Annotated in this window: 51 protein-coding genes, 1 other RNA gene and 1 riboswitch (1 of these 53 only partly in view); of the genes, 48 read left to right on the forward strand and 4 right to left on the reverse strand. The window is 40.2% G+C overall.

Translation table 11 applies throughout. The annotated features are described in order from the left end of the window. Positions 1-283 precede the first annotated feature (283 nt). The 26 genes from IV73_RS00915 to IV73_RS01040 all read left to right on the forward strand — a co-directional run bounded on the left by IV73_RS00915 (position 284) and on the right by IV73_RS01040 (position 26,960). A complete protein-coding gene (locus IV73_RS00915) occupies positions 284-1,519 on the forward strand; it encodes a peptidoglycan bridge formation glycyltransferase FemA/FemB family protein (RefSeq protein ID WP_057753496.1) in 1,236 nt (411 codons plus the stop codon). Between the two features lie 255 nt (positions 1,520-1,774). After that, positions 1,775-2,152: a JAB domain-containing protein gene (locus IV73_RS00920; RefSeq protein WP_057753498.1), complete on the forward strand. Its 378-nt coding sequence runs from the start codon at positions 1,775-1,777 to the stop codon at positions 2,150-2,152. Positions 2,153-2,278: 126 nt separating this feature from the next. Next, positions 2,279-3,286, forward strand: coding sequence for a rod shape-determining protein (locus tag IV73_RS00925; protein ID WP_057753906.1), 1,008 nt, complete (start codon positions 2,279-2,281; stop codon positions 3,284-3,286). A 49-nt stretch (positions 3,287-3,335) separates the two neighbouring features. Beyond that, positions 3,336-4,184, forward strand: a complete 849-nt coding sequence (mreC, locus tag IV73_RS00930; protein WP_057753501.1) for a rod shape-determining protein MreC — start codon at positions 3,336-3,338, stop codon at positions 4,182-4,184. Positions 4,185-4,285: 101 nt separating this feature from the next. After that, complete coding sequence (locus IV73_RS00935; protein ID WP_057753504.1) at positions 4,286-5,125, forward strand: sulfite exporter TauE/SafE family protein; 840 nt, start codon at positions 4,286-4,288, stop codon at positions 5,123-5,125. Next, positions 5,125-5,484, forward strand: coding sequence for a DUF1634 domain-containing protein (locus IV73_RS00940; RefSeq protein WP_057753507.1), 360 nt, complete (start codon positions 5,125-5,127; stop codon positions 5,482-5,484). The genes IV73_RS00935 and IV73_RS00940 overlap by 1 nt, the downstream gene beginning before the upstream one ends. A 128-nt stretch (positions 5,485-5,612) precedes the next feature. Beyond that, a riboswitch (Lysine riboswitch) is annotated at positions 5,613-5,785 on the forward strand. Between the two features lie 103 nt (positions 5,786-5,888). Then, complete coding sequence (locus tag IV73_RS00945; RefSeq protein WP_057753510.1) at positions 5,889-7,364, forward strand: amino acid permease; 1,476 nt, start codon at positions 5,889-5,891, stop codon at positions 7,362-7,364. 118 nt (positions 7,365-7,482) lie between these two features. Continuing rightward, the gene (prmA, locus tag IV73_RS00950; RefSeq protein WP_057753513.1) at positions 7,483-8,439 is read left to right on the forward strand and encodes a 50S ribosomal protein L11 methyltransferase; all 957 of its coding nucleotides are present in this window, start codon (positions 7,483-7,485) and stop codon (positions 8,437-8,439) included. Position 8,440: 1 nt separating this feature from the next. Continuing rightward, positions 8,441-9,193, forward strand: a complete 753-nt coding sequence (locus IV73_RS00955; protein ID WP_057753516.1) for an RsmE family RNA methyltransferase — start codon at positions 8,441-8,443, stop codon at positions 9,191-9,193. Between the two features lie 13 nt (positions 9,194-9,206). Next, entirely contained in the window at positions 9,207-9,590 is a 384-nt protein-coding gene (locus IV73_RS00960; RefSeq protein WP_057753519.1) for a hypothetical protein, read from the forward strand. A gap of 284 nt (positions 9,591-9,874) precedes the next feature. Beyond that, positions 9,875-10,315, forward strand: coding sequence for a division/cell wall cluster transcriptional repressor MraZ (mraZ, locus tag IV73_RS00965; RefSeq protein WP_057753522.1), 441 nt, complete (start codon positions 9,875-9,877; stop codon positions 10,313-10,315). Positions 10,316-10,328: 13 nt separating this feature from the next. Further along, positions 10,329-11,273 carry a 16S rRNA (cytosine(1402)-N(4))-methyltransferase RsmH gene (gene rsmH, locus IV73_RS00970; protein ID WP_057753525.1) on the forward strand — a complete coding sequence of 315 codons (945 nt, stop codon included), beginning with the start codon at positions 10,329-10,331 and terminating at the stop codon, positions 11,271-11,273. A 32-nt stretch (positions 11,274-11,305) separates the two neighbouring features. Then, positions 11,306-11,671 (forward strand): cell division protein FtsL, encoded by a 366-nt coding sequence (ftsL, locus tag IV73_RS00975; protein ID WP_057753528.1) that lies wholly within the window; start codon positions 11,306-11,308, stop codon positions 11,669-11,671. 19 nt (positions 11,672-11,690) lie between these two features. Next, positions 11,691-13,820, forward strand: coding sequence for a penicillin-binding transpeptidase domain-containing protein (locus IV73_RS00980; protein WP_057753531.1), 2,130 nt, complete (start codon positions 11,691-11,693; stop codon positions 13,818-13,820). A 54-nt stretch (positions 13,821-13,874) separates the two neighbouring features. Further along, the gene (gene mraY, locus IV73_RS00985; protein ID WP_057753535.1) at positions 13,875-14,864 is read left to right on the forward strand and encodes a phospho-N-acetylmuramoyl-pentapeptide-transferase; all 990 of its coding nucleotides are present in this window, start codon (positions 13,875-13,877) and stop codon (positions 14,862-14,864) included. A gap of 30 nt (positions 14,865-14,894) precedes the next feature. Next, positions 14,895-16,235 (forward strand): UDP-N-acetylmuramoyl-L-alanine--D-glutamate ligase, encoded by a 1,341-nt coding sequence (gene murD / locus IV73_RS00990; protein ID WP_057753538.1) that lies wholly within the window; start codon positions 14,895-14,897, stop codon positions 16,233-16,235. A gap of 2 nt (positions 16,236-16,237) precedes the next feature. Then, positions 16,238-17,341: an undecaprenyldiphospho-muramoylpentapeptide beta-N-acetylglucosaminyltransferase gene (murG, locus tag IV73_RS00995; protein ID WP_057753541.1), complete on the forward strand. Its 1,104-nt coding sequence runs from the start codon at positions 16,238-16,240 to the stop codon at positions 17,339-17,341. Positions 17,342-17,372: 31 nt separating this feature from the next. After that, a complete protein-coding gene (locus IV73_RS01000) occupies positions 17,373-18,200 on the forward strand; it encodes a cell division protein FtsQ/DivIB (RefSeq protein WP_057753544.1) in 828 nt (275 codons plus the stop codon). A 177-nt stretch (positions 18,201-18,377) separates the two neighbouring features. Beyond that, entirely contained in the window at positions 18,378-19,739 is a 1,362-nt protein-coding gene (gene ftsA, locus IV73_RS01005; protein ID WP_057753547.1) for a cell division protein FtsA, read from the forward strand. A gap of 31 nt (positions 19,740-19,770) precedes the next feature. Beyond that, the gene (gene ftsZ, locus IV73_RS01010; RefSeq protein ID WP_057753549.1) at positions 19,771-21,012 is read left to right on the forward strand and encodes a cell division protein FtsZ; all 1,242 of its coding nucleotides are present in this window, start codon (positions 19,771-19,773) and stop codon (positions 21,010-21,012) included. A gap of 22 nt (positions 21,013-21,034) precedes the next feature. Then, positions 21,035-21,496, forward strand: coding sequence for a cell division protein SepF (locus tag IV73_RS01015; RefSeq protein ID WP_236697713.1), 462 nt, complete (start codon positions 21,035-21,037; stop codon positions 21,494-21,496). A 16-nt stretch (positions 21,497-21,512) separates the two neighbouring features. Further along, positions 21,513-21,776 carry a YggT family protein gene (locus IV73_RS01020; protein WP_057753555.1) on the forward strand — a complete coding sequence of 88 codons (264 nt, stop codon included), beginning with the start codon at positions 21,513-21,515 and terminating at the stop codon, positions 21,774-21,776. A 10-nt stretch (positions 21,777-21,786) separates the two neighbouring features. After that, the gene (locus tag IV73_RS01025) at positions 21,787-22,572 is read left to right on the forward strand and encodes a YlmH family RNA-binding protein (protein ID WP_057753557.1); all 786 of its coding nucleotides are present in this window, start codon (positions 21,787-21,789) and stop codon (positions 22,570-22,572) included. 14 nt (positions 22,573-22,586) lie between these two features. After that, a complete protein-coding gene (locus IV73_RS01030) occupies positions 22,587-23,399 on the forward strand; it encodes a DivIVA domain-containing protein (protein ID WP_057753562.1) in 813 nt (270 codons plus the stop codon). 259 nt (positions 23,400-23,658) lie between these two features. Beyond that, a complete protein-coding gene (gene ileS / locus IV73_RS01035; protein WP_057753565.1) occupies positions 23,659-26,454 on the forward strand; it encodes an isoleucine--tRNA ligase in 2,796 nt (931 codons plus the stop codon). 56 nt (positions 26,455-26,510) lie between these two features. After that, a complete protein-coding gene (locus IV73_RS01040) occupies positions 26,511-26,960 on the forward strand; it encodes a MarR family winged helix-turn-helix transcriptional regulator (RefSeq protein WP_057753568.1) in 450 nt (149 codons plus the stop codon). Positions 26,961-27,071: 111 nt separating this feature from the next. Here IV73_RS01040 and IV73_RS06495 read toward each other — a convergent pair whose 3' ends face one another. Beyond that, the gene (locus tag IV73_RS06495) at positions 27,072-27,758 is read right to left on the reverse strand and encodes a class Ib ribonucleoside-diphosphate reductase assembly flavoprotein NrdI (RefSeq protein WP_083485518.1); all 687 of its coding nucleotides are present in this window, start codon (positions 27,756-27,758) and stop codon (positions 27,072-27,074) included. 281 nt (positions 27,759-28,039) lie between these two features. Here IV73_RS06495 and nrdH point away from each other — a divergent pair, with 281 nt between their 5' ends. The 3 genes from nrdH (at position 28,040) to nrdF (ending at position 31,715) form a co-directional block, all read left to right on the forward strand. Further along, positions 28,040-28,273: a glutaredoxin-like protein NrdH gene (gene nrdH / locus IV73_RS01050; protein ID WP_057753571.1), complete on the forward strand. Its 234-nt coding sequence runs from the start codon at positions 28,040-28,042 to the stop codon at positions 28,271-28,273. 280 nt (positions 28,274-28,553) lie between these two features. After that, positions 28,554-30,725, forward strand: coding sequence for a class 1b ribonucleoside-diphosphate reductase subunit alpha (gene nrdE / locus IV73_RS01055; protein WP_057753574.1), 2,172 nt, complete (start codon positions 28,554-28,556; stop codon positions 30,723-30,725). An 18-nt stretch (positions 30,726-30,743) separates the two neighbouring features. Then, positions 30,744-31,715 (forward strand): class 1b ribonucleoside-diphosphate reductase subunit beta, encoded by a 972-nt coding sequence (gene nrdF / locus IV73_RS01060; RefSeq protein WP_057753577.1) that lies wholly within the window; start codon positions 30,744-30,746, stop codon positions 31,713-31,715. 70 nt (positions 31,716-31,785) lie between these two features. Here nrdF and IV73_RS01065 read toward each other — a convergent pair whose 3' ends face one another. Beyond that, positions 31,786-32,886: a M24 family metallopeptidase gene (locus IV73_RS01065; protein WP_057753580.1), complete on the reverse strand. Its 1,101-nt coding sequence runs from the start codon at positions 32,884-32,886 to the stop codon at positions 31,786-31,788. Positions 32,887-33,070: 184 nt separating this feature from the next. Here IV73_RS01065 and ccpA point away from each other — a divergent pair, with 184 nt between their 5' ends. From ccpA to IV73_RS06595, 13 genes are all read left to right on the forward strand, one after another. After that, complete coding sequence (ccpA, locus tag IV73_RS01070; protein ID WP_057753582.1) at positions 33,071-34,066, forward strand: catabolite control protein A; 996 nt, start codon at positions 33,071-33,073, stop codon at positions 34,064-34,066. Positions 34,067-34,295: 229 nt separating this feature from the next. Beyond that, complete coding sequence (locus IV73_RS01075; protein ID WP_057753584.1) at positions 34,296-35,381, forward strand: GntR family transcriptional regulator; 1,086 nt, start codon at positions 34,296-34,298, stop codon at positions 35,379-35,381. 721 nt (positions 35,382-36,102) lie between these two features. Continuing rightward, positions 36,103-37,077: a glycoside hydrolase family 43 protein gene (locus IV73_RS01080; RefSeq protein ID WP_057753587.1), complete on the forward strand. Its 975-nt coding sequence runs from the start codon at positions 36,103-36,105 to the stop codon at positions 37,075-37,077. A gap of 15 nt (positions 37,078-37,092) precedes the next feature. Continuing rightward, on the forward strand, positions 37,093-38,337 hold the full coding sequence (locus IV73_RS01085) for an oligosaccharide MFS transporter (RefSeq protein ID WP_057753589.1): 1,245 nt from the start codon (positions 37,093-37,095) through the stop codon (positions 38,335-38,337). A 178-nt stretch (positions 38,338-38,515) separates the two neighbouring features. After that, positions 38,516-40,114, forward strand: a complete 1,599-nt coding sequence (locus IV73_RS01090; protein WP_057753593.1) for a xylulokinase — start codon at positions 38,516-38,518, stop codon at positions 40,112-40,114. Positions 40,115-40,128: 14 nt separating this feature from the next. Further along, entirely contained in the window at positions 40,129-40,830 is a 702-nt protein-coding gene (locus IV73_RS01095) for an L-ribulose-5-phosphate 4-epimerase (protein WP_057753596.1), read from the forward strand. Between the two features lie 58 nt (positions 40,831-40,888). Further along, entirely contained in the window at positions 40,889-42,313 is a 1,425-nt protein-coding gene (gene araA / locus IV73_RS01100; RefSeq protein WP_057753599.1) for an L-arabinose isomerase, read from the forward strand. Between the two features lie 34 nt (positions 42,314-42,347). Beyond that, entirely contained in the window at positions 42,348-43,724 is a 1,377-nt protein-coding gene (locus IV73_RS01105; RefSeq protein ID WP_057753602.1) for a sugar porter family MFS transporter, read from the forward strand. Positions 43,725-43,865: 141 nt separating this feature from the next. Further along, the gene (locus IV73_RS01110; protein WP_057753909.1) at positions 43,866-44,720 is read left to right on the forward strand and encodes an aldo/keto reductase; all 855 of its coding nucleotides are present in this window, start codon (positions 43,866-43,868) and stop codon (positions 44,718-44,720) included. A gap of 48 nt (positions 44,721-44,768) precedes the next feature. Then, positions 44,769-45,638, forward strand: a complete 870-nt coding sequence (locus IV73_RS01115) for an NAD(P)-dependent oxidoreductase (RefSeq protein ID WP_057753606.1) — start codon at positions 44,769-44,771, stop codon at positions 45,636-45,638. Positions 45,639-45,820: 182 nt separating this feature from the next. After that, positions 45,821-46,045 carry a hypothetical protein gene (locus IV73_RS01120; RefSeq protein WP_057753609.1) on the forward strand — a complete coding sequence of 75 codons (225 nt, stop codon included), beginning with the start codon at positions 45,821-45,823 and terminating at the stop codon, positions 46,043-46,045. Continuing rightward, entirely contained in the window at positions 46,032-46,421 is a 390-nt protein-coding gene (locus IV73_RS01125) for a DUF2335 domain-containing protein (RefSeq protein WP_057753612.1), read from the forward strand. The genes IV73_RS01120 and IV73_RS01125 overlap by 14 nt, the downstream gene beginning before the upstream one ends. A 775-nt stretch (positions 46,422-47,196) precedes the next feature. Continuing rightward, a complete protein-coding gene (locus tag IV73_RS06595) occupies positions 47,197-47,349 on the forward strand; it encodes a hypothetical protein (RefSeq protein WP_157049521.1) in 153 nt (50 codons plus the stop codon). A gap of 238 nt (positions 47,350-47,587) precedes the next feature. Here IV73_RS06595 and IV73_RS01130 read toward each other — a convergent pair whose 3' ends face one another. Next, positions 47,588-49,942, reverse strand: coding sequence for a transglycosylase domain-containing protein (locus tag IV73_RS01130; RefSeq protein ID WP_057753615.1), 2,355 nt, complete (start codon positions 49,940-49,942; stop codon positions 47,588-47,590). 27 nt (positions 49,943-49,969) lie between these two features. Beyond that, the gene (gene recU, locus IV73_RS01135; RefSeq protein ID WP_057753912.1) at positions 49,970-50,575 is read right to left on the reverse strand and encodes a Holliday junction resolvase RecU; all 606 of its coding nucleotides are present in this window, start codon (positions 50,573-50,575) and stop codon (positions 49,970-49,972) included. A 126-nt stretch (positions 50,576-50,701) separates the two neighbouring features. On the opposite strand from recU, the gene IV73_RS01140 reads away from it, so the two are divergent. The 6 genes from IV73_RS01140 to ligA form a co-directional block, all read left to right on the forward strand. Then, on the forward strand, positions 50,702-51,265 hold the full coding sequence (locus IV73_RS01140) for an SLOG family protein (protein WP_057753619.1): 564 nt from the start codon (positions 50,702-50,704) through the stop codon (positions 51,263-51,265). Between the two features lie 138 nt (positions 51,266-51,403). Beyond that, positions 51,404-51,733 carry a cell division regulator GpsB gene (gene gpsB / locus IV73_RS01145; RefSeq protein WP_057753621.1) on the forward strand — a complete coding sequence of 110 codons (330 nt, stop codon included), beginning with the start codon at positions 51,404-51,406 and terminating at the stop codon, positions 51,731-51,733. Between the two features lie 56 nt (positions 51,734-51,789). After that, positions 51,790-52,157, forward strand: an RNA gene (gene rnpB, locus IV73_RS06500) — RNase P RNA component class B. 169 nt (positions 52,158-52,326) lie between these two features. Further along, the gene (locus IV73_RS01150) at positions 52,327-53,463 is read left to right on the forward strand and encodes a THUMP domain-containing class I SAM-dependent RNA methyltransferase (RefSeq protein WP_057753624.1); all 1,137 of its coding nucleotides are present in this window, start codon (positions 52,327-52,329) and stop codon (positions 53,461-53,463) included. A gap of 5 nt (positions 53,464-53,468) precedes the next feature. Further along, positions 53,469-55,757: a DNA helicase PcrA gene (pcrA, locus tag IV73_RS01155; protein WP_057753627.1), complete on the forward strand. Its 2,289-nt coding sequence runs from the start codon at positions 53,469-53,471 to the stop codon at positions 55,755-55,757. 32 nt (positions 55,758-55,789) lie between these two features. After that, positions 55,790-57,671, forward strand: the 5' portion of a protein-coding gene (ligA, locus tag IV73_RS01160) for an NAD-dependent DNA ligase LigA (RefSeq protein WP_057753630.1). 140 nt of this gene lie beyond the right edge of the window; 1,882 of the gene's 2,022 nt are visible here — the first part of the coding sequence; its start codon is at positions 55,790-55,792; the stop codon falls past the right edge of the window.

Raw genomic sequence — 57,671 nt, forward strand, 5'->3', positions numbered from 1 at the left:
AATCGAACCTGCACGAGATTAATCTCACATCGACCTGAACGATGCGCGTCTACCAATTCCGCCACAACGGCTTAAAATATAAATTAAAGTTTAGCATAAATAAAATTCATCGTCTAGATTGTTACCAAATTGAAACATTAAGAATATAATAGGATTCGGTAGTTAAACACGAATTAGTAAGTAATTTTTAAAATAGTATTTAAATTGCTTACCAATACACTTGATTTGGTATAATGGTGGCTACATATGTTACAGAAGCGATAGGAACCAAGGGGGAATAATAATGATTTTTGCAGACATAAGCGATCGGCAAGATGCATGGCAGAATTTCGTTGATGCTAGCCCACGCGGAAATTTTGCCCAATCTGTGGGACAATATAAAATCCATGAAAAAGCCCAACGTAATGTTAAAATTTTAGCAGTTTTAGATGAAAATACTAATGATATTTTGATGGGTGGGCTTATTACTTGGGCACATGTCAAAATGGGACAAGCCTTTTTGATGGATTATGGACCAGTTGCGATTAACTATAATGCCGATGTATTAAATTTCTTTGTGCAGAGTCTACTTGATTATGCCAAACAACGAAATGGGTTGTTTTTAAAAATGACGCCGGATATGTATTATCAAAATTTTGATAATCATGGAGAAGCTTTGAGTGAACCTAATGATGATTTAATAGCTTTGTATGAAAATGCTGGGCTTAAGCATCAACCCTTTCAGAACGGAATGACAACCGATGGAGTGGCCAGCTGGCAATATGTTAAAGATTTGCAAGGCTTGACAGAAGATAATGTCATGAAGTCTTACCATTCACAAGTGCAAAAAAATGTTAAGAAAGCCCGTAAATATGGTGTTACAGTCCGTTCACTTCAACGTGATGAATTACCAATGTTTCATCAAATTACAGAAGACACCAGTAATCGTCGCGGATTTCATAATAAGTCATTAACGTACTATGAACATGCTTATGATATTTATAAAGATGATGCTTATTTTATGGTTGCAGAAGTGAATTTAAGAGATTATTTGGCGAAAGTAGAACAAGAATTACAAACTGTGCAAAATAAGCGTGATAAATTAGCTCTAAAAAAAGATAATGAAAAACAGGTTCTTAATTTAGATAATCAGATTAAATCGTTACACAAAAGGGTGGCGACGGCGAGAAAGATGTTAGCCGATAGTGCCAATGATGTCGCTATATTATCAGCTGCAATGTTCATTATTACTCCGCAAGAAGTTAGTTATCTTTTCGGCGGATCATATCAAGAGTACGCCGACTTTTATGGCCCTCAATCAATTCAAGATTACATGATTCGCGAAGGAATCCGGCGTCAAATTCCACTATATAATTTCTTGGGAATTGCTGGTAAATTTGATGGATCTGATGGTGTATTTGAATTTAAAACGCGGTTTGGTGGTTATGCTCAGTTGATGCTGGGAAGCTTTGAGATGCCGGTCTTACCAACGCGTTATCGGGTCTATCGGTTCTTAAAAAAATTAATCGGACGCGGTTAGGAATAAATTAGTTATTAACAAAAAGATGGGAGAGGTTGCTGAGCCAAGACTTTGATGTTCAGTTTGAAATTACTTGATAAAAATAAGCCAGAAGTATTTGCGGTGTATCCTGAAAGTTACTGTAACTTTTTGGGTACACCGCAATTTCTGGCTTTTTAGTTAGAGGTCTCAGATGATGATCAAAAATTAATTTGTGGTATTAAGTAAGAAAAAGGTTCTTATTTAGTAAGACCACTCAATTATGGAGGATTTCAAATGACTAGGACTGAGCACCTTATTGAGGAATATCAAAAGCAACTTGGTTATTATCCCCAAGAAGAATGTTGGATTATATTTTTAAATTCACAAATGAATGTATTGGGACGACAGTTAATTGCGCGGGGCGATTTAACACATGTTACCGTCCACCCACGCGATGTTTTTCGGGGCGCAGTGGCTATTAATGCTTATTGCTTTATTATTTTGCATAACCACCCCAGCGGAAATAAGACACCTTCAATGGCGGATTTAAGAGTAGCACGTCAATTGATGGTTTGTGGTGAAATTATGCAAATTCATCTTTGCGATTTTTGGATATTAACCGCCCACGATCATTATAGTTTTCACGAACAGGGAATATTGAAAAAACAATAGGTCGAAAAAAGATACAAAATTCGAGAATGAATGCGTTTTCAGACATTGCATTTACACGAACTATTATGCTAAAATTTAAGTTATTAGTGATTATAGAAATAAATATAAGAAAAGTGGGTGAGTGCTGTGTTTTCATTTGGAACTCGAAATGTAGGAATTGATTTAGGGACTGCAAATACACTTGTCTACATCGAGGGTAAAGGTATTGTGCTACGCGAACCCACGGTGGTAGCCAGGAATAAAGAAACAAACCAGGTTGTAGCTGTAGGTGCAGTTGCTAAAGATATGTTAGGACGAACTCCTGGTTCAATCAAAGCAATTCGCCCAATGCGTGATGGGGTGATTGCAGATTATGATACAACGGTTGAAATGTTAAAGCATTATTTAGGAACTGCTTTGGCCGGCCATGGAGGAAAACCTTACGTGACGATTGGTGTGCCTTCTGGGGTAACTGCCGTGGAAAAGCGCGCAGTTATTGATGCGGCACGGGTGGCTGGCGCTAAGGATGCTTATGTAATTGAAGAGCCTTATGCCGCTGCGGTCGGAGCTGGTTTGCCGGTAATGGAGCCAACGGGATCGATGGTTGTCGATATGGGTGGGGGAACTACTGATGTTGCGACTATTTCATTAGGTGGAATTGTATCATCACGGTCAATTCGAATGGCTGGCGATCGATTAGATGAAGCAGTTTCAACTTACATTCGTCAAAAATATTCTGTATTAATTGGTGAGCAAACTGCTGAACGCCTAAAGATTGAAATTGGTTCGGCTGATATTGAGGTAGCAAAAGAGATGCCTTCAAGTAATATTCGAGGACGTGATTTGGTCACCGGATTGCCAAAGACGATCGAAGTTACCGCTGTTGATGTGGCAACGGCAATGCGTGATGTCATCGCAGATATCGTAACGGCGATTAAAGAAACTTTGGAAGAAACTTCTCCAGAAATTGCGGCTGATATTATTGACCATGGAATTGTTTTGACGGGTGGTGGTGCTTTGTTGAAACATATCGATACAACTATTTCAGAACAAACCAAGGTGCCAGTCTTTGTGGCCTCAGACCCACTTGAAGCCGTCGCAGTTGGAACTGGCGAAGCATTGAAGTCAATTGAAGTATTGAAAAACAACTATTAGAGATAAGCTAAAATTTGGTTGGACGTAAAGGCTGGTAAGGGCATTTAATATGAAAAAAGTATTTACTGCACGTCGATTGGTCGTTGGGGTGTTTATTGCAATGATTACCGTTGGGGTCCTGACGTTAAGCTCATATTCATTGCGTTCAGATAAAAGTCCTTCGTTACCTAACCGAATTGTCAATGACATTACGGGATGGATCTCAAACGTGGCCGCTATACCATTAGGTGGTGTTAGTCACGGTTTTGATAGCGTTGGTAACTTAATGAGCACGTACCAAGAAAATCAACAAATGAATTCTAAAGTGGATGAATTGGCGCAAGCGAAAGTACAATTACAGGTAACTAAAGCTGAAAATAAAGATTTAAAGGAACAATTAAAACTGGATGATACGCTAACCGATTATTCCGTTGTGAATGCTTCTGTGATTTCACGTTCACCAGTTAATTGGCAATCACAGTTGATTATTAACCAAGGCTCAAACGCTGGAATTAAGAAAAATATGCCAGTGATGGGTTCGGGTGGCTTAATTGGTCGTATTTCAAGAGTTGATACTACCAGCTCGAAGGTTGAATTGCTATCCGATAATAGTCAAACGGCCGATCGGTTTGCCATTCGAATTGTTGCCGACGATAATAAATTCGTTGATGGTTTGATTACCGGCTTTGACCAAGGTAAAAATAAAATTTTGATGGAATATGTCACTTCGGATGCAGATATTAAACCAGGTGATAAAGTTGCTACCTCAGGATTGGGCGGAGTAACGCCAGCTGGCCTTTATGTTGGTGAAGTTAGCTCCGTTGAAGCTAATGATTATGGTTTGTCAAAGAAGATTTATATTAAACCTTCAACTGATTTTAACAATATTCCAATGGTATCAGTTGCAATTCCTAAATAATTAAAAATAAAAAATAAGTTAATTAACAATAGCTTATTTTCTACAAAGGGTCGATTTTTATCGACTTTTTATTTGCATAAATTAAGGAATAGGAGATAAAAATGATAACACAAGCAGTCATTATGTTAGTAGTTGGAGTCTTTGCCGGTTTGTTAGGCTCGATATTAGGTCTAGGTGGTGGAATTATTATTACCCCCGTTTTAACGTTAATGGGGATTGATATTAAATATGCGATTGCTGCTTCAATTGTTGCGGTAATTGCGACTTCTTCGGGTTCAGCAATCGCTTTTTTGAAAGATGATGTTTTGAATTTGCGAGTTGCGATGTTCTTGGAAATCTTTACGACTTTGGGAGCGTTGATTGGAGCCATGTTAACTGGCATCGTTGACGGGACGGTATTGTATTTCTTATTTGGGGCCTTGTTGGTATTTCAGGCTTGGAATATGTGGCGTAAATTATTTCACCCAGCCGTGGATTCAGCAGCAGTTCAACCTGATCCGCTTGCTGAAAAGCTTCAGTTAGACAATTCTTATTATGATAAAAATCTAGGAAAACAAGTGATATATCATTTACAAAATATACCTGGTGGTTCAGCGGTTATGTTTGGAGCGGGAATTGCTTCAGGGTTGTTAGGAATTGGTTCTGGAGCGTTTAAGGTGATGGCGATGGATGGTGTTATGAAAATGCCTTTGAAGCCTTCAACATCAACTTCAAATTTGATGATGGGGGTAACTGCTGCGGCTTCAGCTGTTATCTATTTCTTTAGCGGGATGCTTCAGCCAGTTATTGCAGTACCGATTGCAATTGGAATTATTGGTGGATCGTCAGTGGGTGCGCGCTTGATGCAATATTTGCCAGCGAAAAGAATTCGACAAATCTTTATTCCAGTCGTTTTGTTGATGGCATTGCAATTGATTTTGAAAGGGTTAGGTTTAGATTAATGAAGGATGAAATCGAACGCTTAGATATTTTAATTGGGAAAATTTTACGCTTTGGAGTTGCAATCTCTTTGGTATTAATGGCGGTGGGGGCAGTTTTGTTAGTGTTTAAAAATCGGAATGCGGTTATGCCATACTTTAATTATCTTAGCTTGCACAGCTTGATCCAAGGAATGTTGCGGTTACAACCCAACGCCTGGTTTATGGGCGGGATGTTGACTTTGATCTTAACCCCTGTTTTACGAGTGATTAGTTCCATCTTTGTCTTTGCGCAAGTTAAAGATTGGCGGTATGTCTTAATCACGAGTATTGTCTTGGTGATCTTGTTGATTGCTATTTTATTTGGGGTAAAAGCAGCTTAATCAAATTCAGATTCCGAAAAATACAAGAGTTGGGTATAAAACCATGGATATTGTAGTAATAAATATGGATGAAATGGATTATTGTCTTGACAGTTAGTCAATATATTATTATAATTAAATTCTAATAAATAAAGAATAGAGGTCGCAGTGAACAAGATTAGCTGGTGGAGTCGATAGACGAGAAAGCCAGTGAAAGGGAACATTGCCGAAACAAGGGGATAGATATATCTTTTTGTTGGTCCAGACGCCAATAACGGTTGGATTGTCGTAATGAAACACATTGCGGAGCGCTATCGATAAAATGATTTCGACATTTTTAGTCCGCGGCCTGTGTGTTTTCAGGTCGCGTTTTTTATTTATTAATTTGATGAGACAATGTGATAATCCGCAAGGGAGGAAATCAAATGGAACAAAATGCTGATCAAGGCGGGGGAAAGCTAAAGCGAACGATGAAAACGCGGCATTTAGCCATGATTTCGTTAGGGGGAACGTTGGGGACTGGATTGTTTGTGACGTCTGGTGCGACAATCTCACAAGCAGGGCCAATGGGCGCGTTGGTGGCTTATGCTGTAATGGGGATGATGGTTTTCTTTTTGATGACCTCTTTAGGTGAAATGGCCACTAATAATCCGGTATCGGGCTCGTTTTCCGTCTATGCTAATGATTATGTTGAACCCGCTTTTGGCTTTGCAATGGGCTGGAATTATTGGTTTAACTGGGCAATTACGGTAGCCGTCGAAGCCTCAACGGTGGGGGTAGTCATGAGCTTTTGGTATCCCAATATTCCGACATGGATTTGGTCGGCATTAGTGTTGACCTTGATTACCGCGATTAATTTAATGTCGGCTAAAACGTATGGAGAAACTGAATTTTGGATGTCCATGGTGAAAGTGATTGCCGTGCTAGCCTTCCTAGCCATTGGCGTTTTGATGATTTTTGGTGCCTTTACGTATCAACCAGATGTTGTGCGTAATTTGAGTGCGGGGGGGCATCATGGTTTTGTCGGCGGAATTAATGGAATCCTAGCTGTCTTCATGGTTGCTGGCTTTTCTTTTCAAGGGACAGAATTAATTGGGATTGCAGCAGGTGAGTCAGAAAACCCAAGCGAATCAATTCCTAAATCTATTCGCCAAGTTTTTTGGCGGATTCTTCTCTTTTATATCTGTTCAATCTTTATCATTGGGGCAATTATCTACTATAAAGATCCAAATCTGTTAAACGCATCAGAAAATAATGTTGCCGTATCACCATTTACTTTGGTCTTTAAGCGCGCAGGGTTTGCGGCAGCGGCATCATTGATGAATGCGGTGATTTTGACCGCAGTCATTTCTTCGGCAAATTCAGGAGTTTATGCTTCTTCACGTATGTTATGGTCGATGGGTGAAACCGGCTTAGCACCTAAAATTTTTGGGAAAGTCAATAACCGAACGGGGGTTCCAGTTCCAGCGGTGTTAGCTACTGTTTTTGTAGGATTACTGACATTTTTGACGGCCATTTTAGGTCCACATGTTTATTACTATTTGGTGGCAGCCTCTGGTTTGTCGGGATTCATTGCTTGGATGGGAATTGCCTTGTCCCATTATCGTTTCCGGCGCGCACTGGTTAAGCAAGGTTATTCAACGCAAAATTTGAAGTATCACGCTAAATGGTTCCCAGTTGGTCCGCTATTAGCTTTGGCTTTGAGTATTGTAGTAGTGTTGGGGCAAGATTTGGCGGCTTTCCGAGGGTCAATTTCGCAATGGAATTGGGAAGGAATTATTACCACTTATATGGCAATTCCATTATTCTTCATTTTTTATTTTGGCTATAAGTGGCGGCACCATTCACATGTTCGGGCGTTAGAAGAAATTGATTTAGGCGCATTGACGCAAAAAAAGTAAATTAAAAGTTTGAGCTGCTTCGGCGGTTTTTTTGTTATCAAATGGAGTAAGATGATTGCGACGCCCTAAACGAATATGGTATTCTTAGACATAATTAATAATAAAGGTGGTTGTTTGAATGAATTGGCATACGATTGCGGTTGAAAGTCAAACCGAAGCAGTAGAAGCGGTCAGTAATATTTTAATGGAAGCTGGGGCGGAAGGTATTCAGATTGAAGATGCAGCCGATGTCGAAAATTTCCAACCTAATGATGCAACGGTGATGATTGATTGGTCAACGGTGGACCATCGAGCGTCCGGAGCGAAAATTATCGGTTATTTTGAACAAAGCGTTCCTGTTCATGAATTGGCGTTGGATATTCAAAGCCGGGTGCAAAATTTAACGACATTTGGTTTAGATCCGCACCCCGGTACGGTGACGGTGCAATTGGTTAAAGATGAAGACTGGGCGACTGAATGGCAAAAATATTATCGTCCAGTGCGGGTAACGCGCCAATTGTCGGTTGTTCCTAAATGGGAACAGTATCAACCGGAAAATCCTTTAGAGCAGCAGATTATTCTAGATCCTGGTCTGGCTTTTGGAACTGGGACGCACCCCACAACACAATTAATGTTGCAAGCATTAGAGATTGTTGTGCGGGGAGATGAAAGGTTACTAGACGTAGGGACGGGTTCAGGCGTTTTGAGTATTGCCGCTAAATTAATGGGGGTTAAAGACGTAGTGGCTACTGATATTGACGAAGTCGCCGTTAAGTCTGCCCAAACGAATTTAGATTTGAATCCTGTTGCACAAGATGTGCAGGTCTTTGCGAGCGATTTATTACAGGATGTTCCCGCCCAGCAATTTGAGATTGTAGTCGCCAACATGTTGACGGAAGTCTTGTTACCACTTATCCCTGATGTTGAAAATTACTTAAACCCAGCTGGTTATTTCTTGTTATCAGGAATTTACTATGACAAAATTAACGCGATTATAGAAGCATTGCATCAAGCCAATTATCAGGTTGAAGAAACCCTGCATCGAGGAGATTGGTACGGGATTATTTGTCGGCTAAAACCAGAAGCGGAGCGTTAATATGCAACGGTATTTTTTAAATCAAACGGCCCAAAGTGAACCATTTCCATTAGACGAAAAAAATCGCCATCATTTAATGACGGTGTTAAGAGGGCAGGTAGGTACTAAATTAGAATTGGTTGATAATCAACAACATTTATATTTAGCTGAAGTTGTTGAAGTGACACCAACCAATACGATGGTTAAAATAAAAAAGTCTTTATCTTCAGATGCTACTCAATTAGAGTTGCCGATAGCGGTGACTCTAATTTTAGGCTTAGCCAAGGGTGATAAACCTGAATTAGTGGTCCAAAAAGCGACGGAATTAGGCGTGCAAAGGTTAATCTTTACGGAAACGCAATGGTCAGTCGTCCATTGGGGAAGTAAAGTAGAGCGTAAATTGGTACGGTTGCATAAAATTGCCGAAGGAGCGGCTGAACAAAGCCATCGGTTAGTTGTACCAACGGTAGAATATTATGCTAATTTAAAACAAGTGCCAGTTGATGACCAAGCTGTGCGGATGGTTGCTTGGGAAGAGTCAGCTAAGCAAGGCGAAAAGCGACAATTTGTACAAATGATTGAAGCATCGATTTCTTCAGGCCAGTTAACGGCGGTGATTGGACCTGAAGGCGGATTATCGGGCGAAGAGTTAGCGTGGTTGCAGGAAAATGGCTTTACAGCCGCGGGCTTAGGACCACGTATTTTACGGGCTGAAACGGCGCCGTTATATTTATTGAGCGCGGTGAGTTATGCGACAGAATTATTAATGAATTAAAAAGGAGATCATGATGCGTGAATTAAGAAAAGTTCTTAATTGGAAGTTTTGGGGCATGATGTTAATCTTTGGCCTTTTAATCCCTTGGGTGTTTAAGCAAGGTGGCTCATCAGTTCAACCATATAGTGTGATTATTTCACTTTTTATACTAAACAGTATTTTTAGTGTCTATGCTGGAAGCTTTTTGCGGAAAAACGGGTCATTTTGGTATCTATTAATTGTTTGGCCTTTAATTTTTCTAGTTTCAGTTTGGTTAGGTTACGTTCCGGCAATTTATGGGTATGCCTTTGCAGTTTTATATTTTGTTTTGAGTATTTTTTCCTATACAGCAGGACAAGAGGATGATGTTGATATTGAAAAACAAATTCCGATTGATGGTGGAATTAAAGATGTTTAAACTGATTTTTAGTTAGTAACATGTAAAAGCCGGACAGTAATAAACAAACACTTTTATACTAAAATAATTAATTTTTAAAGAAAAATGCAATTCTTAAACTTTTTTTAACTTTTGCGGAATAAAAAAGTAAGCGCGTCATTACGCGCTTTTTTTGTGCCTAAAAATGGGAGCGTGGGAGAAAATGGTGGGGGTTAGTGGTATTAGGTGGTAGAAAGTGGTAAATTATACATAATAAATTGTTCATATACTACGCTGATCAAGGTTTACGAAAGGAGGAATCTTTTATGTTCATGGGATCGTATCAACATACCTTAGATACTAAGAACCGCTTAATTATTCCTGCTAAATTTCGAAACCAATTAGGTGACGGTTTTGTCATAACGAAAGGGAATGAAAATTCGTTACATGCCTATACGGAAGCTGGTTGGGAACAATTTGAAGCTAAGTTAAACCAGTTGCCCTCAAATAATCCTAAAGTACGCCAATATAAACGGGCGATTTTGGCAGGGGCCACGGAAGCTGAGTTTGATAAGCAAGGACGGGTTGTCATCCCAGTAGTGCTCAAAGAGCATGCGGGTTTGGATAAAGACGTCGTGATTATTGGATACGGTGAACAAGAATTTGAAATATGGGATGCGGCTAAGTTTGCGGCATACAATACTGAAGTAACGGAAAACTTTGATGAAATTTCAGCTGATTTGGCTGATTTAGGTTTTGAAGTTTAAAGGTGGAGAAATAATGACAGAATTTAAACATGTCACCGTATTATTACAAGAAGCAATTGATAGTTTAGCAGTACAGCCAGCCGGCACTTATGTTGACGCAACTTTAGGTGGCGGTGGTCATTCTAAACTATTGGCTAGTCGCTTAGAGAGTGGTAAATTATGGTCTTTTGACCAAGATCAAACATCTATTACTTATAATCAAGAGCATCTAAAAGGAGAAATTGCGGCAGATAAAATTGAATTAATTCCAGATAACTTTCGGCATTTGACTAAGGCTTTAGCCGAACGGAACGTGACAGGTATTGATGGAGTTGTTTATGATCTGGGAGTTTCTTCTCCACAATTTGATGATGGTCAACGCGGTTTTTCTTATAATTATGATGCAATTTTGGATATGCGAATGAATCAAAGTCAAACTTTGACCGCTAAGACAGTGGTGAACGAATGGTCATTTAATGATTTAGTGCGTATTTTGTCACGTTATGGAGAAGAAAAGTTTGCTAAGTCAATCGCCCGTGCGATTGAGCGACAGCGTGAAGAAGCACCGATTGAAACCACGTTTGAATTGGTTGATATTATTAAGTCGGCAATTCCGATGAAAGCTCGGCGGACGGGTGGACACCCAGCTAAGAAATCATTCCAGGCCATCCGGATTGCGGTGAATGACGAATTAGGAGCGGTGGAAGAGTCGCTTCAACAAGCTTTAGATTTATTGAATGTTGATGGGCGCATCGCGGTCATAACTTTTCATAGTTTAGAAGACCGGTTAGTCAAGACGATGTTTAAAGAGAAGACGAGTTTGCCTGAGATGCCATCTGGCTTACCGGTGATTCCTGAAGAAATGTTACCTGATTTTAAATTAGTGACGCGTAAGCCAATTTATGCAAGTGATGAAGAATTAGCAGCTAATCATCGGGCGCATTCAGCTAAATTAAGAGTGATTGAACGTATTAAATAAAAGCTTGAATTAAAGAGAAAGGAACTAGATGAATGTTACAAAATGCACAGCGGCAGGCACGCCCGGTTCAAAGTAATCCGACACAACCTAAAGAGCGACCTCTACCGCGACAAACTGTTCATTTGTCTCCAGTTTCTTGGCGCCGTGAAGTAGGACACATGATTGTGGCAATTATCGTGATGATGGCTTTTGGGGTAGGTAGTGTGTGGCTATCTAATCGAGCAACGATGTACAATGAAATTTCACAACAAAAAGCGACAGAATTAGATCATCTACGCAATAAAAATAACGATGCTAAAGAACAAATTAGTAATTTAACTAGTCAAGGTCGTTTAAATGAAATTGCGGAAAAGTCGGGGATGAAGCTAAATAATCAAAATATTAAGAATGTCAAATAAATTAAGGGAAACCAAACGGATGTTAAATAAAAGGAACTTAAAACGGTCTCACGGCGCAATTATTATTATTTTGTGTGTTTTGACGGTTATTGTTCTGTATATTAGCTACCGTTTTTTTAGTATTTCGGTAACTAAAACGGTCGATCAAGTCAATCTTGAAAAGCGGGCACAGAATTTATACCAAAACCAAGGCCAGGCTTCCGTAAAACGAGGCCAAATTTATGACTCAGTAGGAAACATTTTAGCGGAAAACGCGTCCGTGTATACTGTGATTGCAGTTTTGCAAAAAGATCAACCTTCATATGTTAAAGCCGATCAAATTCAAGAGGTAAGCGAAAAATTGGCGCAAGCTTTGGGTGGCGAAGCAAAAAATTATCAAAAAGTAATTCGTAACGGACAAAAGCAGAATTATTTCCAGGTGCAATTTGGGGCTAAGGGCGCTAATATTAGCCAAGATAAATATAAAAAGATGAAGGCGGCTAAGATTCCTGGGATTATTTATGAAGCTCATCCGTCCCGACTTTATCCAAATGGCCAATTTGCTTCAGATTTGATTGGAACTGTCAGTGCGCAGGGATCTGATAATATCAAAGGAATTTCTGGAATTGAAGGTTCTTGGGATAAGCAATTGCAAGAACGAGCTGGTCTCAGTGCGTTAAGTATTCGTAATAATTCAATGAATACCAATGAAAAGGCGGTGGAAGCTAAAAACGGTAGCGATATTTATACAACATTAAATATTAAGCTTCAATCAACTTTGGAAGATAAGATGAATGTATTGCAAAGTGATTTAAACCCGAAGCAATCCTTTGCAGCTATCGTGGACACCACGAATGGTAATATTGTAGCGGAGACTCAACGACCCACTTATAATGCAACAACTAATGAAGGATTCGGGAATTTTTGGTCGAATATTTTAACGCAGGAACCGTATGAACCTGGATCTGTTATGAAGGGTATCACCTTAGCTTCCGCGATTGACACGAATAACTGGGATGGTAATGCTACTTATAATTCAGGACAGATTCAAATCGGTGATAAGTTAGTTAAGGATTGGAATAATGGAAAAGGTTGGGGGCGGATTTCGTTTTCAGATGGAATCGCTGAGTCTTCCAATGTGGCTATGGTTTTGACGGAACAAAAGATGGGGGCTAAAACTTGGGGTAAGTATATTGACCGGTTTAAATTCTTACGACCTACTGATGTCGGATTCAAGTCAGAAGCCGCGGGATCGATGAATTTCCGTTATCCGATTGAACAAGCAAGTACGGCCTTTGGACAAGGGATTCAGGTTACACCAATTCAAATGCTACAAGCCTATTCGGCGATTGCTGGGAACGGGGATGAATTGAAGCCTCATGTGATTTCTAAGATCGTGGATCCGAATACGAAAAAGGTCATCTATAATGCTAAACGGGAAAAAGTCGGTAAGCCTATTAAAGCTTCAACGGCGTCGGCCACTCGACGAGAGTTAGAGAATGTGATTTATAATCCTAAGGGACTTGGATCAATGTATGCGATTCCGGATGTGCGGACGACTGGAAAGTCTGGAACAGCTCAAATTGCAACTTCGAGTGGATATTCACAACCTGGTGATAATCGGAACGAAATTCATTCGTGGATGGGAATGGCACCTTCCGACAAGCCCCGGTATATGATGTACATTTTGGTGAAAGAACCTCAGACACATACTGATAATTTAGCTAAAGATATGTCAGGTGTCTTCATCCCAACGATGCAACAAGCTTTGCAATTAAATAGTGGTGACGAAAAAGTAGTGGTCAGTGATCGGCAACAAATTAAAATACCGACTGTAACAAATGAGGCTGTAAATAAGGCTAAGGTTGAAATTGAAGCGAACCATCTTCAAGTCGAAACGATTGGTGATGGCAAGCTAGTTAAGCGGCAATACCCGGAAGGGGGCCAAAGTAATTTGGCCAACGAACGCGTCTTTTTACAAACTGGTGGTAATATTAAAGTTCCAGATATGCATGGCTGGTCGAAGCGTGATGTTTTAGCTTGGAGTAAAATGGTTGATATTAAAATTCATGCCAGTGGTGAAGGTTATTTGACGGAACAATCAGTCTTACCGGACACGGCATTATCTGATGGAATTCATGAAATTACGGTTAAATATGAAATTCCATAATCTGAGTGATAATTTTGATTAATGAAAAGATTGAGGAGATAAGGGAGAAAAAGAATGTTTGATAAATGGATGCCTGAGTTACTTATGGCGTTTGTGACTTCATTAGTGGTCACAGGCCTCTTACGAAAGTGGTTTTTGAAGATTAAGGTACAGCAATTAGTGATGCGCAGTAATGGTAAGGGACCAGACCATCAAGCTAAAGCTGGGACGCCTACGATGGGAGGCGCCGGCTTTATTGCGGTTGTGACTGTCGCCTTTTTGGTGAGACAATTCTTTTTTGGTGGCATGAACCCAACGAGTTGGGCCATCATTGTCGCAATTTTACTATATGCGTTTGTCGGTGGATTTGACGATAGTGTGAAAATTTTTGAACATCGTGATGAAGGTTTCCGCTTTTGGCCTAAATTGATAGTCCAAATTATTGCGGCCTTAATTGCTTTTTCATTGTTATTCATGGGTGATTTTGAATACATTTTGCATTTTGGCTTCTTTAATTTAGAAAACATCTTTGTCTTTGGTACCTTTACGGTTATCTGGCTAGTCGGTTGGTCAAACGCCGTGAACCTTTCCGATGGTCTAGACGGTTTGGCGACTGGGTTGACGGTCATCGCCTACAGTGCGTATTTGATCATTGCATTGCAATATGGTAATTATGATGTGGCGGCTTTAGATGCTTTAGTGGTTGGAGCGTTGTTAGGCTTCTTCTTTTGGAACCAAAATCCCGCTAAAATCTTTATGGGTGACACGGGCTCATTAGCTTTAGGGGCCGGATTAGCTATGAATTCGCTCACGCTTGGGATTGAGTGGTCATTGGTTGTGATTGGATTAGTTTTTGCTTTAGAAGCATTATCAGTTATGATTCAAGTTGGTAGCTATCATTGGCGTGGTAAGCGGATCTTTTTGATGACTCCGATTCATCATGCTTTTGAAAAAGGTGGTTGGCGTATGAATCCCAAATATCCTTGGAATGAGTGGCAAATCGATGGACTCTTTTGGATGGTCGGGTTGCTAGCAGTATTACTTTATTTATTCATTTGGTTATAAACGCTTAATTCAGTTGGGGGAGACGGTTTGATGACAAAGCGAGTATTAGTTATTGGTTTTGCACGTTCGGGCGCAGCAGCGGCGCAAATGATGTTACGGCAAGAGGCTCAAGTAACAGTTTCTGATAATAATTTGGATTGGACGAATCCATTAGTGAAGCAGTTAGAAGCAAAAGGGGTGCAGTTTACGACTGAACAAGATGCTACGTTGTTGGATCAAGTTGATTTAGTAATTAAAAATCCAGGGATACCGCATTCAATCCCAATCTTACAAGCAGCTGAAAAATTGAATATTCCTATTGAAGTTGAGGTGGCTGAGGCGCAAAAATATATTCAAGGCAATTGGGTTGCAGTCACGGGTTCTAATGGTAAAACAACTACGACGGAAATGATTGCGGCATTATTGCGGACTAAACCAGATGATGATACTAAGGTAGTTGTAGCGGGTAATATTGGAGTGCCAGTGAGTGAAGTGGTACAGGATTTAACTGCACATGATACTTTAATTACAGAGTTATCAAGTTTTCAATTATTTGATATGCCTATTGTCAATCCGCATTTTGCGGTATTAACCAATATTTTTTCATCACATTTGAATTGGCATCGTGATCGAGCAGAATATGTTGAAACTAAAATGAAAATTACGCGCCAACAGACGGCTGATGATTATTTTATTGTTAACTGGGACAATGATGAATGGATGGAGCTTGCACAAACGACGCAAGCTCAAGTGGTACCTTATTCCCGGTTAAATCGGATTCAAACGGGGGCTTACATGCAAGATGGGTGGCTTTATTTCCGGCAAGAAGCCATTATGCCGGCTGCAAAGCTTGCGGTTCCTGGTGAACATAATATTGAAAATGCTTTGGCAGCGATTGCTGTGGCCCGGTTAAATGAGGTGCCAGCGACATTGATTGCTCAAAAGCTCAGCCACTTTACTGGTGTTGAACATCGACTTCAGTATGTGACCGAGTTAGCTGGACGCAAAGTTTATAATGATTCTAAAGCGACTGATATTGAAGCAACGCAAAAAGCGCTGTCTGGCTTTGAGCAGAATGTGGTCTTATTAGCAGGCGGACTAGATCGTGGGGATGACTTATCTCGGCTATTGCCTGATTTTAAAGCGCACGTGAAGGCTTTAGTTACTTTTGGTCAAACGGGGCCCAAGTTGGCCAAAGTGGCTCAAGATTTAGGTATTCCTCATCAAACTACCCAAGATGTAGTGACAGCTGTTCCGGTCGCTTTAGCACTGAGTCAGCAAGATGATGTGATTTTATTATCACCGGCGGCTGCTTCGTGGGACCAATATCATACTTTTGAAGAGCGTGGTGATCGCTTTATGGCAGCGATTAGGGCACAAAAAGGAGAGTAAAAATGAAAGTGGTTTTTTCAGGTGGAGGGACAGGTGGTCACATTTACCCCGCCTTGGCGACAATTGAGGCTTGGCAACAACAAGATTCTACATTAGAAGTTTTGTATATTGGTGGTGAGCGTGGTTTAGAAAAAGAAATCGTTCCTGGAGCCGGAGTTGCGTTTAAAGCTGTTAAAATTCAAGGCTTTGTTCGCAAATTGTCATTGGAAAATTTCAAAACCGTGTATTTGTTTTTACAAGCGGTGCAAAAAGCTAAGCAGATGTTGCGTGATTTCCAACCGGATGTCGTTGTGGGGACAGGTGGTTATGTTTCTGGTCCAGTGCTTTATGCGGCCCAATTGCTTAAAATTCCCACGGTTATTCATGAACAAAATTCGGTAGTGGGAATTACCAATAAATTTTTAAGCCGGCACGTAACTAAGGTGGGCGTAGCATTCCCAGCTGCATTATCAGCCTTTAAAAACGCCACCGTTGTGGGGAATCCTCGTGCGCAACAAGTAGTTTCAGCTAATGGGCAGAATAACTTTACTTTAGAAGCGTTGGAGCTTGCAACTGACATACCAACTGCTTTGATTTTTGGAGGTTCGCAAGGTGCCCCTAAAATTAATCAAGCGGTCGTAGCGGCGTTACCACGGTTAAATCAGGCGCAATATCAGGTTGTTTTTGCGACTGGTAAAAATCGCTATGCCGCATTACAAGATGAATTAACGCATCAACAAATCACCGTCGGATCTCAGGTTAAAATTGTGCCATATATTGCCAATATGCAAGAATTAATGCCATTAGTTGATGTCGTAGTTGGACGAGCCGGAGCAACTAGCTTGGCGGAGCAAACTGCTTTGGGTAAGCCGATGATTTTAATTCCTAGTCCGTACGTGACGAATGATCACCAAACTAAAAATGCCCAAAGTATGGTGGATGCTGGAGCAGCAATACTTTTGCGGGAAGCGGAGCTAAATGGCAATCATTTGGCTGATGCTTTAGATGAAATTATGTTAGCCCCCACTAAGCAGCAGGCAATGGCTCAAAGTTCAGCAACATTGGGAATTCCAGATGCCGCTAATCAATTTATCTCTTTAATTCAAACTGCCTTAGTAACGAAGTAGCGGTTAAATTATTTACTGAAAGGAGTTTATGATGCCTCAATTATCAAAATTCGCCAGCATTCAAAAATGGATGCAACAGCATTTAGGACGACATTTGAACTCTTTTCAAACTCTTACGTCCGATGCTGATGAGGTTGATACACCGGCGCCTAAGCATAGACGCCGTATTCAATTAACCAACGTTGAACGTAATAGTGTACATATGCTAGTCATATTTATTTTATTAAGTGGCATATTAGCTTTGTTGATCTCACCGTTAGCAACGGTAAAAAAAATGACGGTCGTGGGGAATCGTGATTTAACCAAAAAAGATATATTAAGAGCAGCAAATGTTAAAAATGAGCATATGTTTGCTTGGCAATTATTTAGAGAACAACAATATTTTATGCAAGAAGCGCAAAAAGATCCGGCGATTCAAAGCTTACGTATTAAGTTTTTAACCCCAACGATTGCTCAAATTAAAATTGAAGAAAATGTCAAGGTGGGAATCACTAAGCAAAAGCAACAAGAGAAATATCTATTAGCTGATGGGCAGATGATGCCGGTGGACGAGGGTGCCAAGACGATTCGCAACTTACCAACTTATAATGGCTTTAAGCATCAGGCTGATTTGTTGTTGGTTGCTAAACAGTTTGGACATTTATCACAAGCATTGCGTAGTAGTGTTTCGGAGGTGATTTGGTCACCAGTTGTTGAAAATAATCAGCGGGTGATTCTCATTATGAATGATGGGAATAAAGTGTTAGTTAATGCTAATCAGATTGATAAAAAGTTAAAGTATTATCCAGGGATGGTTGTGCAAACCCATCAAAATGGAACATTTGATTTCCAAGTTGGTTCATTTTTTAAGCCATATTAATGAATTTATTTGAAATACACTTTTAGGTAACAAGTGTGACGAAATGACGAAAAATGCAAGAATGTCAGTTCGTTTATGTAATTTAAATGGTAATTTACCTTGCTTTTATGGTATTATTTTAAGTATAAAATTAATCTTATTTATTATAGGATAATTGAACATTAAGGAGGAGCTGAAATGGCTAATCACGGTATGGTTGTTGGATTAGATATCGGAACTAGTACTATTAAAATCTTAGTTGCCGATGTTCGAAACCAGCAAGTCAATGTGATTGCTGTGGGACGTTCTGTTTCGCATGGTGTCAAGCGGGGAATAGTAGTTGATATTGATGCAGTGGCTCAGGATATTCGCACGGCATTGACCCAAGTCGAAGAACAGACGAATCAAAAATTTCATGAAGTGATTGCTAGCGTTCCGGCTACTGCGATTAAAATGCGTCGCTTGCACGGAAGTATTGCTGTAAAAGATTCACAACATATTTCATATCATGATGTTAATACAGTAGTCCGGGCTGCAACGAAGATACCTTTGGAACATGATCAAGCAATTTTGGATATTACCGATTCTGAATTTAGTGTTGATGATTTACAAGGTGTCTTAGATCCTAATGATATGGTTGGAAATCACCTTGGCTTTGATGCTACTGCTTATATTGGTCCACGTTTGTTAATTTCGAATTTACAAGCGGCGATTGAACGCGCAGGTTTGCACTTGCACGATATGATTTTGGCACCTTTGGCTATGAGTCAAACGATTGTGTCAGATGGCGAGCAAGAATTTGGGGCGATTTTGTTAGACTTAGGTGCCGGACAAACAACTGCAACGATTGTACATCAACATCAAATTCGGCAAATCACAACCTATTCTGCGGGTGGGACAAATATTTCAAAAGATATTAGTACTGTCTTAGGCATTAGTGAAAAAGATGCTGAAACGTTGAAGCTAGATTCAGGGGTGGTGGCTCCTCAATTTGCCAATGCAAAAAACATGTTGAAGATCCAACCCGTTGGAAAGAACGAACAACGAATTTCAGAAGAAGAATTAAGTGAAATCATTGGTGCTCGTGTACAACAAATTGTGAATAAAATTGGTGAGCGCTTAGATGCTGTTGGGGCATTTAGCTTACCAGGAGGCATGATTGTGACCGGGGGCGCAGCATCATTACGTAATATGCAAGACGTCTTACAGATGGCTTACGGAATTAATGTTAAACTATTTATGCCCCGTGAAATTGGATTACAAAATCCAGCTTATGTCGGAGCTTGGTCATTGGTTCACTATGCCGCGCAACAAAGTAATGTGGCCTTATTAATTAAGCAATCGTTATATGGACTGCCTTTGGCGATTGATCAACAACCAATCGATCAACAATTCGTTGAAGATTCGTCAAACAATGCTAGGCCAGTTAAACCACAAACAACGCCCTCAAGTCCAGACATAGATTATGACTATGATCAACCAGTTAACACTGGTCCAAAGTCTCAGAAGAGTTGGTGGCAACGGATTCGCAACTGGTTTAGCGATGAACTATTTAACTAAATTAATGAAAGTATAGAAGAGGTTTAACCCCATGGAAATGCAAATGGAAAATCAACCAATTGGTGCAGCAATTAAGGTGATTGGTGTTGGTGGTGGTGGTGGTAACGCAATCGCCCAGATGGTCGAGAGTGGTGTCAGTGGTGTTCAATTTATTGTTGCCAATACTGACGCACAGGCCTTAGCTAGTTCACCAGCCGAAGTGAAGATTCAAATCGGAGCCAAGGCCACGAAGGGGCTCGGTGCTGGTGCTTTACCTGAAGTTGGGGCTGAGGCAGCCACCGAGTCAGAAACTGAAATTTCAGAAGCTCTCGAAGGTGCCGACATGGTCTTTGTGACAGCCGGAATGGGTGGTGGAACCGGAACGGGTGCCGCGCCAATTATTGCACGGATTGCCAAAGAAGCAGGTGCCTTAACGGTGGGAGTGGTAACACGTCCATTTAGTTTTGAAGGGCCTAAGCGCGGGACGGCAGCTGCTGAAGGGTTAGCTAATCTAAAAAAGAACGTTGATTCTTTGATTGTAGTATCAAATAACAACTTATTACAAGTTCTTGATCGGAATACCACGATGGTTGATGCTTTTAAAATGGCTGATTCAGTTCTGGTTAATGGTGTGAGTGGAATTTCACAACTAATTACTAATCCTGGTTTGATTAACGTCGACTTTGCAGACGTTAAAACGGTCATGGCTAATAAAGGAACTGCGGTGATGGGAATTGCTTCAGCGAGTGGCGAAGGGGCTGCTACTGAAGCCACAAAGGCGGCGATTAAGTCACCTTTGTTAGAATCAAAAATTGACGGCGCTACCGATGTCTTACTTTCAGTTAAGGGAAGTTACAGTATGCCGTTGTTTGCCGCCCAAGAAGCTGCCGACGCGATTAAGGAAGCCGCTGGTGATGATGTCAATGTTATCTTTGGAACCACCTTGGATGAGTCATTGGGTGAAGATATTGTGGTAACCGTTGTGGCAACTGGAATTGATCGCCCAGCAACTGTTAAGTCTGAATTAAATTTGAAAGCTAATGGGGCAAAGAGTGAGATGACTGCCCATGTTCAAGCACAAGTTAAAACGAATGATCCATTCGCTGGTTGGAACGCTTTTGATCAGAATCAAAGTACACCAGAAGAACGGGAGATTCAAAACGGACAAACCACTGAATCAGTTTCAGATGAAACAGAGGCATTTGATAATTTCTCAAATGATAATGTGCGAGTGGATGAAGACGAAGTTGAACGGCCACCATTCTTTTCATGGAAAAACCGTAGCAACAACTAACGGAGAATAGGAAATGGGATTCATGGATACATTTAAAAAATTTTTCAATTCAGATGAAGAAGATTATGAGTATAGTGCATCATCGCAAGGTTACTATAATGGCTCGGATGTAGATGATCAACAAGGAACTGATCGGGAGCCAATTCCTGATTCACGCCCAAAGGCTAATAATCAGCGCGCAAATGTTTTGGCCATGGATGGTCGTAATAGTGATGACGTGGCTAAGATTATTGTTTTTGAACCACGAATCTATTCGGACGTTAAAGAAATTGTCAACGAAATTTTAGATGGAAACGCGGCCTTAGTAAACTTCAGCTCAATTGATAATGCGCAATCAATGCGAATTGTGGATTATCTAGCGGGTGCGGCACAATCCGTAGATGGAAGTGTTCAGCGAATTGGTGAGTCAATTTTCTTGGCCACGCCACATAATTTTGAAATCTCTGGGACAATTTCACAAAATTTGGGCAACTCGTTTGATTAACCAGAGGGGTAAATAAATGTTGTTTATTTTTGCAATTTTAAGGATGCTCATTGAAGTGTTAGAATTAATCATCGTTATCGTCGCTTTTATGTCATGGATCCCAGGTTCTGCCGAAAATAAATTTGGTCAGACTTTAATTCAGTTGGCTGACATTGTCGTCGGACCAATTCGCAAACTCTTGCCTAAAACGAACTTTTTAGACTTTTCACCGATTTTTGCTATTTTACTTTTGCAAGCGGCAGCAACTGGTTTAGGAGTTTTGGCGCGCGCGGTGAATTAGGGGGTGGATCATGGAAAGTGATACCATTAAACAGCATTTTCGACCAGAAGAAGCTCAATTTGTTGATCAAGCTCAAGGACTAGTGAATCAAGTAGTTAACGAGTATCGGCCGGTTTTATCAAACTTTTTAAATCCGCGCCAGCGTTATATTTTACAAACTTTGGTCAACCGTCAAGCTGATATTAAAGTAACTTTTCATGGGGGCTTTGATCAAGCTGAAAATCAACGGGCTTTAATTTATCCTGATTATTATGCGGTACAATTGGATGATTTCCAAGTGACGTTATTGGAAATTAAGTATGCCGAGCAGTTCGAAACTTTACGGCATAGTAGTATTTTAGGCGCATTAATTCATGCCGGGCTAAAACGTGAATCATTTGGGGATTTAATCCATGCTGATCAACGTTGGCAACTTGCAATTAGTAAGCCGTTGGTTGCATTTTTGCAATTAGAGCTGACACGAATTGGGCATGTGAAAATTCAATTTGAAGTTATTCCACTCGCAAAGCAGTTGCCCAATAGTTTAGATGGTGAGCTAAAAGATTTACTTATATCGGCATTAAGATTGGATATTCTGGTTGCAAATGGTTATAATATACCTAGGTCACAGGCAAAGGAACTCATTGAACGAGGACAGGTGCGTGTGAACTGGGTCACTAGGGAACAGCCTGATTTACAGGTGGGAATTAATGACTTAATATCAGTTCGGCGTCATGGTCGATTGATCATCGATGCGGTGAACGGACAAACAAAAAAAGATAAATGGCGATTAAGCTTGAGAATTATCAGAAAATAGGAAGAGGTATGCACATGGCATTGACACCACAAGAAATTCATTCAAAAGATTTTACCAGTCGTGGACGTGGCTTTGATAAAGTCGAAGTCAATGACTTTTTGGATCAAATTGTCATTGACTTTGAAAATTTGATTAATGAAAATCAAACGCTAAAGACCAAAGTAGCTGATGCGGAAGCCAACGCCCAACAAGTTGAAGAAATGAAGCAATCAGTTAATTCTTCAATTTTAATTGCGCAAGAAGCAGCGGAACGTTTGAAGAAGCAAACTGAATCAGAAGTGGAGGCTACGCGTACTCAAGCAGAAGAACAAGCTCAAAAGATTGTTTTGGATGCGACGACGAAAGCTAACAGTGTTTTGACGGATGCTAACCAAGATGCTGCACGAGTTAAGCAGGAATCTGATCAAGAGATTCAAAAATTGACTGCTGAAAAGGAAGCTTTGACGCAAGAAATGGCCGCATTTAAAGAACATTTGGTTGGCGTTTTGCAAAACCAAATTGATTTAGTCAATGGTGACCCTGATTGGCAAAAAATTGGACAGGGCGAAATTCCTACGTCAAATACGACCGTTGAAGCTGAGTCAGAAATGGCTAATGATGTACAACCATCTTCAATGGTTGCATCTGAAGCAAGTACTGTGGACGACTCTGAAGCTGAAGTGGGGTCTGAAGAAAATGACGCATTTGACTTTGAAGCAGCGGTGCAAGCTAAATTAGCAGAATTTTCAAATCAAGAGACACCAGCCGATAATGGCAAGGATGTTGATACCGTAGTGGTTCTTCCTGAAGATGAATCTAACCGTGATCAAATCTTAAATAAAGAATAGGTTTACTTAACAAAATGCGTTTAAAAAACACTTTACAGCGACTCGGGGTTGGTGGAAGCCGAGAGGTTAAGTTTAAACGTTTATCACTAAGTAATTAAATTTAATTTTTCTAAGAGGCCATGATGAATGGTGAACTCGGGTGGTACCACGTTTCTTAAACGTCCCGCATTGAATTTAAAATTCGATGCGGAATTTTTTTTTTAAGTCATGTTGATGCACCCGTTTTGTAGATATAAAGAAGGAAAGGAAACCCAAACGCATGAAGATTAAAAATACGTTAAACATTGGTAAAACAAAGTTTCCCATGCGAGGTAATTTACCAACGACGGAGTTACAACGAGAAAAAATTTGGGCTGATAATAAAGTCTATGAGGCTCGGCAAAAGTTAAACGCCGGTAAGCCTTCCTTTATTTTGCATGATGGTCCTCCATATGCGAATGGAAATATCCATATTGGACATGCTATGAACAAGATTTCAAAAGATATCATTGTTCGTTACAAGTCAATGAGTGGTTTTAATGCCCCCTTTATTCCAGGTTGGGATACCCACGGATTGCCCATTGAACAACAATTAACCAAAATGGGCAAAGATCGTAAAGCGGTTGGACCAGTCATTTGGCGTAAGATGGCTGATGAATTTGCGCATAAGCAAGTTAAAAAGCAGATGAATGACTTTAAGCGCTTGGGAATTGCGGCGGATTGGGATCATCCTTATCTGACTTTGATGCCTGAGTTTGAAGCTGCACAAATTCGTGTTTTTGCGACGATGGCGGAAAAAGGTTATATTTATCGTGGTAAGAAGCCAGTCTTTTGGTCATGGTCGTCTGAATCAGCTTTAGCAATGTCTGAAATTGAGTATCATGATGTGACCGCTCCAACGGCCTTTTATGCTGAACAGGTTAAAGACGGGAAGGGGTTGTTGGATGATGAAACTTATTTCGTCGTTTGGACCACGACTCCTTGGACGATTCCTGGTTCACGGGGAATTTCGGTGAATGCCAACTTCACCTACGTGCAAGTGCAACCAGCTGGCTCAACGAAAAAGTATATCTTAGCGAAAGATTTATTAGCGGATGATGCGGCCTTGTTTGGTTGGGACAAGTATGAGGTTTTAGCTGAATTTAAGGGGACTGATTTAGAGTATATGACAGCCACGCATCCTTTTAACTCAGAGATTGAGTTATTAGTGATGCTTGCCGACTTCGTAACCTTGGACGCTGGGACTGGGTTAGTCCATACTGCACCTGGATTTGGAGAAGACGACTTCTTTGTTGGTCAAAAGTATGGGCTAGAAGTGGCCGTGCCGGTTGATTATCAGGGGAAAATGTTGCCAGAAGCCGGGTCTGATTTTGCAGGTTTGTTCTATGAAGACGCGAATGAAGTTGCGTTAAAGAAGTTGCAAGCACAAGGTGTTTTGTTAAAAGAAGAACCAATTACACACTCATATCCATTTGATTGGCGCACGAAAAAGCCGGTCATTTACCGAGCAGTGCCACAATGGTTTGCTTCAGTTTCTGATTTCCGACCTGAGTTATTGAAGTCATTGGATGATGTTAACTTCTCACCAGAATGGGGAAAAAAGCGCCTTTACAATATGTTAAAGGACCGTGGTGATTGGGTTATTTCTCGGCAACGTGTCTGGGGAGTGCCTTTGCCAATCTTCTACGCTGAAGATGGCACACCAATCTTAGATGCTAAAATTATTAAGCATGTGGCTGATTTAGTCGCTGAGCATGGTTCAACTTATTGGTTTGAACAAGATGCTAAGGACTTGTTGCCAGCAGGTTATACCAATGACCATTCGCCTCATGGTGAATTTACCAAAGAAAGCGACATCATGGACGTGTGGTTTGATTCTGGAACTTCACACCAAGGTGTTTTGGCGACTCGCGATAATTTGTCATTCCCTGCTGACTTAGTGTTAGAAGGTTCTGATCAATACCGTGGATGGTTTAATTCATCCTTGATTACATCTATTGCTGTGACTGGACAAGCGCCATACCGAAATGTCTTATCACAAGGCTTCACTTTAGATGGTAATGGCGAGAAGATGTCAAAGTCATTAGGTAATACAATTGTGCCAAGCGAGATTACCGATAGTATGGGGGCTGAAATTATCCGCTTGTGGGTTTCATCAGTTGATACTTCTCAAGATGTGCGAGTATCCATGGATGGATTCAAACAAACTTCAGAGGCTTACCGTAAGATTCGTAACACTATGCGGTTCCTTTTGGCTAACACGAATGACTTTAATCCAAAGGCTGATACTTTAGCCTTTGCTGACTTGACCCCTGTTGACCAATATTTCTATGCTCACTTTAACGAAGTGGTATCCGAAATTTTGGCCGCTTATGATGCATATGATTTCCAGACGGTTAATAAAGTATTGATGAACTTCATTAATACGGATTTGTCAGCGTTTTATTTGGACTTCAATAAAGATGTCTTATATGTTGAAGCGCCGGCGAGCCAAGTTCGGCGTTCAGTGCAAACGGTGCTTTATAAGCTGGTAGTCGCTTTGGATAAGTTGATTTTACCAATCTTGCCCCACACAGCTGAAGAAATTTTTGAATATTTGCCAGCTGAGGTCGGTGATTTTGCTTACTTGACGGAAATGCCAACGGTAGAAGAACTCGGGGACGTGTCGGAATTATTAGCGAACTGGACGGACTTTATGGACCTGCGTTCAGCGGTCAATAAAGCTTTGGAATCTGCTCGTAACCAAGAATTAATTGGTAAGCCCGCAGAAGCCGCTTTAACCATGTATCTCACAGATGCACAAGCTCACATGGTTGCACAATTGCGACAGGATATTCGGGTAGTTTTGATGGTTTCACAATTAACTTTGCGAAAGGTTGATGAAGCACCGGCTGAGGTTCAAATGTTTGATGAATTCTTAATTCAAGTAGAACATGCTAGGGGGGAGATGTCACCACGCGATCGGATGTACCATACCGATTTGGGAGCTGACCCAGATTTTAAAATGTTATCAGCGCACGAAGCCCAAATTATTCGTGAAAACTATCCAGAAGCATTGACTGAAGGATTAGAATAAGCTTGATTGGCCCCAGATAAATAATGAGTGTTTTGAAATGATTAGGGGAATAAAACATGGAAAATAAAGACGCTTTTGAAGCAGTCAATGAAGAATTGGTAGACGTTTTTAACAATGCAATGTGGATTGAAGAAGAAGTCTTGAGAAATTCAGCATATAATGACTTAACGTTAAAAGATATGCATGTTATTGCTGCCATTGGGGATGAACAGCAGGTGACCGCATCACGTTTAGCCGAAATCATTCGGGTGACACCTAGCACGATGACCAGTGCAATTGATAAATTAGTCCGTAAGAATTACGTTCAACGTGAACGGAACCAAGATGATCGACGGGTGGTGTTGATTACACTTACTGAATCAGGACAAAAGGTTTGTGATATGCACGCGGAGTTTCATCGTAAATTAACCAAAGCCTTGTTAAGTAGTTCCGATGAAACGGTTAATCAAAATATTCAAACTGCGCTTGGGCGGTTACAACAATATTTGCGTAATTTAAATCAATAATGTTAAAAAAAATAATCTTTGTAATTAGAACGTTCATTTCTAACTGCAAAGATTATTTTTTGCCTTTAATGAGAAAATTTGGTTAGTTGTAATCGTATAGATAGTGTATATTTAGCCAAATTCATAGGCTAAATGCATTTGATAATGTTGGTTCCCTAATAAGCCAATTTGCTTACTATAGAGCTGATTGAGTTGATCTAAAGCGGTGATGGAGGGTGTACTTTGTTGATCGGAAAGTTGTTCTAGCAGGGGTGAAACCCATTTGGTATCATGGTTAACTAATAAGTAAGTTGGCTGTTGTTGAGCATTGAAAGCCCGGTAAATCTGTTGGACGGGATGCTTTGTCTTTTCGGCGGGTTGATTATCCAATGTAAAAATCGTTTGATAGACGCGCTTGATATCTGTCTTGGTACCACGCAATTCATAGTTATCAATCAAGGGAGCATTAAAAGCAAGACTATAACGGCGGGCTGTTAAGAGATACTGAGCGTTAAAATTTTTATTTCCCGAACCGATAATACCAATAATGTTATCAAAATTGGGTAAATCAGTTAGCGTGTCATATAAGTCAGTCGTCATAATTTCACGTACACCTTGATCAATTCCATTCCCACCGTCTAAATAAGTAGGAACGAAGACAATGGTTGGTAAAGTTAACTGGATTTCTGCGGCTGAAGTGGTAAGTTCAGTGGGGATTAATTCTAAATTGTCGGCCTGGCTCCGGCTAAAATTAACTAGGTGATTTACAAATGATTTGGTATTACCGGCAACAGATATATATAGTAGTTGAATTTGCATAATAAACCTCGAGAGTAATTAATAATTTGGCAATTAAGACATAAATTTTAAAAGTCATAAGAATAGTTTATCAGAAAACAAAAATAAATATAACACTCTGTTATTTTATCTATAAATTGTAAAATAGTTATAAACGGTGTTTTAAAGCCGTTTTAATGAATTAATTGGCATATTAAATAAATTTAAATATTGCATTCTGTTATTTACGTGAGTATACTAAAGGACATAGAAACGGACTAAGCAAAAGAAGATAATTTCGAATAGAAAGAGGGTATACAGCGATGGCAGTAACAGTTTATACGAAAAATAATTGTGTGCAATGCAAGATGACTAAGAAGACTTTGGAACAATATGGAATTGATTTTGTAGAGAAAAATGTTGAAGAGGATGCACAGGCAATGGACACTTTGAAGAGTCAAGGTTACCAAGCAGTGCCAGTTGTGTTTGCGGATCAAGCTGAACCTATTAAAGGGTTCCGACCTGACTTATTAAAGCAATTGAAGGTTGCAATTTAATTGGATTTTGGATGTGTTAATGCTAAAAACGAATGTGTTAATTGATTCCATACAACTTTGATTAAGGAAGATGCAGGTTTGGACATGACGAATTCATTTACAAAGGCAAGTAGGATTCGATGGAATGGTGCAGGGCCTTTTTTTATTGGTTTGGATTGGCTAAACTGATGATTTTTGATTGAAATTAAGCAGATTTTGACCGGATGGGGGCCAATTTAGGTGGCAATTAAAATCTAGGATTCACTGGATGGTACTAGACAAAAATAAAGGAGTTTGAGTGATGGCATTAGATGAATTAAATCAAGATACGTTAACGTATTTTGACTTAAATAATGAATTAAATATTCCTAAAGATGGGATGATTCAAATTGGAAAAGATAAGGAAGCTTTAGCGGCCTTTTTACGCGAAAATGTACAACCGAATACTTTAGATTTTGATAATCTGCAGGCGCGGTTTGATTATTTAAAAGCTGAAGGCTATGTTGATGCACAGATGGTTGATCAATATCGCTTTGCTTTTATTGAGAAATTATATCAATTTTTGGAAGATGCTGATTTTCACTTTAAATCCTTTATGGCTGCCTATAAATTTTATGCGCAATATGCATTAAAGACGAATGATAAGCGTTTTTATGTTGAAAATTATATTGATCGAGTGGCAATGAATGCGCTGTTCTTTGCCCATGGCGATGAACAATTAGCATTGGATTTGGCTGATGAAATGGTACATCAACGTTATCAACCGGCGACCCCATCATTTTTAAACGCTGGGCGGGCGCGGCGTGGTGAGTTGGTTTCGTGTTTTGTGTTGCAGGCGACTGATGATATGAATTCGATTGGACGGACGATAAATTCGGCCTTACAACTGTCTAAAAAAGGCGGGGGCGTTGGAATTAATTTATCTAACTTACGTGAAGCAGGTGCGGCGATTAAAGGAGTAGCTAATGCGGCATCTGGTGTCGTACCAGTGATGAAGCTATTAGAAGATTCATTCACGTACTCGAATCAAATGGGGCAACGGCAAGGAGCCGGGGTTGTCTATTTATCAGTCTTTCACCCAGACATCATGCAATTCTTAGCGACTAAGAAAGAAAACGCTGATGAAAAAATTCGGGTTAAAACGTTATCGTTAGGTTTGACCGTGCCAGACAAGTTCTATGAATTAGTCCAACAAGATGCCACGATGTATTTATTCTCACCTTATGATGTTGAGCGTGAATACGGACAGCCGTTCAATTACGTGGATATTACGGCTGAATATGATCGCATGATGGCTAATCCAGCGATTCATAAGACGATGCTGCGCGCGCGTGATTTAGAGAATGAAATTTCAAAGCTTCAACAAGAGTCGGGTTATCCATATGTGATTAATATCGATACGGTTAATCGGGCTAACCCGGTAGCTGGAAAAGTGATTTCATCAAATCTTTGTTCTGAAATTTTGCAAGTCCAAACCCCAAGTAAGATTAATGATGAACAAACGTATGATCAAATGGGACACGATATTTCTTGTAATTTGGGCTCAACTAATATTGTCAATATGATGGAAACCCCTAATTTTGAAAAATCAGTTGAGACCATGTTGCGCGCTTTGTCATACGTTTCAGATAGCTCCAATTTGAATGTGGTACCAACCGTTCAGGCCGGAAATCAAGCCTTGCATGCAGTTGGATTAGGTGCGATGGGATTAGCTGCCTTTTTTGCTAAGAATCAAATGCACTATGGAGATACTGAAGCGCTGGACTTTACTAATATTTATTTCATGATGCTTAATTACTATACATTGAAGGCGTCTAATAAATTAGCGCGGGAACGCAAGACCACGTTTACGAACTTTGAAGATTCAGCTTATGCCGATGGTAGCTATTTCCAGCCATATCTTGATGAAAACATTCAACCGCAAACATCAAAGGTGCAGCAAATTTTTGCCAAGCATCATGTACCAGATGCGCATGATTGGGCTGAATTGAAGCAATCTATTCAAAAAGATGGACTTTATAATGCATATCGTTTGGCCATTGCGCCAACGGGTTCAATTTCATACGTGAATGATTCAACCGCTTCATTGCATCCAATTATTAATAAGGTCGAAGAGCGACAAGAGAAGACAATTGGTAAAATTTATTACCCAGCGCCTTACTTGCAAAATGATACTCTCGCATATTATGATTCAGCTTATGATATGGATATGCGTAAGGTCATCGATGTGTATGCGACCGCCCAAAAGCATATTGACCAGGGGATGGCGTTGACGCTCTTTATGCGTTCAACCTTGCCAGAAGGTCTTTATGAATGGAAGCAAGGGCGCACCAATAAGATGACGACACGTGATTTAAATATCTTACGGATGTATGCTTATCATAAAAATATCAAGTCGGTCTATTATGTGCGGACCTATACGGATGATGATGGGGAATTGAGCGTTAATGAATGTGAAGCATGCTCAATTTAAGCAGATGGGAGATAATAAATGAGTGACGCATACCAAGCAATTAATTGGAATTTAATTGAAGATCAGGTTGATAAAGCGACATGGGAGAAGTTAACGGAGCAGTTCTGGCTCGATACTCGGATTCCTTTGTCAAATGATTTAGATGATTGGCGAAAAATGATGGCTGAGGAACATCAATTAGTTGGGCATGTTTTTGGTGGCTTAACCCTGCTAGATACGTTGCAGTCGCAAAATGGAATGAGTTCTTTGAAAACAAACGTCCGGACACAGCATGAAACCGCTGTTTTAAATAATATTGAATTTATGGAATCAGTGCATGCAAAGTCTTATTCATCGATTTTTGAAACGTTGAATACCGCCCAAGAGATTGATGAGATATTTGCATGGACGCAAGCGGATGAACACCTACAATTTAAAGCACAAAAGATTAATGATGTTTATCACAACGGGTCGCCTTTGCAGAAAAAAGTTGCTTCTGTGTTCCTAGAAACGTTTTTGTTTTATTCAGGATTTTACACACCACTGTATTACCTTGGTCATAATAAGCTAAATAATGTGGCGGAAATCATTAAATTGATTTTGCGCGATGAATCAGTGCACGGAACTTATATTGGTTATAAATTCCAACTTGGCTTTAATGAATTAGAGGAAAATCAACAATCTGAATTAAAGGACTGGTTGTACAGCTTCCTATTAGAGTTGTATGAAAATGAAGAGCACTTCACGCATACCTTATATGATCCAGTGGGATGGACAGAGTCAGTCTTAACTTTCATTCGATATAATGCGAATAAAGCCTTAATGAATTTGGGACAAGATCCATTGTTCCCTGATGGGGCCGATGATGTGAATCCAGTTGTGATGAATGGAATTTCAACGACGACTTCAAATCACGACTTTTTCTCACAAGTGGGAAATGGGTATCGCTTGGGGCAAGTTGAAGCCATGGAGAATCAAGATTATTTGTATGGTTTGAATGATACAAAATAATAATTTGCAGCTAATAAAAAGCACTTTGTCAGCGGGAAGTTCCCGGGGCACGGTGCTTTTTAAATAATTATTAGTCTATAATGCGAAGATCTTTTGAAAGATGCGTGAATGAATCAGCACCGTTTTCAGTTAAGACCACAGAATCTTCAATTCGAACGCCCATATCGCCTGGAATATAAATTCCTGGTTCAATCGAGAAGACCATTCCTGGTTCTAAGACCAAATCACTGCCACCCATAATTTGTGGATATTCATGAACGGAAGAGCCAAGACCATGACCAAGACGGTGTACGAAGTACTCACCATAACCAGCTTTGGTGATAATATCGCGCGCAATTTGATCTAATTCACCAGCGGTCATACCGGGCTTAACTTGATCTTGCGCAGCTAATTGTGCCTCTAAGGTTACTTGGTAGACTTCGCGTTGATGATCAGTTACCCCTTGGAAGGCAACGGTTCGCGTAGCATCGGAAACATAACCGTCGTAAATAGTTCCGAGGTCAAAGAGGGCCATTTCATTAGGCTTTAGAATATTATTGCCAGTGGCACCATGTGGATTAGCTGCGTGGGCACCGAATTGAACTAAAGTGTCAAACGACATGCCAGGGATGCCACGCTTTTTAGTGTCATATTCTAAAGCAGCTGCCACAGCTAACTCAGTGGTTCCGGCACTTAATGCGGCGAAGCCAGCTTCAAAAGCGATATCGGCATCACGCCCAGCTTGATGCATTTTTTCAATTTCATCGGCACTCTTGTGAAGCCGCATGTTTTGAATTAATTCGGTAATGTTAGCATCAAAGTGAGCTTGCGGTAAGACATGTTGGAGCGCTTTGGCACGTGTTAAGGTCAGTTGAGTTTCTTCAATTGCAAGGTGCAAAAGGGGAGCTTTAGGTGCTGAAAGTGCTGTAGCCAATAAAGCCCAACCATCTTCTTGATCTTGGTAACCGGTGACGCGACCTGACCAGCCGGTTTGCCGCACCGCTTCGACTTCTAGAGCTGGCGCAAAGATCAAAGGCTCATCCTGGGCGTAAATTGCTAAAACTAAGATTCGTTCAATCGGATCTGATTCAAAACCGGTTAAATATGCAATAGTGTGATAATCAGTTAAGAGAGCCATATCGAGTTCATTTTGATTCAGCCAAGTTTGAATGGCTTGGATTTTTTGATTCATCGTAGTACTCCAATCTAAAGTAATTGTTATTAATTGTACAACTAAAAATTGATAATAGCCAATGATAAAAAGGAATCAATGTGATATTATTCGCATTGATTCGCAAATGAAAACGGTTGTATAAGTTTTCATAACTTGCTATAATTGTTAAACATTAATAAGTGAAAAATGGAGATACGGGACTATGGAAAAACAAACCGTGACGATTTATGATGTTGCACGTGAAGCTGGTGTTTCAATGGCTACTGTTTCACGTGTTGTGAATGGAAATACGAATGTTCGCGCCGAGACCAAAGAGAAGGTTGAGGCTGTGATTGAACGCCTAGATTACCGTCCAAATGCGGTCGCTCGTGGCTTGGCATCACGCAAAAGTACAACGATTGGAATCATTGTACCTGATGTAACGAATGTATATTTCTCAGAATTAGCACGTGGAATTGACGATGTTGCGCAAATGTATAATTATCAAATTATTTTGACTAATTCCGATGAGAAGAACAATTCAAATGTGTTTGAATCATTATTGGGCAAACAAGTAGAAGGTATTTTGTATATGGGTAACATTATTGATGATAATCTTCGTGACAAAATCAAAAAGAATAATGTGCCAGTCGTCTTGTCAGGATCTGTCGATGTTGAAAAACAACTTCCATCAGTGAATATTGATTATGTCTCAGCGATGTATGAAGTTACTAAACATTTGATTGAACATGGGCATCAAAAGATTGCCTTTGTTTCAGGCCCATTAGATGAAACCATTAATACTGAGTTTAAATTTAAAGGTTACCAAAAGGCTTTGGTCGAGGCTGGTTTGGATTATACAGATGACCTATTGGTGTCGGGTGATTATAATTATCAAAGCGGCTACCAACTAGGGGCGATGGTGCATGATTCAGGTGCCACTGCAGCCGTGGTTGTCGATGATGAAATGGCAGCGGGAGTCTTGAACTATATGACTGATCAAGATGTTGTAACGCCAGATGATTTTGAAATTGTGACACTTAATAATTCGCATATTACTTTATTAACACGGCCACAATTAAGCTCAGTAACGCAACCTATTTATGATATTGGGGCCGTCTCAATGCGGATGTTGACCAAATTGATGAATGGTGAAGAGCTGGATACACATGATATGATTTTGCCACATGGGTATGCTGGTCGGGGAACTACGAAGTAAATTTAACCATCAGCTCAAACGCCAGTCCTTTGGTTGGACGGGCGTTTTTTTGGTTGGCGGATTAGATTTTAAAGCAGGTTAGTTAAAATATGGATGAGTTATTCGGACCAATAAATTTTTAGTAGGTATGAAAGTAATAATTTTGGAATAAATGTTAAAATATCCGCGTAGTTGTACGGGTTGATGGTATAATTATTGAGTTAATATATGGATGAGAAAGAGGAAAAATATGGCGGCCAAGTACGAGTTAATCAAAAATAAAATTAAAGAGGAAATCGAAGCTGGGGACTATCGTATTGGAGCGAAGTTGCCAACTGAATCTGAATTAATGGCTCGTTTTTCGGTTTCCAGATTTACGGTTCGACGAGCAATTACGGATTTAGAAAACGAAAATTATGTATATAAAGTGCAAGGTGGGGGGATGTTCGTTGATAATTGGCGGGCGCCGGTAGCCACTAGTGGGTCCACGAAGTTAATCGGAATGGTGACGACCCATATTGCGCATTACATTTTCCCAAATATTATTAGCGGCGTGGACCGGGCGGTTTCAAAACAAGGCTATACCATGTTAGTTGCGAACACGCATAATGATCCGGTGCGTGAGCGTAAAGCCTTGTTATCAATGTTAGACAATAATGTCGCTGGGTTGATTATTGAGCCGACACAAAGTGCTTTTAATAAAGAAAATTTGGATGTCTACCAGCACATTGATGAGTTAAATATTCCAATTGTGTTTATCAATGCGATTTATGAAGGTTTGGATTATCCAGTGGTAAAGCAGTCTGACGAAATTGCGGAAAAACATTTAGTAGAATATTTATTTAATAAAGGGCATAACAAAATTTTAGGGGTTTTTCAAGTCGATGATTTGCAAGGAGTCCGCCGGATGAATGGCTTTATTGGCGCTTATCAGGCTAAGCCAGAATTGGCATTAAATTCATCAACCATTATGTATCGTTCATCGGATCCGATTAATATGGTTCTAGGTAAGATAGAGCAATATCTGAAGGTGAATCAAGAAATTACCGCGATTGTTGCTTATAATGATCAACTGGCCATTGAGATTTATGATTTGATCCATGAAATGGGACTGAAGATGCCCGATGATATTTCGATTGTTGGCTTCGATGATTATTTGTTAGATGAGTACGTCAAACCTAAGTTGACCACCATGACGCATGAAAAAGAACGGATGGGTGGGGACGCCGCCAATCTGCTAATTCAGGCTTTGAATGGCGAAAAGGTCGCATCCGTAGATTACGAACCAACTTTTATTGAGCGGGAGAGCGTACGAGATATTAAAGAGGGCCATTAATTTAATAGCGAAATCAAAACTTAGTCCATGGGACTAAGTTTTTTTATTATGAGTGAGTGGTGTGTAATTGAATAACTTTTTTGTGTGTTAAGCAATATAAGCGTTATCTTTTGAATGATAGAATATGTTTGTAAATAAATTTGGAGGAATACCAATGCTTGAAACTCAAAGAATGAAGTTAGAAGTCGCGCCGGCGGGCTATGTAAAATCATTCGGCTGGTTTCTTAACGGCGATTGGAAGTGCCTTTTGTATTAAGATAGGTTCGAGATTAGGCGGATTTTTTACCACCGCTAATCATAAAAAAACGGCTACGGTGCTAATCCTGTTCAGACAAAGTCAGCATTAGATGGGATTAAAAGTTTGTTCCAGCAAGATGCTTTATCATTGTTACAGGTATCATGTTAGCATATCGTAAGTTTGAAAAAATGGGAGATGTCGTAAAAGCAGATTTAGAAGAACGTTAAAGGAATTCAGCTCCGGGATTAAAGTTTTAAGGCTAGTTTTTTTTTATTAGCAATATTATTTTATATAGGCTGAAAAAGGGATTGTGAAATCGATTGCAGCTACAGAAGATAATTTGTTATTAATTTATATGCTTTTTAAAAACATTTTAGCTTGATTTATACGTAAAAATACTTTATTATACTTAATTGTAAACGGTTACATTAATTATGTTAGTGAATTTTAGTAAGCAAATAGCAAAACTAAGGAGTGTTTTTCATGGAAAATTATAATCCATTAATTATTCAACGAGCGGACCCTTATATTTATAAGCATACAGATGGCTATTATTATTTTAGTGCTTCGGTCCCTGCATATAACTTAATTGAGTTACGTCGTTCAAAGACGATTTCCGGATTAGCGCATGCGATGCCGCGTACGATTTGGCGTAAACATGCAACAGGGACTGGGGAAGAGAGTGAATTAATTTGGGCCCCAGAAATTCATTTTGTTAATGGAAAATGGTATGTCTACTATGCAGCTGCGCATACGACAGAGTTTGATGCAAACGGAATGTTTCAACACCGGATGTACGTGATTGAATGTGATGCCACTGATCCAATGGAGACAGAGGATAACTGGGTTGAAAAGGGACGAGTGCAAACGCCACTTGATACATTTGCCTTGGATGCAACAGTTTTCGAACATCAAGAGCACTTGTACTATGTTTGGGCGCAAAAAGATCCAGAAATCTTCGGGAATACTAATATTTATATTGCTGAAATGGAGAATCCATGGACGCTTAAAACCACACCATTTATGCTAACCAAGCCTGAATATGAGTGGGAAACTCAAATCTTTGCGGTTAATGAAGGCCCTGCTATTTTGCACCGGAATGGTAAATTTTTCTTAACTTTCTCTGGTAGTGCTACGGATGAAAATTATTGTATGGGGATGTTGTATGCTGATGAAGATAGCGACTTACTCGATCCGGCAAGCTGGACTAAAGTTGATCATCCCGTCTTTACTTCAGATGTCGAGCATGACCTTCTAGGACCTGGACATAATTCATTTACTGTGTCTGAGGATGGCCAAAAAGATTTGTTAGTTTATCACATTCGCAACTATGCCGATATTAAGGGTGATCCTTTGTATGATCCGAACCGGCATACGATGATTCAAGAATTTAGCTACGATACAGACGGCTTCCCGGTCTTTGGAAGCCCAGTTCAATTTACAGATTTATCAAATTAAGAGGTAGATAATATTATGAATACAACAACAGAAGAGAAGGGAATGTTTTGGTCATTCCCAGTATCGCACTTTTCTTATTTTTTCATATGGGCGATTGTTAATGGTTATTTAACCCTGTGGTTAGAGCAAGTTGCGCACTTAAATGGTAGTCAAGCTGGAATTATTTTCTCAATGATGGCAGTGATGTCGTTAATTTTCCAACCCATTTTCGGATATGTTTCTGATCGATTGGTCATGAAAAAGACCTTGGTCTTTGTAATCCTATTAGCTGGGACTTTGATCGGACCTTTCTTTCAATGGATTTTCTTGCCATTATTAAATTCAACAAACGCCATGGTCGTGGCGATTGTAACTGGAATCTATTTATCATTTGTTTTAAATGGTGGAGTTTCGGTTATCGAACAGTATATTCAGCGGGCTTCAATCACTAATAACTTTGAATTTGGTCATTCTCGTATTGGTGGATCAATTGCGGGAGCAGTTGCCTCATTCATTGGTGGTCGGCTATTCTTATGGCAGCCAAATGCCATCTTTTGGGCAGCCAGTCTGTCGGCTGTCATTGCCCTTATAATGTTTTTGTTCTTTGATAAAATTTTAGATCATAATGTCGCTGCGGCTACCGATCATTTAAGTGACAAGGTTAATATGAAGGACGTTTTGGCTCTCTTTAAAGTTCGAAATTTTTGGATTTTAGGTATATTCTATATGGGAGCTTCGGCTTTATATGATGTATTTGATCAACAATTCGTAATTTTTTTCCAGAGTTTCTTTCATACTGTTTCACAAGCAACAACGGTTTATTCTAATACAGTAACGGTTCAGATGTTTATTGAAATGATTTTGATGATTCCAATGCCTTACATTATTAATAAAATTGGGGCACGTAATGGTTTGTTGATTTATGGATTTATTACTGCTTTGCGGATTATCGGGACGGCGCTAGCACCTAATTGGATTTTCATTGTGGTTTTGCGGTTGTTAGCTGGATTTGAAATGCCATTGGTTTTGGTTTCAATTATGAAGTATATTGGTCTAACATTTGATAATCGTCTGTATGCCACTGTTTATGCACTGGCTGCGAACTTTATGAAGCAAGTGTCAGTCTTTATTTTTTCAGCATTAGCTGGAACTATGTATGACAACATTGGGTTCCAACACACGTATTTGATCATGGGTGGAGTCGTTTTGATCATTACTATTATGGCCACATTTTTCTTGGATAAAGAGCACGATGATCCAAATACAATTCCAAAAATGTAAATTCGTTAGATAAATAAAGAGTGCCTAATGGGTTAATTAGGTGCTTTTTATTTTGCTCGTGTAACAAACAATACAACTTTAGAACAAATATTTAAATTATCTATTGATTTATACGTAACAATAACATACAATATTCAATGTAAACGATTTCATAAAAATAAATAAAAGGAAGTATGCTATGGAAAAAGCAAAAATTATTGAAGAGATTCAAGCAGGTAATACTTCGTTGGGAATAGAATTTGGTTCAACTAATATTAAAGCAGTATTGATTGCTTCTGATTATAGCGTAATTGCAACTGGGTCACATGGTTGGGAGAATCAATTGGAGAATGGTGTTTGGACATATTCCTTAGAAGATGTTTGGACAGGGGTGCAAGATGCGTACAGTAAGTTGTCTGGACAAATCGAAAAAGAATATGGTGTGGGACTAACTCATTTGCGTTCATTGGGAATTTCCGCGATGATGCATGGATATATGCCATTTAATGTGCAGGGCGAGTTATTAGTACCATTTAGAACTTGGCGTAATTCGATGACGGAAGATGCGGCGTTACAATTGACGCATTTGTTTAATTTTAATATTCCAGAACGTTGGAGTATCGCCCACCTTTATCAGGCAGTGTTGAATCAAGAGACGCATGTTAAAGACATTGAATTCATTACAACATTAGCCGGATATGTTCACTGGCAGTTATCCGGAGAAAAAATCTTAGGAGTTGGTGATGCTTCAGGAGTCTTTCCAATTGATGAACTAAGTCATGACTATAACCAAGATATGATGGATAAATTTAATGGTTTGAAAGCTATTCAACAGTATCATTGGTCATTACCAGAAATTTTGCCGCAGGTGAAGTTAGCCGGTGAAGCGGCCGGAAAGCTAACGGAACAAGGAGCCAAATTATTGGACGTCTCCGGCAAGTTACGACCAGGAACAGTGATGGCGCCGCCTGAAGGTGACGCAGGAACCGGGATGGTTTCAACTAATTCCGTGAAGCAACGGACGGGAAATGTTTCGGCTGGAACTTCAGCTTTTGCGATGATTGTTTTGGAAAAGTCATTAAAGAAATTGCATACCAGTATTGACATGGTTACGACGCCCGATGGTTCAGCGGTGGCAATGGTACATGCGAATAATTCAAGCTCAGATATTAATGCTTGGGCCGGACTATTTAATGAATTTGCGCAAATGTTAGGGGTTGAATTGAGCCCGGATGAATTGTATGGACACTTGTTTAACAGCATTTTAAATGCCGATCCCGATACGTCCGGAATGCTCACATACGGTTATTATTCAGGTGAAAATATTACGGGAATGAGCGAAGGACGGCCAGTCTTAGCGCGCATGCCTAATAGTAAATTCAACATTGGTAATTTGATGCGAACTAATCTTTATTCGGCCTTTGGAGCCATGAAGATTGGAATGGACATTTTGCATGAAGAGCAGGTAGAAACCGACTCGATTGTAGCGCAAGGTGGAATCTTCAAGACACCAATTGTTGGACAAAAGATGTTAGCCGCTGCCATGGAAGCTCCAGTCACCGTGATGAAGACGGCGAGTGAAGGGGGCCCTTGGGGAATGGCAATTTTAGCTACTTACGCGGCAATGAAAACCGATCAAGACCTAGCAACTTACTTGGAAGAAGAAGTCTTCTTTGATCAAGAACGATCAACCATTGAGCCGGATGTACAAGATGTAAATGGCTTTAATCACTTTATGGAACGTTATAAGGCTGGTTTGCCAATTGAAGCTCATGCGGTAGCTACGTTAAAAGATTGAAAAGAGGGTAAAAAATGTTAGAAGACATGAAAAAGCGGGTTTATGACGCCAATATGTTATTGCCATCTTATGATTTAGTAACGTTTACTTGGGGAAATGTTAGTGAAATTGATCGTGATAAAGGATTGTTTGTGATCAAGCCTTCTGGGGTCGATTATGACAAATTAACTCCTGACGATATGGTCGTGGTGGATTTAGAAGGTCATGTGGTTGAAGGAGAATTAAATCCAAGTAGTGATACGCCAACTCACATGCATTTATATAATGCTTTCCCAGAAATTGGGGGGGTTGTTCATACGCATTCGCCATGGGCAGTGGCCTATGCGCAAGCTGGGATGGATGTTCCAGCGATGGGAACCACGCACGCGGATACCTTTTATGGTGATGTACCAGCCGCTTCGGCGTTAACGCAAGAAGAAGTTGAGTCTGCGTATGAATTAAATACGGGGGTAGTTATTGAGCGTGAGTTTAAAGCACGTCATCTAGACCCTATGGCCGTACCAGCGGTCTTAGTACGGCAACATGGGCCCTTCACTTGGGGAAAAGATGCGCATGACGCCGTGCATAACGCTAAGGTATTAGAAGTCGTGGCTGAAATGGATTATCATGCAATGCAATTAAATCCGCATGGTGATTTGCGGATTCCACAGTACTTGCTCGACAAGCATTATTACCGTAAGCATGGTGCTAATGCGTATTATGGGCAAAAGCATTAGGTAGTTGGGTTATTCGTAGTTGTTACATTAAATTTTATATAAATTGAGGAGAAATATCATGTTAGAAACGGCAAATTATAAGTTCTGGTTCGTCACAGGTTCACAGTTCCTTTATGGTCCTGAAGTTTTGAAGCAAGTTGAGGAAGACTCAAAGCGCTTAGTGGAAGTTTTGAATGCTTCTGGTAATCTACCTTATCCGATTGAATTCAAGACGGTAGGAGTAACTGCTGAAAATATTACTGAAACTATGAAGGAAGCAAATGCTGATGACGAAGTGGCTGGAGTGATTACGTGGGCTCATACTTTCTCACCGGCCAAGAACTGGATTCGAGGAACTCAATTATTGAACAAGCCTTTGATGCATTTGGCTACTCAAATGTTAAATAAGATTCCATACGACACAATTGATTTTGATTATATGAATTTAAACCAATCAGCTCATGGAGATCGCGAATATGCCTTTATCAATGCGCGGTTAGGAATTAATAACAAAATTATATTTGGTCATTACGAAGATGAAGAGATTCAAACCCAAATTGGAAAGTGGATGGACGTAGCCGTTGCTTATAACGAATCTTATAAGATTAAAATCGTGACCTTCGCTGATAAGATGCGCAATGTTGCTGTGACTGATGGTGATAAGATTGAAGCGCAAATTAAGTTTGGTTGGACCGTTGACTATTGGGGTGTTGCTGACTTAGTAGCTTATGTGAATGCGGTTGATACGGCCGATGTCGATGCCCTGTATGATGATTTGCATGGTAAGTACGAATTTGTTCAAGGTGATAATTCAGCAGAAAAGTATGAGCACAATGTGAAGTATCAATTGCGCGAATACTTGGCCCTTAAGAAATTCATGAATGATAAGGGTTACAGTGGATTTACAACCAACTTTGAAGATCTTGAAGGATTGGAGCAACTGCCTGGTTTGGCGGTCCAAATGCTGATGGCTGAAGGTTATGGATTTGCGGGTGAAGGTGATTGGAAGACCGCTGCCTTGACTCGTTTGTTGAAAATTGTTTCACATAATCAGGCCACAGCCTTTATGGAAGACTACACTTTGGACTTGCGGAAGGGACATGAAGCTATCTTAGGTTCACATATGCTTGAAGTTGATCCAACCATTGCTTCTGATAAGCCACGTGTTGAAGTGCACCCATTAGATATTGGTGGTAAAGATGATCCAGCGCGTTTGGTCTTTACCGGACAAGCTGGTGATGCAGTTGATGTGACGATGGCTGACTTCGGTGATGAATTTAAGTTGATTAGTTACGAAGTGTCTGGAAATAAGCCAGAAGCTGAAACGCCATTCTTGCCAGTCGCTAAGCAGCTTTGGACACCTAAGGCTGGTTTGAAGGCTGGCGCAGAAGGTTGGTTAACATTAGGTGGTGGACACCACACAACCTTGAGCTTCAATGTTGATACTGAACAATTATCAGATTTGGCTCAGCTGTTTGATTTAACCTTTGTCGATATTAAGTAATTAATATTTAAAAGAAAGCTGTGAGTATGGAGTTATGAATAAAGAAACAAAAAAGATTCCCAGTGGATTCATTTACTTTTTTGGGGCATTTGGTGGTATTCTCTTTGGGTATGACATTGGAGTAATGACTGGAGCGTTACCATTTTTGCAACATGACTGGAACCTAACGAATGCTTCCGTAATTGGTTGGATTACATCATCATTGATGTTAGGAGCAATATTTGGTGGTGCATTAGCAGGACAGTTATCAGACAAATTTGGACGACGCAAGATGATTTTGGTGGCATCGTTTGTTTTCGCGGTTGGTGCAATTATGGCGGGGCTATCACCTCATAATGGGGTAGCTTGGCTTCTATTTACCCGAGTGCTCTTAGGATTGGCGGTTGGAGCTGCGTCAGCTTTGGTTCCTTCTTATATGTCAGAAATGGCCCCGGCTCGTTCACGAGGACGACTATCAGGCTTAAATCAGTTGATGATTGTTTCGGGGATGTTGTTGTCATACATCGTTGACTTTATCTTGAAAGGCTTGGCCCATGGTTTGGCTTGGCGCTTGATGTTAGGGTTAGCAGCCGTACCAGCTATCATCTTATTCTTAGGTGTCTTACGTTTGCCTGAATCACCACGTTTCTTGGTTAAATTAGGTAAAAATGATGAAGCACGTCAAGTGTTGTCATATATCCGAAGTGATGATGAGATTCAACCTGAATTAAATGATATTCAAGCAACGGTTACTAAAGAAGCATCAGCTGAAAAGAACGTTAATTTGGGCACATTATTTTCTTCAAAATATCGGTATCTGGTTACCGCAGGAATTGGCGTAGCTGCTTTTCAACAATTTATGGGCGCCAACGCGATTTTCTATTACATTCCTTTAATTGTTGAAAAGGCTACTGGTCAAGCTGCAGCGGATGCATTGTTGTGGCCGATTGTACAAGGAGCAATTCTAGTATTGGGTGCTATCTTGTATATGGCGATTGCAGAAAAGTTTAAGCGTAAGACCTTGTTGATTTTGGGTGGTTCAATGATGGCGTTGTCATTCTTGATGCCAGCTATCTTGAATATGGTCATGGGCGCCGATAAAATCCCACCAATGATGATTGTTGTCTTCCTTTCAATTTTCGTTGCTTTCTATTCGTTTACTTGGGCACCTTTGACTTGGGTCTTAGTAGGTGAGTTGTTCCCATTGGCCATTCGTGGTCGTGCTTCTGGATTGGCTTCATCATTTAACTGGATTGGTTCATTCTTAGTTGGATTGTTGTTCCCTATCATGACAGCAACGATGTCTCAGGAAATGGTCTTTGCCATCTTTGGAATCATTTCAATTATTGCGGTCTTGTTCGTAAAGTATCGGGTGCCTGAGACATTCGGTCGGACATTGGAAGAAATTGAAGCAGAAGGATCAAATCTATAAAGAATCAGTGATAATTGTATTTTTAATATTTACACTAAGCAACCGTCGGGCTGAAGTCTGGCGGTTGTTTTTAATACAAATTAAAAAATAGATGATGTTATAATGGAAGTAAAATTATTCGGACAAAAAGGGGTGAGTTCAATGAATTTAACAAAACAAGATCGTAATCAATTAGCCGATGGGCATCAGATGCCAAAATTAGGGTTAGGTTTGTATAAAGTTACGGATGAAGCAGTGATGCAAAAATTATTAGCGGGGGCGTATGAAACAGGCTATCGGCTTTTTGATACGGCGCAGATGTATCAAAATGAAGCTATGATTGGGCGGGCCCTACAAGCATTACCTGTGCAACGGGATGAATTTTTTATTACAACTAAGATTGCTGAAGCTAATCAAGGTTATGATGCCACGTTGCGTTCATTAGAACAATCTTTGAAAGATTTGCAACTAGACTATGTTGATTTGTTGTTGGTACATTGGCCATTACATCAACATTTCTTTGAAACTTGGCGAGCGTTTGAGCGGGCCAAGGCAGAGGGGATGGTACGCTCCATTGGAACATCAAATTATGGACAAATTCATTTGGAATATTTGGCAACCAAGGCCAATGAATTGCCAGTGGTAAACCAAGTTGAAGTGCATCCATATTTAACACAAAAGCCACTACAGACCTTTACGAATGAACATAACATTGTAACGCAGGCTTGGGCTCCATTGGGACGGGGAGGCGAGTTGAGTGATCCATTAGTCGTTTCGTTAGCCGAAAAGTATCAAAAAAGCCCTGCACAAATCGTGATTCGGTGGCATTTACAAAATCAAACTGCTTTGATTCCAAAATCAAGTCATGTTGAGCGGGTGCAAGCCAATATGGATGTCTTTGATTTTGAAATTACGAATGATGATATGCAAGCGTTGGATGATTTAAATCAATTTAAACGGATTAGTCAAGAACCAGAATTGGTTTATGAACGGGGGGCTCAATACCCCCATCATTAAAAGAGTTGCTGAACTGAAATTTCGTTATAATCAGAAAGGATGGGCGTTATGAAAATTGGATTTATTGGGACTGGTGTGATGGGAACTGGTGTGATTACTAATTTGTTAAAGGCTGGTTTTTCAGTGGAAGTTTATAACCGAACGAAGGCTCATGCACAAACGGTATTAAATTTGGGTGCACAATGGGTTGATGAACCCAAGAAACTTGCTGAACAAAATGACTTGGTGATTACGATGGTTGGCTATCCCGATGATGTTAAAGCCCAATATTATGGTGAACATGGTTTGTTTGCCGGAGCATGGGATGGACAGATTTTGATGGATATGACGACTTCGACGCCGACTTTGGCTCAAGAACTAGCGCAAGCAGGTCTCAAACAGGGGGTCATAGTCCTCGATGCACCAGTTTCAGGTGGAGACGTTGGCGCACGTGAAGGGACTTTGACGGTGATGGTCGGTGGTGACGAAGCGGCCTATATTTCATTGAAACCAGTCTTTGATGCTATGGCTAGCCGGGTCAATCGCTTTGGTACTGCTGGAATGGGACAACACGCCAAAATGGCTAATCAAATTATGATTGCTGGAACGATGCTGGGGATGACAGAGACGCTGGTTTATGCGCGGGAAGCGGGGCTCGATCTTTCGGACGTCTTAACAACACTCAATGCAGGAAGTGCTCAAAATTGGTCTTTAGAAAATTATGGTCCTCGGATTTTGGCGGACGACTTTAAACCTGGTTTTTATGCCAAGCATTTACTGAAAGACTTGCGGATTGCTTTAATAGAAGCAGATAAGTTACATATTAATTTGCCAATGACAAAATTAGCTAAGCAATTGTATGAACAACTAGTTGATGAGGTTGACCTTGAGGACGCGGGGACGCAGGCGCTGATTAAATTATGGTGGATGCAATCCTGATTGGATAAAATTTTATTTTTTGGGGGACTTTGTTTTAGCAGGTTCCTTTTTCGTTCAATAAAAATTTTACAGCTAAACAAGGATTTACTAGTTGCCAGTTGATTATACTAAGGTTATAATTCGATTAGAGAAAAACATTTGTTATCATTTTGATAACATATAATAAACCGGTGGAGGTTATGATGACACATTTAACTAAAACTATACGAGACCGATTATACACAGTGTTGCAGGCCTATGGACGCTTATTTGATTTTGGGAGTACGCTGAATAACTTTAAGGTTGATTATCATTTAGCACATAGGATAGATATGAAGAATGATACTGAAGCAATCCGCTCTGATTGGCAAACGGTTAATAATGATTTATCGTATGCATTAGGTCGAGGTATTGATGAGCTCGATTAATAGTGGTGGTAAAGCCAAAAAATCAGTGCCCATTTCACCAAGCCAAAATTTATTGCCGACTTCAACAGAATTAGAACGCTTTAATAAAATTAATCCTACTTTTGCGGAACGCGTGGTGACAATGGCAGAAAAGCAAGCGGAGCATCGGCAGTATATTGAACGGCAGGATGCTTTACGCCATGATCAAGCTTTGAAACTGAGCGGACGAGATAGCTTATTGGGCTTGTTATTTGGTATGTTAATTGTAGTGCTGGCATTAGGATTAGCTGCTTATATGATTAGTCAACATCAATTGACGGGCGGGGTGTTTACGATTTTTGGAGTTATTGCAACTATTGCGACGGCTTTTGTGATTGGGCACCGGGCTAAAAAGTGAATTAAGGATAAGTATGTGATCAAGATGAGTGTTATTTATTCCTGGATACGGATTGTTTATGGTATAAAAATGAATATTATACTTTTTTTAGGTAAAATAAGCGTAAATCATACCATAATTGCATGATATAAATATAAAAAGTAGGTTGGGTAGCGTAATGTTTAGATTGATACCCTTTCAGAAGTTTTGACCTTTATAAGTATATATTTAGAACATATGATGAAAATTACTAAGTATTTCTTATTAAGTACAACGGTGTGTGGGGGACCTGGTGATTGCTTTGGCAGGTATGTATACTCCAGCACAGGAGGCATCTAAAGATGTAGCGAATGATAAAAATGCTAAGGTAAATGATAAGAGGCAAGTTAATTAGAGCCACCTGTTGAACAACAAGTTAATTAACGATAACTTAAAGCTTAATAAGTTGGGTAATTTAAATAGTGATCAAGCAACAAAACCTGGAGATATTAGAAACATCGTGATTGATAATGTGTGATATGTTTTGTCAAAGATGGCTGCTGTAAAAGTGAGAGCTGCTGGTATTATTAGTGTTGTGTTCAATAGTTGAGCGGGCTGGATTATTTTAAATAATCGTAAATGCTTATGAAGCAGTTTATTTACGCGTATGTTAGATCAGATGATGACTGAAAATATGATTATTCAAAAAAAGGGATTATTTATAATTAAAGATATGGAACGATTACAAGCTGGAATTAATACCTAAAACGATACTGTTATTTACTAACTTCAAAAACATAGTCCGGCCTAAACAGGAATGATGATAAACGGTTGGACAGATCAGACCGATGACAATAATAAATTAGGGAATGACACTGATAATGTAAAACCTAGTCAGCTTGATGAATTTAATAGTAATCAAACAACGCTTCCGGATAATATTGAAAATAATGTTGTGAACCATATCTAACGAGTGTTTCCTAAGATTGTCGCTAAAAAACGGGTGTAGTAGATTTTAGCAGTTCCGTATTAGTTAGTTTGTGGATTTGTTAATTGGGAATGAACGTAAGTAATTATGAATTAGGGAAATTGTTCAGAGATATCTCTGAGCTTTTTTCTTTTGGACAAAAATTAAATGATTGAATTGATATAAGCGCGTTAAAAAGGCACCAGTTATTAAAACTGATGCCTTTTGCAGTTTATATTACTTAATTACTTTTGGGATCTGGTGTAGTATTACCACCGCTAGCTCCAGTGTTATTTCCACCAGTGGACCTATCACCTTGATTAGAATCAGGTATGGTTGTTGATGGAGTAACTACGTTGGTATTGGCATTTGGCGTCTGGCTTGAGCCCGAACTAATGCTTGAATAAATTGTTGATGAGCTAGCAATCGTTGTACTTGATTGTGAATTGCTATTTGAAGCAATTCGGGGTAAGCGGTTAGAGAATGGGTCATTAAAGTCTTCACCAGCAACCTCATATTCAGTTTGACCATTCTTAGTTACCTTGCGGACTGAGGAAGGTTTATTCCAATCGCTCCCATCACGATTATCATGGGTCATAACGTATTTCATCAATGTATTATAAATTTCGTTTGGTAAGTGCGCTGTTGGACCACTCAAGCCATCCAATGGCTTTGAGACTGACATTGGCTCATTGTAACCCGTCCAAACCGAGATGGCCGCTGACTTGGTAAATCCAGTAAACCACAAATCTTGTGCGGCCGACGATGGATAATCAGAATCAGCTGGGTAAGCGACTGTTCCAGATTTAGCGCCTTGAACGTAGTCATCTGTCTGATATTGGCTAAAGCCAAGACTCCAAGTTCCTGTGGCACTGATAACGGATTTCAACATATCATTCATCATGAAGGCGGTTGAGTCCTTCATAGCACGTTGACCTTTACTATCCATTGACTTAACGATTCCGTCTTGCGTAGTAATAGTTTTAACATAGGAAGGTTTGTAGTAGATTCCACCATTCGCAAAGGCTGAGAAGGCTGCTGCTTCTTGTTCGGTTGAAACGTTAAAGCCGATTGCGGAGGAACCAGAGAGCTTAGGAGTCATTCCTAACTTTTTGAGGAATTCACTAGCCTTTGCGTGACCGACGTATTCGTCATGCTCAGTTGCCGAAATTGGACTTTGCCCTTCTAATGTGTGCAATGCTGGCACATTCAAAGAACGGGTTAAGGCATTTCGCATTGAAACATATGGTTGACCAGTCTTCTTTGAATAAGGTTGTGAATTAGTCATCCCAGCGTCACCGGCTGCTAGATCAGTTCCAGAGTACTTAAATGATGATGAATCATCTAATGCTCGATAGGTTGGCCAGTTAAAGTTTTCAATCGCTGGGGCGTAATCAATGAGGGGTTTAACCGTAGAACCACCAGAACGTTGGGTCGAAGTGGCTAAGTTGAGACCTTGTAGGGTATCTTGATTGCGGCCGCCGATTTGCGCGATGACATTTCCTGATTGTGGATCAGTAATTGTAACCGCCGCTTGAACTTCGTCGTCAGGGTAGCTGATACCATACTTATTATTAGCTGATGAGTTGACGACATCGTAGGCCTTACTTTGGACATCTGGATCCAAATTAGTCTTAATGGTCAACCCATCTTGATGAATATTGTATTTAGCCGCTTTAACTTGAGCTAAAACTGAAGTGATGTATGAATCATCAACTTTCGCCGTTTCGGCTTCGTTGTTTTGTTCCGTATGATCAGTAACTAAGCCATCATCAATAGGTGTGGCCTTATATTGACTAGCTTCGTCTCTAGTAATTGAACCATATTCGGCCATAGCATCGAGGACTTGATTTCTTCGATACTTGGCACCGCTAGGATTTGAATAGGGGTCATAGCCAGAAGGCGATTGGGGCAAACCAGCAATCAAAGCAACCTGAGGCATCGTCAAATCTTTCATTTCTTTATTATAGTAGAAATTAGCCGCCGTCTTCATTCCATAGGCGCCGCTTCCCATATAAACTTTGTTCATATAAAGAGTTAAAATTTGGGCCTTTGAATATTGTTTTTCAATGCGCATGGCAATCCAAGCTTCTTGAACTTTCCGTTTGAAGGTTTGGTCGGCAATCGCTGAAGAGAAGGCTGTTTGCTTGACTAATTGTTGAGTTAAGGTTGAACCACCTTGCAGACCTAGGGATGAACCTGTGAAGTTAGCCATGGCTGCTCCGAAAATTCGGCGAATATCAACGCCGCCGTGTTGGTAGAAGCGCCGGTCCTCAATGGCGACAACCGCGTCTTTCAAGTCTTTGGGATATTCATCTTGTTGGGCAATCTCACGTTTTTCGCTACCGCTAGTCCAGATGACATTATCTTTACTGTCTAAAATATTTGATTGGGAAGTTCCCGTTAATTGTGCATTCGTCACTTTTGGTGCGGTGGCTGCCCAGTAAAAACAGAGGATGGTAATGATAATAACTAGTATCCCAATAATAATTCCTCCAATTTGTAAGCCCTTAGTTAGGCGAGAGTGCTTATTATGTGATTTATTAACACGTTTTTTGTTTGTCCGCTTAGTGCGCGAAAGTTTTTGACCAGACATTGATCTACGCTCCTTAAGAAATAAAAATTAAATAATATGATCGACAGCCTCGAGATAAGGCAGTGATGGATAAAGACTCGGTTGAATTAGAACTCCATGTTGGACGATGGCCTGATAGGGAATTGATTGACGTTCAGTCTTGCGTCGTTCCCAAAATTGATTGATTGCATCAATCGGAACACAATAAGTTTCTTGATATTTGGTAAAACGGATGATGAGAAAACTAATCCCCCCTAACCGCTTGGTATCTAATAAATGTGTCACTTGATGCTGATGTAAATTATTGAGTGGGAAGGCTGTGGGACTGTTTGTCTCTTTAGCGTCGAAATCCAGGTAATGCCCCTGATAAATACCATTATAGTCGGTTGTAGAAGCTTGTTGAAAATATGCTTCTGTAATTTTTGCGGCTGCCCGCTTGGGGTAGTCGACATGTACAATCTGAATTGGCGTGGGTTTTTTATGAATATTGGCAATCCCCCGTTGTAAATAAAATTCGTTCGCTCGGTTCAGTTCTTGTTCGAGCGACATCCCCCGATGTCCATGCTGAACAGGCTTAGAATCTGCAGCTTTTTTTGACAACGGTTGATGAGTTGAATCGTGGTATGGTTGCCCATTTGGATATTTAATTGCCACAATCATTCCTCATTTCTGTGATAATCGATATAATTATACCAAACCTTGGCGTATAATTCCTTAATAATGTCAAATCAGCTGAAGAATCCCTTAGTAGGAGGGATTTTGCAGAAAGGACTAAAGAAGATGGAAAGAATTTGGATTACGGGCTTTCGCAGCTTTGAATTAGGGGTCTTTGGAGCAAAAGATCCCAAAGTGACGGTTTTAAAATTTGCGCTGAAAAAGCAATTAACATCAGCGATTGAAGATGGGGCGACCTGGCTCATTACAGGTGGTCAATTGGGTATCGAGCAATATGCGTTAGAAGTCGGGAATCAATTGCGAACCGAGTATCCGGAATTTAAAACTGCTTTGATGACCCCATTTCAAGATTTCGGGCAAAATTGGAATGAAAATAATCGGGCGTTGTTAGGTGCTTTACAAGCTTCTGTCGACTTTACCCAGGCGGTCAGTCAAAAGCCATATCAAGACCCGAGCCAATTGAAAAATTATCAAAATTTTATGTTGCAACATACTGAACGGGCGATTGTCGTTTATGATCAGCAGGCTGAAACATCCAAAGTGCAATATACGGTTCAAGCCATTCAAAATTATCAAAAGCATACAGATTATGAGGTAACATTAATTGATTTTGACCGTTTGCAAGAATATTCTGAAGAATATGCCGAAACTTTAAATGATTGGGAATAGGCGTGTTGATTTTGTAAAATTAATGCATAAAAATTAATTATATGATAATTTATTGATGAAAAAGATAGTTATTAATGAAAATTTGGCGAGTAACTGGTAAAATAACATTAAAGAAGATGAGATAAAGGAGTTTCACTGATGGAACAAGTACGGCATACGGTAGAAGAGATTTTCAACAAAGATTTTAAAAAGACCGCAATTCAAGGTTATAACACAAATGACGTGGATAGTTATTTAGATGAATTAATGGCCGATTATCAGATTTATGAAAGTAATATTAAAGAATTGCAAGAAACTATTGAAAATCAAAAGCGTGAAATTGCTGAGTTAACTAAGCAAGTGAATGCTAATACGGCCGCAGCAGCTACAAGTAATCAAGTGACTTCTTCAGCTAATACTAATATGGATATCTTGAAGCGGATTTCTAATTTGGAACGCAAGGTTTTTGGAGCACCAGAAGATAAATAGACGCAAGAAGTTACTTGCGATTTAACACGGATTAGGTGTATACTTACTGTTATTGTGTTAGTGGGTAATTGCGTGTCGCTTATGCGACATGAGGAAAGTCCATGCTCGCACTGACTGCGATGTCAGTAGTGTTCGTGCTAGCTGAAAAAATAAGGCTAGGCAGTCAGCAATGATTGACGGCCAACGAAAGACCTAAAGGTAACCATGGTTTAGTAGTTGTTAAGGTGCCACAGTGACGAAGCTGGTTAGAAATAAACAGCGTGGAACGCGGTAAACCCCACGAGCGAGCAACCCAAACTTTGGTAGGGGCGCTTGATCTAGCAAAATGAAGCGATGGTCGGGGAGGCAGCAATGCCTGAGATAGATGATTACCGCTAAAAGAAGCTTGCCACGTTTCTTTTAGAACAAAACATGGCTCACAGCTAACACATCCGGCAGCCGACACTTTAGGGTGTCGGCTTTTATTTTTGCTTTAAAAGTACTACCAGCTAGTTAAAAAGATTAGCTTTTACCAAATTTAGACGTAAACAAGCTGGAAAAACATACTATAATAACTTTAAACAATTAGAACAATTAAAGGGAGGTCGTTTAGCATGGAAACAACCAAATACAAATTAATGGCAGTGATGGGGGCAGGGCTAGAAGCCATTGTCGCCAAAGAATTAAAAGACTTGGGGTATCAAGTTCAGACTGAAAATGGCCGGGTCTTTTTTGAAGGAAATTTGGCCGATGTTTATCGCACTAATTTATGGTTACGCACTGCGGATCGCATTAAGATTGTATTAGATGAATTTACGGCAACGACCTTTGAAGAACTATTTCAGGGAGTGAAGGCTTATCCTTTTGAGGACTTGATTCCGTATGATGGAAAGTTTCCGGTCAATGGACGTTCTAAAAACTCAATCTTACATTCTGTTCCAGCCGTCCAGAGTATCACCAAAAAGGCCATTGTTGAGCGTCTAGCGGCGACGTATCAGACGCGGGGACATTTACCAGAAACAGGGGGGCGCTATCAGATTGAAGCAGCGATTGACCGTGACCATGTGATGTTGACATTAGATACGACGGGTGATTCGCTCTTTAAGCGCGGATACCGGACTGAAAAAGGTGGGGCACCGTTGAAGGAAACCATGGCGGCTTCTTTGGTAACTTTGGCACATTGGTTTACCGATAATCCATTCGTAGATCCAGTGACTGGTTCTGGTACGATTCCGATCGAAGCGGCTTTGATGGGGCGTAAGATTGCGCCTGGTTTGAACCGTGAATTTGATATTTCACATTGGGATCAATTTGATGAAAAGATTGGGCAAGCGTTGAAAAAAGAAGCCCGGACGATGATTGATTTTGATGTTGAACTTAATATTCAAGGCTACGATATTGATGAAAATATGATTCAAATTGCGCAAGCTAATGCTGATTTAGCGGGAGTTGGAGAAGACATTACGTTTAAGCAGTTGGCCGCTAAAGACTGGTCGACAACGGAAAAGAATGGTGTAATTGTGGCCAATCCGCCCTATGGTGAACGTTTAGGTGATACCGAATCGGTTCGGAAACTGTACCATGAAATGGGGCAAATTTATCAACAAATGCCAACTTGGTCTAAATACATTTTGACCAGTGACGAAGGCTTTGAATCCGCATACGGACAAAAAGCAACTAAAAAGCGCAAGCTCTATAATGGAGCCTTGAAGGTTGATTTGTATCAATATTGGGGACGAAAGGAACGTTAATTTATATGGAGACAAATTTATTGCAGGGCATGAATCCACAACAGGCCCAAGCTGTCACCACTACAGAAGGACCACTTTTGATTATGGCTGGTGCTGGATCAGGTAAAACGCGTGTTTTAACGCACCGGGTGGCTTATCTTATTCAAGAAAAGCATGTCGCACCTTGGAATATTTTAGCGATTACTTTTACCAATAAAGCTGCGCGTGAAATGCAAGAACGAATTGCTGCCTTAGTTGGGGGTGCCGATGCGAGTCGGATTTGGGCTTCAACTTTCCACTCGATGGCCGTACGAATTTTACGCCGTGATATCGATAAGATTGGGTATAAGCGCGACTTTACCATTATTGACGCTAGTGCGCAAAAAAGCTTAGTAAAGCGGATTTTAAAGATTCAAAATGTTGATATTGAAAAATTTGACCCACGCTCAGTCTTAGGGGCGATTTCGAATGCTAAAAATGCATTGGAGACACCAAGAGACTACCAACAACATGCAGAAGGTGTTTTTGAAAAGATTGTGGCTGAGGCTTATGAAGCATATCAAAATCAATTACGTTTAAGCCAATCCGTCGACTTTGATGATTTAATCATGTTGACGATTCAATTATTTGAAACGGATGATGATGTCTTAAAATACTATCAAGATAAGTTCCAATATATTCACGTGGATGAGTATCAAGACACTAATGATGCACAGTATCGTTTAATTCAAATGTTAGCCGCACAATGGAAAAATTTAGCGGTTGTTGGCGATTCTGATCAGAGTATCTATGGTTGGCGTGGGGCTAATCTAGAAATAATTTTGAATTTTGAGCAAGATTATCCTGGGGCACAGCGGGTAATGCTCGAACAAAATTATCGTTCAACGCAAAATATTTTGAATGCGGCCAATGATGTGATTGCACATAATGATGGACGAATTGCCAAAAACCTTTGGACGGATAACGGGTCAGGTGATTTGATTACCTATCATCAAGCTAATAGCGATCGTGATGAAGCGGTTTATTTAGTGAGCGAAATTACAAAAGCAGTAAAGGCCGGTAGTCGAAATTATCAAGATTTTGCAGTTTTGTATCGGACTAATGCGCAATCACGTGGAATTGAAGAGGCTTTCGTGAAGGCGAATATTTCCTACACCATGGTGGGCGGGTCAAAGTTCTATGAGCGTAAAGAAATTCGTGATATTTTGGCTTATTTGTCATTAGTGACGAATCCAGCTGATGATGAGAGCTTTTTAAGAGTGGTCAATGAACCTAAACGTGGTTTGGGTGATACTTCAATTTTGAAGCTACAAGTCTTTGCGAGTGAACAAGGTTGGCCGCTTCTTCAAGCCGCTGCGAATGCAGATTTAATTAATAATTTACAAAGCCGAGCTAAGAACCAATTGGCGACCTTTGCAGCGATGATGAATAAGTTTGTGCAAGCGACGCAAGACGAAATGAACTTAACAGAATTAACGCAAATGATTCTCGAAGATAGTGGTTATTTGTCAGCCTTAAAAGCTCAACCGACGCCTGAAAATACGGGACGGATTGAAAATTTGGAAGAATTTTTAACCGTGACAGAACAGTTTGATAAAAATTATCAGCCTACTGAGGAAAGCATATCAAAATATGTTGATTTTATGGGTGAATTGGCGCTTGTATCAGACATTGATAGTGTGAACGAAGATGACAACAATGTGACGCTTATGACCCTGCATGCTGCTAAAGGGCTGGAATTCCCGGTTGTCTTCTTAGTGGGGATGGAAGAGTCAATTTTTCCTTCTTATCGGGCCATTATGGATCCCAAACAGATGGAAGAAGAACGGCGGTTGGCCTATGTGGGAATCACCCGAGCCAAGGAAAAGCTATATTTGACTAATGCTTATTCGCGGATGTTGTATGGAAAAATGAATAATAATTTGCCATCGCGGTTTATTGATGAAATTTCTGACCAATATCTGGATCGTGATGCCACCGGTCAGTTAAATCATTTTGAAAACCTTGAAGCAAGTTTGCCTTTTGCCCGGCGTCAAACGCCTGCACAAGGGACGACCTTTAACGGACGGACACGTCCTAATGGCAATCAGGCCCCTAAGAAGACGTCTAGTGTGCAAGTGCATCAAGCACCACAGAAGACGGCTTCAGAGGCTGTGTCTTGGACAGTGGGCGATCACGTCAACCATCGTAAGTGGGGCGTTGGTACTGTGGTGAAGGTGCAAGGTAGTGGTAATGATATGGAACTTGATATCGCTTTTGAAAATATGGGTATCAAGCGCTTGTTAGCGGCCTTTGCACCGATTAACAAGCAATAATAATTTGGATAAAAAGTAGGAGGTTAGAAGCCATGACCGATGAAAATTTGACTTTGGAAACCGCCAAAGTGCGCTTAGAACAATTACAAACGCAGTTACATCAATGGGCAACCGAATATTACCAAAATGATAATCCTTCAGTGGAAGATCATGTGTATGATGCCGCCTATCAAGAAGTCGTTGAAATTGAAGATCAGTTTCCAAGCTTAATTAGCCCTGACTCGATTACACAACAAGTCGGAGATCAGGTTAAGGCTGAATTATCGAAGGTGACACATTCTGTGCCAATGTTGTCCTTAGGTGATGTTTTTTCTTGGGGTGAATTAGAAGTTTGGATGCAAGGTGTTCAAGCTCAATTTAGTGCGCCTCTGGACTACAATGCTGAGTTAAAGATTGATGGTCTGGCAATTAGTCTTCAATATGAAAATGGAAAATTAGTGCAAGCTTCTACTCGGGGAAATGGAACGATTGGAGAAGATGTCACTAGTAATGTCTGGCAAATTCAAGACATTCCACACCAACTAAGTGAAGCTATTACGGTTGAGGTGCGCGGTGAAATTTATATGCCAAAAGCTGCCTTTTTGGTCTTAAATGAGCAACGAGACCGCGATGGACTGGCACCTTTTGCCAATCCGCGTAATGCGGCGGCTGGGTCGTTGCGACAGTTGGATTCTAAGATTACGAAACAACGTCAGTTAGCTGGCTTTATTTATCAAGCGGTCGATCCGCAAAATGTTCTACAAGTAGCCACCCAAGCGGAGTTATTGCAACGTTTTGCAGAATTAGGCTTGCCAGTGAATCGCGATAATCAGGTTGTTAATGATTTGGCCGAGCTGAAAACGTATATTACCAATCAGACAGCGCGCCGAGATGAACTGGCGTATGGAATTGATGGAATTGTGGTTAAAGTAAATGTTTTAGATTTACGATCACAATTGGGTAACACGGTTAAAGTGCCACGTTGGGCGATTGCTTATAAATTCCCCGCGGAAGAAAAAGAAACAATTTTACGTGAAATTGAATGGACGGTTGGTCGGACCGGTGCTGTGACCCCCACAGCAATTATGGATCCGGTAACTTTGGCGGGGACCTCAGTGTCACGAGCTTCATTGCATAATCCGGAGTATTTAAAAACTAAAGATTTACGCATTGGGGATACGGTGACTTTGCATAAAGCCGGCGATATTATTCCAGAAATTGGGCAAGTCATTTTGGCTAAGCGTTCACCCGAGGCGTCAGTCTACACGATTCCAACGCAATGTCCGGAATGTGGTGAAACTTTAGTGCATGTTGATGGCGAAGTGGCTTTACGGTGTATTAATCCCGCTTGTCCGGCCCAAGTTCAAGAAAAGTTAACCCATTTTGCTTCCCGGAATGCGATGAATATTGATGGACTCGGTCCTAAAATTATTCAACAATTATTACATCGTCAATTAGTTAATAGTGTTGCTGATTTGTATCATCTTACTTTAGACGATTTGTTAACCTTAGATAAGTTCGGTCCTAAAGCAGCGCAGAATTTATTAGATGCTTTAATGAATTCAAAACAAAATTCATTGGAGCGATTGTTATTTGGTTTTGGGATTCGCACGGTGGGAGCCAAAGCAGCCCGGTTAATAGCGGCACGTTTCTTGACGATTGAGCAAATGATGAGCGCCAGCGTTGATGACATTGCGACGATTGATGGAGTCGGACCGATTATCGCTAAAAATGTGGTACAATTTTTCCAAGAATCTGAAGTGATTATAATGATTCAAGATTTACAAGAACATGGGGTCAATACAGATTATCTACAAGAAGCGCCGCGTGAAACATTAACTGAACTAGTGGATAAAAAGATTGTTTTAACCGGTAAATTAGCTAATTTGACGCGGAGTGAGGCTACACATTGGCTGGAACAACATGGAGCCCAAT

The sequence above is a fragment of the Weissella kandleri genome (assembly GCF_001438705.1).
Classification (GTDB): domain Bacteria; phylum Bacillota; class Bacilli; order Lactobacillales; family Lactobacillaceae; genus Weissella; species Weissella kandleri.

What these genes read in the sequence shown, in the direction of transcription:
- IV73_RS00955 (WP_057753516.1), top strand. Translation starts at nt 8,441, where the DNA reads ATGCAACGGTATTTTTTAAATCAAACGGCCCAAAGTGAACCATTTCCA.
- IV73_RS01130 (WP_057753615.1), bottom strand. Translation starts at nt 49,942, where the DNA reads ATGTCTGGTCAAAAACTTTCGCGCACTAAGCGGACAAACAAAAAACGT.
- IV73_RS01120 (WP_057753609.1), top strand. Translation starts at nt 45,821, where the DNA reads ATGACACATTTAACTAAAACTATACGAGACCGATTATACACAGTGTTG.
- IV73_RS00980 (WP_057753531.1), top strand. Translation starts at nt 11,691, where the DNA reads ATGTTAAATAAAAGGAACTTAAAACGGTCTCACGGCGCAATTATTATT.
- IV73_RS01040 (WP_057753568.1), top strand. Translation starts at nt 26,511, where the DNA reads ATGGAAAATAAAGACGCTTTTGAAGCAGTCAATGAAGAATTGGTAGAC.
- ftsZ (WP_057753549.1), top strand. Translation starts at nt 19,771, where the DNA reads ATGGAAATGCAAATGGAAAATCAACCAATTGGTGCAGCAATTAAGGTG.
- pcrA (WP_057753627.1), top strand. Translation starts at nt 53,469, where the DNA reads ATGGAGACAAATTTATTGCAGGGCATGAATCCACAACAGGCCCAAGCT.
- IV73_RS00945 (WP_057753510.1), top strand. Translation starts at nt 5,889, where the DNA reads ATGGAACAAAATGCTGATCAAGGCGGGGGAAAGCTAAAGCGAACGATG.
- mreC (WP_057753501.1), top strand. Translation starts at nt 3,336, where the DNA reads ATGAAAAAAGTATTTACTGCACGTCGATTGGTCGTTGGGGTGTTTATT.
- IV73_RS01030 (WP_057753562.1), top strand. Translation starts at nt 22,587, where the DNA reads ATGGCATTGACACCACAAGAAATTCATTCAAAAGATTTTACCAGTCGT.
- IV73_RS01080 (WP_057753587.1), top strand. Translation starts at nt 36,103, where the DNA reads ATGGAAAATTATAATCCATTAATTATTCAACGAGCGGACCCTTATATT.
- IV73_RS01065 (WP_057753580.1), bottom strand. Translation starts at nt 32,886, where the DNA reads ATGAATCAAAAAATCCAAGCCATTCAAACTTGGCTGAATCAAAATGAA.
- IV73_RS00940 (WP_057753507.1), top strand. Translation starts at nt 5,125, where the DNA reads ATGAAGGATGAAATCGAACGCTTAGATATTTTAATTGGGAAAATTTTA.
- IV73_RS01015 (WP_236697713.1), top strand. Translation starts at nt 21,035, where the DNA reads ATGGATACATTTAAAAAATTTTTCAATTCAGATGAAGAAGATTATGAG.
- nrdF (WP_057753577.1), top strand. Translation starts at nt 30,744, where the DNA reads ATGAGTGACGCATACCAAGCAATTAATTGGAATTTAATTGAAGATCAG.
- IV73_RS01150 (WP_057753624.1), top strand. Translation starts at nt 52,327, where the DNA reads ATGGAAACAACCAAATACAAATTAATGGCAGTGATGGGGGCAGGGCTA.
- IV73_RS01075 (WP_057753584.1), top strand. Translation starts at nt 34,296, where the DNA reads ATGGCGGCCAAGTACGAGTTAATCAAAAATAAAATTAAAGAGGAAATC.
- IV73_RS01105 (WP_057753602.1), top strand. Translation starts at nt 42,348, where the DNA reads ATGAATAAAGAAACAAAAAAGATTCCCAGTGGATTCATTTACTTTTTT.
- murG (WP_057753541.1), top strand. Translation starts at nt 16,238, where the DNA reads ATGAAAGTGGTTTTTTCAGGTGGAGGGACAGGTGGTCACATTTACCCC.
- IV73_RS01095 (WP_057753596.1), top strand. Translation starts at nt 40,129, where the DNA reads ATGTTAGAAGACATGAAAAAGCGGGTTTATGACGCCAATATGTTATTG.
- IV73_RS06595 (WP_157049521.1), top strand. Translation starts at nt 47,197, where the DNA reads ATGATGATAAACGGTTGGACAGATCAGACCGATGACAATAATAAATTA.
- araA (WP_057753599.1), top strand. Translation starts at nt 40,889, where the DNA reads ATGTTAGAAACGGCAAATTATAAGTTCTGGTTCGTCACAGGTTCACAG.
- prmA (WP_057753513.1), top strand. Translation starts at nt 7,483, where the DNA reads ATGAATTGGCATACGATTGCGGTTGAAAGTCAAACCGAAGCAGTAGAA.
- nrdH (WP_057753571.1), top strand. Translation starts at nt 28,040, where the DNA reads ATGGCAGTAACAGTTTATACGAAAAATAATTGTGTGCAATGCAAGATG.
- IV73_RS01115 (WP_057753606.1), top strand. Translation starts at nt 44,769, where the DNA reads ATGAAAATTGGATTTATTGGGACTGGTGTGATGGGAACTGGTGTGATT.
- IV73_RS00935 (WP_057753504.1), top strand. Translation starts at nt 4,286, where the DNA reads ATGATAACACAAGCAGTCATTATGTTAGTAGTTGGAGTCTTTGCCGGT.
- IV73_RS00915 (WP_057753496.1), top strand. Translation starts at nt 284, where the DNA reads ATGATTTTTGCAGACATAAGCGATCGGCAAGATGCATGGCAGAATTTC.
- mraZ (WP_057753522.1), top strand. Translation starts at nt 9,875, where the DNA reads ATGTTCATGGGATCGTATCAACATACCTTAGATACTAAGAACCGCTTA.
- ccpA (WP_057753582.1), top strand. Translation starts at nt 33,071, where the DNA reads ATGGAAAAACAAACCGTGACGATTTATGATGTTGCACGTGAAGCTGGT.
- IV73_RS01125 (WP_057753612.1), top strand. Translation starts at nt 46,032, where the DNA reads ATGAGCTCGATTAATAGTGGTGGTAAAGCCAAAAAATCAGTGCCCATT.
- ftsL (WP_057753528.1), top strand. Translation starts at nt 11,306, where the DNA reads ATGTTACAAAATGCACAGCGGCAGGCACGCCCGGTTCAAAGTAATCCG.
- IV73_RS00960 (WP_057753519.1), top strand. Translation starts at nt 9,207, where the DNA reads ATGCGTGAATTAAGAAAAGTTCTTAATTGGAAGTTTTGGGGCATGATG.
- IV73_RS01090 (WP_057753593.1), top strand. Translation starts at nt 38,516, where the DNA reads ATGGAAAAAGCAAAAATTATTGAAGAGATTCAAGCAGGTAATACTTCG.
- IV73_RS01085 (WP_057753589.1), top strand. Translation starts at nt 37,093, where the DNA reads ATGAATACAACAACAGAAGAGAAGGGAATGTTTTGGTCATTCCCAGTA.
- ileS (WP_057753565.1), top strand. Translation starts at nt 23,659, where the DNA reads ATGAAGATTAAAAATACGTTAAACATTGGTAAAACAAAGTTTCCCATG.
- gpsB (WP_057753621.1), top strand. Translation starts at nt 51,404, where the DNA reads ATGGAACAAGTACGGCATACGGTAGAAGAGATTTTCAACAAAGATTTT.
- IV73_RS00920 (WP_057753498.1), top strand. Translation starts at nt 1,775, where the DNA reads ATGACTAGGACTGAGCACCTTATTGAGGAATATCAAAAGCAACTTGGT.
- IV73_RS06495 (WP_083485518.1), bottom strand. Translation starts at nt 27,758, where the DNA reads ATGCAAATTCAACTACTATATATATCTGTTGCCGGTAATACCAAATCA.
- mraY (WP_057753535.1), top strand. Translation starts at nt 13,875, where the DNA reads ATGTTTGATAAATGGATGCCTGAGTTACTTATGGCGTTTGTGACTTCA.
- IV73_RS01000 (WP_057753544.1), top strand. Translation starts at nt 17,373, where the DNA reads ATGCCTCAATTATCAAAATTCGCCAGCATTCAAAAATGGATGCAACAG.
- nrdE (WP_057753574.1), top strand. Translation starts at nt 28,554, where the DNA reads ATGGCATTAGATGAATTAAATCAAGATACGTTAACGTATTTTGACTTA.
- ftsA (WP_057753547.1), top strand. Translation starts at nt 18,378, where the DNA reads ATGGCTAATCACGGTATGGTTGTTGGATTAGATATCGGAACTAGTACT.
- IV73_RS01110 (WP_057753909.1), top strand. Translation starts at nt 43,866, where the DNA reads ATGAATTTAACAAAACAAGATCGTAATCAATTAGCCGATGGGCATCAG.
- rsmH (WP_057753525.1), top strand. Translation starts at nt 10,329, where the DNA reads ATGACAGAATTTAAACATGTCACCGTATTATTACAAGAAGCAATTGAT.
- IV73_RS01025 (WP_057753557.1), top strand. Translation starts at nt 21,787, where the DNA reads ATGGAAAGTGATACCATTAAACAGCATTTTCGACCAGAAGAAGCTCAA.
- IV73_RS01020 (WP_057753555.1), top strand. Translation starts at nt 21,513, where the DNA reads ATGTTGTTTATTTTTGCAATTTTAAGGATGCTCATTGAAGTGTTAGAA.
- murD (WP_057753538.1), top strand. Translation starts at nt 14,895, where the DNA reads ATGACAAAGCGAGTATTAGTTATTGGTTTTGCACGTTCGGGCGCAGCA.
- IV73_RS01140 (WP_057753619.1), top strand. Translation starts at nt 50,702, where the DNA reads ATGGAAAGAATTTGGATTACGGGCTTTCGCAGCTTTGAATTAGGGGTC.